Origin of the sequence: Pseudomonas sp. UBA3149, assembly GCF_002364655.1 — a bacterium.
GTDB lineage: Bacteria > Pseudomonadota > Gammaproteobacteria > Pseudomonadales > Pseudomonadaceae > Chryseomonas > Chryseomonas luteola.
The window spans coordinates 1-57,016 of record NZ_DEYV01000032.1 but is presented as its reverse complement, the minus strand read 5'-3'; the positions used below and the strand labels follow the sequence as shown (position 1 = coordinate 57,016).

Sequence of the window (57,016 nt, the reverse complement as noted above, 5' to 3'; positions counted from 1 at the left end):
CGAGGGCCGCTCGTGCGGCTCCCAATTGGGCAGGGGTTCCAGATATTTATCGGGCACAGCAAATAGGCGCCTTATTGAATCCTTGAGAAGTGCCAGTCACTGTTTAATCAATGATGGCAATGGATTCGTCCATAAGGCGCCGCAACAGTTCAGCCTGACGGGCAAGGAAGTCGTGATTACAAAAAAGCCCAACCAGACTTTTAGTCAACGCAGGCCATGCTCAAACGCATGGCCTAGCTGCTCCCTCTGATCATCCGGCCAGTGATGTGGGATATTCACCACGGATGTATTGCTCCAGTTGCAGAATCAGCCCGTCCTGCTCGGCAATCGTTTCCTTCACGATATCGCCAATGGAGAGCAGACCGATCAGCTGATCATTGTCGATCACCGGTAAGTGGCGCAGATGGCGATCCGTCATGAGCGACATGCACTCACGAATGCTCTCCCGAGGCGTCACTGTGATCACAGCACGGGTCATGATTTCCCGAACAGCGGTTCCTATGGAGGAGCGGCCCTGTAATACGCCTTTGCGCGCATAGTCGCGCTCGCTAATGATACCGACCAGCTTACCGTCTTCGGTAACGGGCAGGGCACCCACATTTTTCTCGGCCATGACTTTAAGCGCATCAAGCACCGTAACGTTTGGGGTGATCGTAAACACACCCTGGCTTTGCTTGGCTCTAAGGATATCCGCTACCGTCTTCATATCATTCCTCCCTTGCTGGCAAATCAATAGGACGAAAATAACCCGACCTGTCCGGCCGTCACCAAACAACGTAATCCATGGGTACGATTAAAATTTTCAAGCACGAGCATGGCCTATGCCTTACTCGGAGCCGAACTGCACAATCAGTTCTTCTCCAGTCAGGGTGCGGGTATCGTTGGCAAAGCAGTAGAAAGCTGGTTTTTCTTCTATGAAAACCTGCAGCGCAAATGTCCAGTCATCCGGGTCATCAAACAACCCAACCGGGACGGCATGAAAGTCGCCGTGTTTTAACCGGTAAAACAGGTGAGTACCACATCGGCGACAAAAGCCTCGCTCAGCCCACTCTGATGACTCGTAGACGTGAACATGCTCCTCTCCTGTCAATTGGGGAGGGAGCGTGCTTTCGACAACCATCAGTGGACCGCCGCCCCATCGCCGACATATCGAGCAATGACAAGCGCTGACAGATGTTTTTTCCAGACCGACAGTTACGTGCACCGCGCTGCACAAGCAGCGTCCTTGTCTCTCGACCCGAGCAGCCATAGCCATCCCGCCTTTCGCTGAGTGGAATGAAAAGCGTAGTCGAAAATCGGCGATTAAAAGGAAAAAAGAGGGTAGGGCGACGTTTTGTCTCTATTGGGGGCTTTTCAACGTAGAGTCGTCAGCAGGCTCACTTTAAGCCCTGCCAAGAGCGAAAGGCAGCCTGACTCATTCACCATGAGGCGTGGCGCCTTTCTATTAGTCGGTTCATCACTTTTCATACGCTGCGCCAATGCCCTGACGACGTATATAACGGGCCCGAAGCGTATCGTAAATCCAGTTGAAGCATACCGAATAAGGCAGGAAAAACAGGATCAGTCCGATATCGAGCACTAGCGCCTGGAGCAGGCTGATCGAAAGCCACCACGCTGCCAACGGAACCAGCAAGACCACTAGGCCAGCCTCAAAAAGACAGCCGTGAAGCAGGCGGACGGCAAAGCTGCGTTTGAATCCCAACCGGTTTTGCGCACGGTCAAACAAGAAGTTGAAGATCATGTTCCACAACATGGCTATGGTCGAAAACATGAGCGTCAACACGCCAATCTGTGCCATGGGTTTGCCCATAGCCCAGGCGATCACAGGCGCACAGAGGCCCAGGGCAATCAGCTCGAAGGCCAGCGCATGACCTGCCCGCTCCCAGAAACTGCGATCAGTTGATGAAGTAGAAGACATTGGAAAACTCGCTTAGGGATGACTGCAATGGTCTATTATCATCGGTTTAACCAATAACCAAAAATTAGCTGGTATCGCTTATACCGATATGAACCTTTCAATAGAAGCGCTCGAATCGTTTGTTCATGCTGCATCCAGTGGCTCGTTCAGCGCAGCGGCGAGGGGGCTCGGTAAAAGCCAGTCGACCATTAGTGAAACCATTGCCCGCATTGAAATAGAACTGGATGTTGAGCTCTTTGTTCGTGGCGCTCGCCAGCTGACATTGACCGAGCCTGGGCGTAGCTTGTTGGGATATGCGCTGGAGACGCTATCGGCGATAGACCGATTGAAACGTCACGCGGCTACCTTGGGCCGCGGGCAGGAAGCCAAGCTGACACTGGTACTGTCAGATACCTACCAGCAGAGCCAATATGAAGCGCGTCTTCACGAATTGGACCAGCGCTATCCTGATCTGGAGTTCGAGTGCTTTTTTGCCGAACAGGCCGATGTGCTGGATCTGATCAATCAAGGCCGCTGCCAACCTGGGGCTATTGGCCGCTCAACCGGAATACGGGCCGGATATTGCGCATTCCCGGCTGCCTTACTATTCCTCCTTTGGTCTTTTTGTCAGCCAAGGTCATGCCCTTTCCCAGAAAGCGGTAGTTGAACCTCAGGACCTTGCTCACTACCGCATGCTGCGTCTGAGCAGCGTTGTCAGCAGTGATCTGGACGATTCGACCCTGCCTGTACACAGTACGCGATGCTGGTCGACTCCAGACTACCTGCTGTTGCTGGAAATGGCGGCGTTGGGCTTTGGGTGGGCCGCGTTACCCAAGGGGTTGGTCGAGTCCCATGCACAGGGGCGGGTGCATGAGTTGGTCATGAATGGCTGGCCCAAGCAGGTATCGGTGGATGTGGTGTGGTCGCGTAAACAGCCGCTTGGTCCTGCTGCAGCCTGGCTGCTTGAGCGTCTTACACAAACGAATAGATCTTGAAGGATGCGTACTACTCAGGCAGCCGCAAAGAGGAGGAGCATCCAGTAAATCAATCAAAAGAATACAGTGGATCGTAACCTGCCAGTTATCGGCAGAGGGTTCGCTCATCGGCTAAACGAGAACTGTTTGAGGGATGTAATGGACAGAGTAAGTAAGCCGGCTTACGAACCATCCCATTTATAGCCTTCATGAGGGAAAGCCCATGAGCGATCTTGAACTCACTGCACAAATCATCCGCTCGCTGATGAAAGAGCTGCGGGCAGCACGTGATCATGACAGTCAGCAACTGATTGTCAGGCAGTTGCATCGTTTGACCGATCATCTGACTACTGAGAATCGTTATGAAATCAGTCGAATCCTGGCCAAGTCAGAGGCTTACGCCGCTTAACCGCACTGTACCGTTTTGTCAGTCGCTTTGTTCGCGCTGAACATGAGTGTCGCTAGCACAACACCACGAGGGTGTGCCTGTCCCCAGGCGGGACGGCCACCTCTCAGCTAGGTACATTTCAGGACCAATCTGGCTGCGCGGTATGGCTCCAGTTCATCAACTCATGACGCATCGTCCAGTCCGGCTTTTAATCGTGCTGGCCCAACCTCTGCTCTTCCAATCGTCTGAGCCTTGAAGCGGTTGTGTCAACCTGCAGCTATCGGCAAGGTTGTGTTTAACCACATGTATCAAAAAATTTCGTTGCGCCGCAGCGTCTTTGTAGGGCTGATGATATGATTGCGTCTGGATAGCACAACATATCTTCATGGAGCTTTTATGCCGATCAAGGAACTGATCCTGGCCAGCCTCTTGGCTGTGGCCGTTATTCCCGCCGCTTATTCCGCCAACCCACAGCCCGAACCCGTTAGCGCCACGTCTGCCGCGTCGAACGCTCAAGAGATGACAGTGGACCGGTTCCTCAAGTCATTGAACTTCAAGACGGGCAAGATCGTTCTCAATGACAATCTTGCAACGCTTGATCTGCCTAAAGAATTTGTCTTTCTGAACAGCAAGGACGCCGAACGTGTACTGGAAGCCTGGGGCAATCCTCCCAGCCAGAACCCGCCCATGGGGATGGTGATGCCTGCCGGCATTTCGCCCTTCGAGCGCGAGTCATGGGGCATGACAGTCTATTACGAAAAAAGCGGCTACGTATCTGATGAGGATGCGGCTGACATCGACTATGCCGACCTGCTGAAGGACATGCAGCAGGATGTTCGCGATGGCAACAAGGCGCGTCAAGAACAAGGTTATGAGCCGCTTGAGCTGGTAGGCTGGGCTGCTGCGCCGCGTTACGACAAGGAAGGCAAAAAGCTCTATTGGGCTCAAGAGCTCAAGCTGGGCAATGATTCCGAGCATGGCCTCAACTACGATATCCGTGTACTGGGCCGTAAAGGCGTATTGGTGCTGAGTTTCATTGCTGGGATGGATCAGCTACCTCAAATCCAGAAAAGCGCGCCTGCTGTCCTGGCAATGACCAATTTCAATGACGGTAACCGTTACGCCGATTTCAATCCTGACATCGACAAGGTGGCAGCTTATGGCATAGGCGCACTGATTGCAGGCAAGGCGGCGGCCAAGTTGGGAATTCTGGCTGGAGCGCTATTACTGTTCAAGAAGCTATGGATGCTACCCATGCTTCTGATTGGTTGGGTATTCAACCGGTTTCGGGGTAAGAAAAAGAGCGAGCCCGTAGCGCCGACTCCGGTCATGAATGAACCTGAGACGCCAGCCAGGACTGTCATGGACATGAACAGCTCCGAGATAGACGACAAGAAGTAACGCTTAACCTATCCGCCGGATCGGATTCCTGGTCTGGCTGTAGCGTGGCTGGCCATCAAGCAGTCAACGCAATTTCCCTGAATCTATTGAATGACCTACCAGCCAGCAGAACATCCTGCTGGCTGAGTATCGCCGCGCATGCAGTCCGGTGAGTCAATGAAAACAAGAAACGTTGCGCCCTGTTTAATGGTCACTTTGTTCTGCTTGATAGGTTGCACCCATACCTTTGAAGCAAAAGGTAAGACGCAGGTCTATGAAGAGGTTTTCCGACAGACTTTGATAATGCGCATAAAAATCGGCTAAGGACAGGCCCTGCTACCATCCTGTTCGGGCCAACGCCCTGGTGGTACACCTCCATAAGATTGACGGCTGGGACTTTTCGCTCAGCGCGAAGGTGTACCGTTATGCCTATCTCGGTCAGTCATTCACCGTGTCTGGAGAAGAGAGCACGTTACCTTACAATTTGAAGGTGAGTTAGACGCGCCATAACACCCATCTTTTCGAACAGGAAGACCAGGTAGGCTGTACCACTTCAGGCATCTGCTCCCATGAGGTCACTCTACTAGAATGTAAATCCGGCAAATCCCATTCAAGCGGAAGCAAGGGCTATCACAGGCATGAAGATGATGAGCGTTGCGATAAAAAGAGCCGTTACGAAGCAGGCTTTTATTCCAACTGTCCAGGCATAAGGACCGATTTAAATCGGTATAAGACATCCAACTATACCGTTACGGTCGACTTTATGGATTCGAAGAGACCACAAATAAAGCTAGGCCAGTTCACTGGCGAAACGCAGTATATGGCGGACTCTATCGAAACCCTGTGTGAAGGCCACTGCTTCTTGTAGCAAGACAGCCCTGCATTAGAGCGTGTCCGCTAATAAGCTATCGTGAGAACTACATTGAGCCGATGAATCAGGTCTTTTGGAACGCCTGATGATATTGTGGGTCGATGTTACTAAGCGTATCATTTGTGTTACTTAGTTTCCCATCTAAGCTCTGTAGTTCTTCCTGAATAACATATACGCCATACGCGGCCAGTGATGCTGCGGGTTGGTGTGTTGTCGTTTCGGGTCTAGTGGCATTGGATGGCTAAGCTTCAGGCAGGCAGTTCCTAAACTGCCGGACCAAGACTCATCCTGTAAACCAGAAGACTAGATAGTGCTGATGAATACCTCTGTTGATTCACGCGGCGGTGCCTGGCTTGGCGTAATTGCGCTGGCGCTGGCAGCCTTTATCTTCAATACCACTGAATTCGTACCGGTGGCGCTGCTCAGTGACATCGGCAAAACCTTCGAGATGTCGCCAGCTCAGGTGGGCATCATGCTGACCATCTATGCCTGGGTCGTGGCGCTCATTTCGCTCCCCATGATGCTGTTCACGCGTAATATCGAGCGGCGGCGGCTGCTGATTCTGGTCTTTGCGGTATTCGTCGCCAGTCATATCCTGTCGGGCTTCGCCTGGAGCTTTACCGTATTGATTGTGAGCCGTATCGGCATCGCCATTGCACATGCGATCTTCTGGTCTATCACGGCATCATTGGCTGTACGTATCGCCCCTGAAGGCAAGCAGACGCAGGCCTTGAGCCTATTGGCGACCGGTACGTGTCTTGCCATGGTCCTGGGTATTCCGCTAGGGCGGGTGTTGGGAGAAACGTTGGGATGGCGGGCAACTTTCGTGGCGATTGCGGTCTTTGCTACCGGTATAGTGATCTGGCTGGCCAGGACATTGCCGTTGCTGCCAAGCCATAACTCCGGTTCCCTGAGCAGCTTGCCCGTGCTCTTCAAGCGGCCTGCCCTGGTCTGTATCTATATCCTGACAGTGCTCGTGGTAACGGCCCATTTCACAGGTTATAGCTACATTGAGCCCTTCGCTCAGGAGATCGCCCATCTGAGTGGAAACATGACAACGGTTCTGCTGCTCCTGTTTGGTGGCGCTGGTGTCATAGGCTCCGTCCTGTTCAGCCGGTACAGCATCATGTATCCTAACGGCTTTCTGATCTCGGCTATCGCGGGTATCACCATTTCCCTGCTGGTACTGCTGCCGTTCGCCCAGCATGCCTATCTCCTGGGCGGATTGAGTGTTGTCTGGGGCGTTGCCATCATGTGTTTTGGTCTTGCCTTGCAGGCCAAAGTGCTGGCGTTGGCCAAGGATGCCACCGATGTGGCGATGGCTCTGTTCTCAGGTATCTACAATATTGGGATCGGCGGAGGGGCCTTGATGGGAAGTGTCGTAGGGACACAACTCGGGCTCACCCAAATCGGTGTTGTAGGCGGTCTGCTGGCATTTGCCGGTTTGGCGTTCTGCTACATCATGACACTCAAGTTTTCCAAGCAGCTCAACGCCAATCCGCTATAAACAAGTGATGTGCCGAGGTGCCTGCTGGCTCTCGGCACATCACTGCTAACGGCCACGCGCCGAGCGAGACGCGCGTCTTCCTTCTGCTTCTCCCTGCTTTTCACGTCCGCTCTGATTCCCTCGTCCCAGGCTTGAACGACGAGGGCGTTTGCGCCTGGAAAGCTCACGTGTAATGGCTTCGTTCAGCAAGGTGCGGTGCTCTTCACCACGCTCGATGTCCGGGAAATATTCCGGCAATGTACGTGCAAGGTGCAGGTAGGTCTCCACGATATGCAGCGAGCTTTCCAGCGTTGCAAGATCTGATTCGAGAATCAGGCGTGGCAGCTCAATGACCTTTTCTTGGGCAACCTTTTTCAACCAGTGTTGTGCAAAGCTGCTGGCAGGGCTTTCCAGGCCTCCCCGAATAGGAGTGCAGGCGAAAATCCAGCGTAGCCAGAGGGGAATGCGTGGATCATCGATTGCCTTGATCCAGTCAGCCAGCTCATCGGGCAATACAGATACAAACGCATCGCCATAATTGATGTTTCGGTTGAACGTCAGCCACGCTCTGAGCAGGCTGGGTTCATTCATCAGCTCGGAAATGGCTTTCAGGTGATTGATAGAAGGCCGCACCTGAAACTGAGACAAGTCTACTGGCTTGTCGGGACTGTTGAACAACCGTTTGATGGACTTGAGTACGTGTGGCTCCAAGGCAGTGATAACGCCTTCGTCATGATGGCCAAAGCGTCCGGCGCGCCCGCCAATCTGCTTGACCTCCTGTACGTTGAGCTGCCGCACCTGAATGCCGTCAAACTTTTCATCCGTGTAAAAGCACAGGGTATGGGCCGGTAGGTTAAGGCCCATGCCCACCGCATCGGTTGCTACCATGATGTCTGCTTCACCTTCGCGAAACCGGCGTGCCTGTTCGCGCCGTACCTCTGGAGACAAGGCACCGTAAACCACCGAAACCGTTTTGCCTGTCATCTCCAGCATTGCCTTGAGATCCAGCACCGTACGACGGCTGAAAGCCACCAGCATCGATCCGGGCTCCAGGTTCTTCAGGCTGGTGGAGTGTCTCGAAACCTCGACAGGGGAGAGCCGCTTGGTGCGCTTGATGATCAGGCGGTCTTCGCACAAGTCGCATAGCGTTTTCAGTGACGGCTCGATCAGCGGCGGTCCAGTCATGATCAACTCAGGCGTATAGGCGCTGACGAGCGCGTCTACCCAGGCCCAGCCTCGCTGTGAGTCGGCCATCATCTGCACTTCATCCACCACGACCACATCCCAGCGCTTCTGGCGAAAGCGTGCAAACTCCTCAACCGTGCAGCAAAAATGCGTCGCACCTTCCCGGATAATTTCTTCTTCACCGGTTACAAGCGAGCAAGGAATGCCCATGGACTCGATGCGCTCCTGATTTTCCAGGGCCATCAGGCGCAGCGGTGAAAGGTAGATACCGTGGGTAACCGAAGTCATCGCTTCTATGGACTGGTGCGTTTTGCCACTGTTGGTAGGGCCGAGTAGGGCAATCCACTTACGCGTTAATTGGCGAGCCGGATACAGCTTGTGATAATGCAAAAAGCGAGGATCGTTCTGCAGGAGCGTAGCGAAGGCCATTTTCTCCTTGTAGTTGCGCAACGTGTTGCGAATCGTCTTGCGCAGCCGCCCAGTATCCTGCATGAACAGCTCTGTCAGTCGATGTTGACCCAGTTGCAGCAGGTCGAAGTCGCCAGCTTCTTCAAGGACCATATTGAACTTGGCCAGAACTTCCTGCCGGTCTTCATCCTTCAGGGTCAGGACCTCTTCCTCGCTGAGAATATGGCCTTGGTTTGCCGGTATCCGGCGCTGTATATCCAATGCCAGATCGCCGTGGCGCAACTCAACTACAAAGCGCAGCTCATGGCGAACCTCATTAATGATCTCGACCGCATGTTCCAGAAAGTCATCAATACGTGAAAGCTCCGGCCGTAGCCGCTCAAGCACTTCTAGTCGATCGTCTTCGCTCATTTCCCTGAACGGGCGCTCCAGGATGCGTAGCCGCTCCTGCACATAATGCTCCATAGCTTGCCGAGTCTGATCCTCGAATGCCTCATGAGAATCACTGTCTTCCAGGCGTAACGTCCACTCTGGCTCGATCAAGAGCTGTACTGAGCCCAACGAGACGATCTTTTCAGCGCCAAAAATATCAATAAGGCACCTATAGTCGCTGCTGTCGCGTAACAAGATACGCCCTAGCAACCGCTCTGGATCAGGCTCATCCATAGTCGCCTCGATGGTGCCGGCATCTAGCCCTAACCAGAAACCCTTAGCGGCACGACCCAGGTTGGGAATGGCATACCCGATATAGGGCTTATACCACTCTTCCTGATGATGCTTCTTGGGGGTGAAATCGGGATACCGCCCGGTTGCCCACTCAATAAACCGCTTGAGACGTTCAAGGCGGAGCGCTTTACGCTGTCTATAGTCACCTTTAGGCATTGCAGGGACTTCCCGAAAATCAGTGAGTTATGACGTTAGGACAAGATTGTGCGGTCTTTGGTCGTTTCATGCGACTGATGGAGGGCTGAGGAAGAGAGCAAGCAACTGAGCAGCTCATCACAAATGTGATGTTAGGGTGCCATCTTCAAGAACGGCTCAACTATCGCTGCACTCAAACCTTTGTATGCAGTAAGACCTGATCCAGCCAGTGCTTTTGCTTTCCAAAAACTAAGGGTTGCCTGAATAGATGCACGCCGCGATTGGATAACCAGGCGCAGCATTTACAGGCAGACCAATAATAAAGAAGGGTTCAAGCATGCTTATCGATTCAAAACGTTTGCTGCTGTTCTTCTGTCTGCTAGTGGGTTGCGTGGCCTGCCAGGATAAAAAAGCGGAGGCCGTTCCAATCAAGGAGGCGAAGCAAGCGCCCAAGCCATTCGAACAGAAGGGCAAAGCTTCATACTACTCCCAGAAGTTTCATGGCAGAGAAACGGCCAGCGGTGAGACATTCAATAACAACACGCTGGTCGCTGCCCATAAAACGCTTCCTTTGGGCTCCAAAGTACGTGTCACCAACCTGGAAAACAACAAACAGGTGGTGGTGCGGATTACCGACCGGGGCCCCTTTATTCGTGGCCGCATTATCGACTTGTCTCGCGCTGCGGCTAAGCGGGTCGATCTTGTAGAAGACGGCACAGGGCCAGTCAAGATCGAGCGAATTGATTAAAACTCAGAGGTGTAGGACCTAGGGCATTTGCTCAAAGAAAGCCTTAAGCAAACGCCCTCAAAACTGTATTCAAATGTCAGCGCAGCGCTTTAATTGCAGCGCCCAAGAATGCATAGGTCTCCATTTCCTGCTTATCCATTTCGGGTTTAGGCCAAGCGCTCCACACCACGGCAACGACACCTTCCTTACGGTTGATATACAAGAACTGCCCAAAGATCCCTTGTGCCTCGAACGCTCCGCCCTCATGGCCGGGCAGGGCGTGGGTGCCTACAGGGAATGTCCACCATTGATAACCATAACCCAAGGGATACTCGCCCTCGTATAGCTTTCCGGGAGCCAGATAGGATGCTGGGTCTACACGAGTCGCCTGATCAATCCAGCCCGCCGGCAGGATACGCTCACCGTTGATCACACCATCATTGAGAATGAATTGCCCAAAACGACCATAATCCCTCAAGGTAGCCGAGAAGCCGCTGCTGCCGATTTCCTGGCCTGCTCTCGCGTCGAGCTGCCAAAAGGCGTCGCGCTCCATACCCATACGTGCCCAGATACGCTCGGAGAGATAGTCACTCGTAGTCATGCCCGTTACGGCATGAACCAACTCACTCTGAAGGTGCGACTCACCGGTGCTGTACTTGAAGGCTGTACCGGGCGCCGAGGCACGCTTGAGTCCTGACAATTGCTTTAACAATTCGCCGGGCTTATTAGCGAGCTGAAGCTCAAACATTCGACGCCGATCCGACGTGGGATCACGATAGGTTTCGTTCCAGGCAGCCCCTGAACTCATCTGCAATACCTGCTCTATCGTCACGTTGTCATAGGCGCCACCCGATAGTTGTGGCAGATAACGTGCAATAGGCTCCTTCACACTCTTGATTCGCCCCTGTTGTACCGCCGCTCCAACAAGGGAAGAGGAGATGGATTTCACTACGCTGAATGACGTCCAGCGCGTCTCTTCTGTATTTCCCAGGCCGTACCGCTCAAGAGCGATTCTGCCGTTCTTGATGATCAACAACCCACCCACGTGATTGCGTTGCATGAACTCATCAACACCCAGCGTGCCATCATCCGTTTGGTAGTGCACATTGATCTCGTGCTGGCGTGGCAGCGGATAAACTGCCGGACCGCGGTGTACCTCACGCGTGAAGAAGAGCTGATCCATATGCCGATACGTTCCGGGCTGGTAAGCCGGCGGTAAATCATAAAGATCTTGAGCGCGCCCGATTAGTTCGTGTTTGGACGTTTGGGTATCGGCCTGTGGCGTAGAGCAGCCCGCCATAAAAAGGGCAAGAAGGGAGAGGGCGGCAGTCTTTGGAATAATTGTCATGACTAGTCTCGCAGTGGCTATGGAGTAGGCCCGCGTAAAGCGCAGCGGTAACGGCTGACTGCTAAGAGCTGACTACAAGCGGGACGGTTCCTGAGAAGGTGTGACAAATACCGTAGGATGGGTTGAGCGGAGCGATATCCATCCCTTGTTAAGTAGGACCATCCTCACTTAATTGATTAAGTGAAATTTAGATGCGCTGCAGAATGATTGCCGAGGGACATGCCGCTCGGATCTAATAAGCTAGTCCCGTATAGGGAAACTAAAAGCAACAGAAGAAGGCTTAATGATTAGTTTTTATAAAAAGCCCCGCAATAGGCGGGGCTTTTATTGGCTTGCTTCTAACACCTATACCGGCGTAAGACCAATTTTTGCTGGGGCAAGAGGCTATCAATCCCAGCTCAACGCCCCGCCAGTCTGATACTCAATCACACGCGTCTCGAAGAAGTTCTTCTCTTTCTTCAAGTCCATGATTTCGCTCATCCACGGGAAGGGGTTAGTAGTACCGGGGTACTCTTCCTTTAGACCGATCTGGGTCAAACGGCGGTTGGCGATGAACTTCAGGTAGTCTTCCATCATGGCCGCGTTCATGCCCAGTACGCCGCGGGGCATGGTGTCGCGCGCGTATTCGATCTCGAGCTGCGTGCCCTGGAGAATCATCTGGGTGGCTTCGTCCTTCATCTGGGCATCCCACAGGTGCGGGTTCTCGATCTTGATCTGGTTGATCATGTCGATGCCAAAGTTCAGGTGCATGGACTCGTCACGCAGGATGTATTGGAACTGCTCGGCAGTGCCGGTCATCTTGTTACGACGGCCCATGGAAAGGATCTGGGTGAAACCGCAGTAGAAGAAGATACCTTCTAGTACGCAGTAGTACGCGATCAGGTTCTTGAGGAACTGACGATCCGTCTCGGGTGTGCCGGTCTTGAATTCCGGATCGGAGATGGAGCGGGTGTACTTCAGGCCCCAGGACGCTTTCTTCGCGACCGACGGAATCTCGTGGTACATGTTGAAGATTTCACCTTCGTCCATGCCTAGGGATTCGATGCAGTACTGGTATGCGTGGGTGTGGATCGCCTCTTCGAACGCTTGGCGCAGGATGTACTGGCGGCACTCGGGGTTAGTGATCAAGCGGTATACGGCCAGTACCAGGTTGTTGGCAACCAGCGAGTCGGCGGTGGAGAAGAAGCCCAGGTTACGCTTCACGATACGGCGCTCGTCCTCGGAAAGACCGTCAGCGCTCTTCCACAGGGCGATGTCCCCTGTCATGTTGACTTCCTGCGGCATCCAGTGGTTGGCGCAGCCATCCAGGTACTTCTGCCAGGCCCAGTCGTACTTGAAGGGTACGAGCTGGTTCAGGTCGGCGCGGGCATTGATCATTTGCTTGTCGCCTACCTGTACACGGGCAGCGGAGCCTTCCAGATCATCCAGGCCTTCTTGAATGTCGAGATCGTTCAGTGCGGCCTTGGCGCGGGCTACGGCGTCAGAGTCGGCGGCATCTACGGCGCGTGCTTCGTTGGCAGCAGCACCGCCTACGCTATCCAGTTTTTCCAGCGGCATGTCGCCGTCCTGCTGTGCAGTGGCAGGGGTGGCGGTTGCTTCTTCGTCTTTGTCGAATTCGTCCCAGCTCAGCATGGTGTGTTCTCCTGCTTGAGGACCGGCACTCGGCCAGTCGGTAAAATCTAGATGTCTTTTAGAGTGCACATGGGGCACGGTGTTTGATCGGACGTCACACGTTTAAGCAGCGGATGACCGCACTATGTGGTTACGCCCCAATCATGCCTGCTCTGCCAAGGTGAGCCCCTGTAATCATGCTCAAGGCAGGGACAGGCCAATCGGTCTCGTGAGGCCGACTTTCGGTACTTGTTGTGTTTGGATTTACGTTCGGGGAGGGTGGTAAACCCCCTCCCCGAATCCTCTCCGAAGAGAGGGCTTATGGCTTACTGACAGGCTTCGCAGTCGGGGTCGTCGATGCTGCAGGCCTTGGGCACTGGTGCCGGAGCCGGAGCGGGTGCTGCCTCGGCTTTTTGTGCTGGCGCCGGTGAGGCACTGGCTTGTACGCCGGTGATCGGATCCGCACTAACGGCATTCAGCTTGCCGGTGTTGATGGTGGACTTCTCGGTGCTGGTAGCAGCCAGGGCACGGAGGTAATAGGTGGTCTTCAGACCACGGAACCACGCCATGCGATAGGTTACGTCCAGCTTCTTGCCCGAGGCGCCAGCGATGTAGAGGTTCAGGGACTGCGCCTGATCGATCCACTTCTGACGGCGGCTCGCTGCTTCCACGATCCAACGGGTTTCGACTTCAAACGCGGTAGCGTACAGGTCCTTCAGGTCTTGCGGGATGCGCTCGATCTGCTGGACGGAGCCGTCGTAGTACTTGAGGTCGTTGACCATGACTGGATCCCACAGGCCGCGTGCTTTCAAGTCACGCACCAGGTAGGGGTTGATCACGGTGAACTCGCCCGACAGGTTCGATTTCACGTACAGGTTCTGGTAAGTCGGCTCGATGGACTGCGATACGCCGGTAATGTTGGCGATGGTTGCAGTCGGCGCGATGGCCATGATATTCGAGTTACGAATACCTTTCTTGACGCGCTCGCGAATCGGCGCCCAATCCAATGTCTCGGACAGGTCGACTTCAATGTACTTGGAGCCACGCTCTTCGATCAGCATCTTTTCAGAGTCGATCGGCAGAATGCCCTTGGACCACAGCGAGCCTTCGAACGTCTCGTAGCTACCACGCTCGTCGGCCAGGTCACAGGACGCCTGGATCGCAAAGTAGCTGATCGCTTCCATGGACTTGTCGGCGAACTCGACGGCGGCATCTGAACCATAGGCGATGTGCTGGAGGTACAGCGCGTCCTGGAAGCCCATGATGCCCATGCCCACCGGGCGGTGCTTCAGGTTGGAGTTGCGAGCCTGAGGAACCGAGTAGTAGTTGATGTCGATAACGTTATCGAGCATGCGCACGGCAGTCTTTACGGTACGGCCGATCTTCTCGATGTCCAGCTTGCCTTCAACGATGTGGTTCACCAGGTTGATCGAACCCAGGTTACATACAGCGATCTCGTCCTTGTTGGTGTTCAAGGTGATCTCGGTGCACAGGTTGGAGCTGTGAACCACGCCCACGTGCTGCTGCGGGCTGCGCAGGTTGCATGGGTCCTTGAAGGTCAACCAGGGATGGCCGGTTTCGAACAGCATGGACAGCATCTTGCGCCACAGATCCTTGGCCTTGATGGTCTTGTACAGCTTGATCTTGCCGTATTCGATCAGGGCTTCGTAATATTCATAACGCTCTTCAAATGCCTTGCCGTACAGGTCGTGCAGATCCGGTACATCGGAAGGGGAGAACAGAGTCCAGTTGCCGTCATCGAATACACGCTTCATGAACAGATCCGGAATCCAGTTCGCGGTGTTCATGTCGTGAGTACGGCGGCGGTCGTCACCGGTGTTCTTGCGCAGCTCGAGGAACTCTTCGATATCCAGGTGCCAGGTTTCCAGGTACGCGCAGACGGCGCCCTTGCGCTTGCCTCCCTGGTTTACCGCAACAGCGGTGTCGTTCACTACTTTCAGGAACGGAACAACGCCTTGGGACTTGCCGTTGGTGCCCTTGATGTAGGAGCCCAATGCACGTACCGGAGTCCAGTCATTACCCAGGCCGCCCGCAAACTTGGACAGCATGGCGTTATCGTGAATCGCGCCGTAGATGCCCGACAGATCATCCGGGACGGTAGTCAGGTAGCAGCTGGACAGCTGTGGGCGCAGGGTGCCGGCGTTGAACAGGGTCGGTGTGGACGCCATGTAGTCAAAGCTGGACAGCAGATTGTAAAACTCGATTGCACGCGCTTCCTTGTCAGCTTCCATGTGGGACAAGCCCATGGCGACGCGCATGAAAAACAGCTGCGGCAGCTCGAAGCGGGTACCGTTGCTGTGCAGGAAGTAACGGTCGTACAGCGTCTGCAGGCCGAGGTAGGTGAACTGGCCGTCACGCTCGTGGTTGATTGCCTTGCCCAGCTTTTCCAGGTCGAAGCTTGCCAGTTTAGGGTCCAGCAGCTCCAGCTCTACGCCTTTGGCAACGTAGGCGGGCAGGGCCTTGGCATACAGGTCGGCCATCTCATGGTGAGTGGCGCTTTCTGCAACGCTTAGGAAGGACAGGCCTTCAGCACGCAGGCTGTCGAGCAGTAGGCGGGCTGTAACGAAGGAGTAATTCGGCTCACGCTCAACCAGCGTACGCGCCGTCATGACCAAGGCGGTATTAACGTCTTTTTCGGCTACGCCGTCGTACAGGTTCTTTAGTGTTTCGCGCTGGATCAGCTCGCCGTTGACTTCGGCCAGGCCTTCACATGCTTCGGAGATGATGGTGTTTAGACGACCCATGTCCAGCGGAAGCAGAGTACCGTCAGCCTTGGTTACGCGGATGCTTGGATGCGGCTCTGCCACTTCAGCAACGGCGCGCTTGCGCTCTTGGGCGCGTGCTTCGCGATAGATCACGTAATCACGAGCTACTTTTTGTTCGCCGGCACGCATCAGGGCCAATTCGACCTGATCCTGAATTTCTTCGATGTGAATCGTACCACCGGAAGGCATGCGACGCTTGAAGGTCGCTGTGACCTGCTCGGTCAGACGCTTTACCGTGTTATGGATACGTGAGGAAGCCGCAGCAGTACCACCTTCAACAGCCAGGAATGCCTTGGTGATGGCAACGGTGATCTTGTCGTCAGTGTAGGGAACGACTGTGCCGTTACGCTTGATGACACGCAGTTGGCCGGGAGCAGTGGCCTTGACGTCCAGGTTGTTGTCGTCGGCCGGGAAGCCGTCGGTCGTTGCTTTCTCGCGGGACAGATCAGTCTGCATGCGGGTTCGTCTCCTAACGTTATAAGTACGATGGAGCCTCTACGGCTCCTATCTTTAAGCGTTTTGCAAAACGGCGCCGGGTTGGCTTTGCAAAACGCTCACACCAGACACGGCTTATGGCCAGGCCCGTTAATCACTCAAACATGAGCCATAAAGCGTTAAAGGCTCAAAAAACGATTCAATACCAGCCAGCGGCTAACCACATCATGTAGTGGTAGGGGCTGTATGGGCTTCGGGGAGGAATAGCGGGTTGGCTGGTCTCCGAAGCTGCGTCAATCGTCATTGAAAAAGAGCTTCGACCAACCGGAGGCTGAACGCTTGACGGATTGACAAGTTTTACATTGTCTAGTGTCCGGTTGCTCGGCGAACCCCAATATATAGGGATGTTCGTTAAAGCGAGGTACAAGATAATGCGCTAGCGGCTGCTTTGCAAGTTGATAAAACGCCACAGCCTGTGGATAAAAAGTGGGTAATTTTGGGATATGTCGACGCAGGTCGCATGGCTTCTGAGGTTCGCCGTCAGTCGCGTTTTCCGCATCTTTTCGTCAGAGCAGCCAAATGAAATTTCGTTCAAACGTTAACACTATATGTAGTGGTGCTTTTATGACCGGATGCGATAGAGGTAAGCAAGAGAAGTCAAGTAGAAAAACGCTTCTTTAAGGATGATAAATGAGTCCCGCTAAGGGACGGGACGAGTCTTCTGACGAAGGATGTAGATTGTCACGCAGGCCGAGCTGACCACCATGAACACGCGTGCCCAGAAATAGGGTACTAGCCAGCTGGAGACTCCAATGCTGATCCACATGGTGAAAATGGCGTAGATTTTTCCCTTGAGCGGAATCCCTTCACCTTCCAGATAATCCTTGATCCAGGGGCCTAGCCGAGGATGGTTGACCAGCCAGCCATAGAAGCGCTCCGAGCTGCGCATAAAGCAGCCCGCTGCGAGGAGGAGAAAAGGGGTGGTTGGTAGAAGAGGCAGAAAAATGCCAATCACGCCCAAGGTAACACTGACCCAGCCCAGCGTCAGCAGGCTATAACGGACCCAGGGCCGCCGGCTGACGCGTACATCTCGTTCAGGCATTCGATGTTGAGAGCCTCAGTGACGAGGCTTTAGCAACGCTGGCTTTTCTTCAGGGGCATGGCACAGCAGGAACAGCTGCGTCAGGATTTCCGGAATCTGCGAAACCATGTTGTCGACCAGTTCAGGGTCTTTAGCGATATCGCTGAATTCAGCCTGTTCTTCGAAAAGGCCTGAACCAACCATGATGGGCAACAGTAGCTCGCTGACTTCTTCCTCGGCCTGCTCGAACCAGACGGCTTCACGCAGGAAGACGCCTTCCATGAATCCGATACACCAGCCGCGCAGGTCGGAGTCATCTGGATCGTCGCCTAGCTCCAGGTCGCATGGAAGCTCAAGCTCTTCATCGCTGCCCAGTATGCGCAGGATATGCGCCTTGAGCTGGACAAGCGTGGATTCGATTTCTTCGCGCTGTGCATCGCTGGTGTAATGCGGCGGCTCGGCGAAAAGGGCATCGATCCATTCACGCTCGGGTACGTCTTCCGGGCAAATGGCCAGAGCGGTTAGATAACCGTGCGCTGCGATATAGTCGAGCGCTTCCTCATGCAGGTCGTCCGCATCAAGAAACTCACGGAGACGGGACAGTTGTTCAGCGAAGGACATCGGTTACTTACCTCGGAAAACGGGCTGGATATACGATAAAGGCAGTCGCGTTACGATGATGTTCCCGCAAATCGCCTATTGGGTTCCATATTGTTCACATGCTGAACTCGGGAAAGCCACACGGACGACGTGCATGGTGTCACGTTCTGCAACTGCCTCAACGAAGCCGATTGTAGACGAGCCGGTGCGCCGCGGCAAAAGGCACGTCATTAATCTAGCCAATCTGGCCCTTCTATCAGGGCTTTGTTACAGCCTTGGGCATTGAGTGACGGATAACCGGGCGTTTCTTGTCAGTGCCCGTATAATGCGCGCCATCAAATGGAGGCAGCATGTTCGATCAAGCTTTGCGTATTCTTAAAGACGTCTTTGGTTATGACGCGTTCCGTGGCAATCAGGCCCGGATCATCGAGCGCGTTGCCAACGGCGGAGATGCGCTAGTGCTCATGCCTACAGGTGGCGGCAAATCCCTGTGTTATCAGGTACCCGCCTTGTTGCGTGAGGGGCTGACCGTTGTCGTCTCGCCACTGATCGCCTTGATGGATGATCAGGTTGCGACGTTGGATGAACTAGGCGTGCCAGCGGTCGCGCTCAATTCGACGCTTTCGCCCGAGGCACAGCGCGATATTGCTGCACGGCTTGAGCGCGGCGAGATCAAGCTCTTGTACCTGGCGCCGGAGCGTTTGGTGCAGCCGCGCATGCTGAATTTCCTGCAGCGACTCGGCAACATTGCACTGTTCGCCATCGACGAGGCGCACTGCGTTTCCCAGTGGGGGCACGATTTTAGGCCAGAGTATCTGCAGCTTGGCCAATTGGCAGAGCAGTTTCCCGATGTGCCACGCATTGCCTTGACCGCTACGGCAGACATGCGGACCCGGGATGAAATGATTCAGCGACTGCATCTGCAGAATGCCGAGCAGTTTCTATCCAGTTTTGACCGACCCAACATTTTCTACCGTATTGTTCCCAAGGAGCAGCCTCGCAAGCAGCTGTTATCGTTTCTGACGCAGCATCGGGGTGATGCGGGCATTGTTTACTGCATGTCGCGTAAAAAGGTCGAGGAGGTAGCCGAGTACCTTTCCGCGCAGGGTTTTCCCGCCTTGCCTTACCATGCAGGGCTTTCCAACGAACTGCGTGCGTTTAACCAGAAACGTTTCCTCAACGAGGAAGGGCTCATCATGGTCGCGACTATTGCCTTTGGCATGGGCATCGACAAGCCGAACGTCCGCTTTGTCGCGCACCTGGATCTGCCCAAAAGTCTGGAGGCGTATTACCAGGAGACTGGACGAGCAGGGCGGGATGGTTTGCCCTCTGATGCCTGGATGGCTTATGGATTGCAGGATGTCCTGCTGCTTCGCCAGATGATGCAAAGCTCCGAAGGGGATGAGCGTCATAAGCGCGTAGAGCGAAACAAACTCGAAGCCATGCTGGCATTGTGCGAAGAGACACGCTGCCGCCGGCAGGTACTGCTGGCCTATTTCGATGAAACATTGCCTGAGCCCTGTGGGCATTGTGATAATTGTGTAGACGGTGTCGAAACTTGGGATGCCACTCAGCCGGCTCGGCAGGCATTGTCAGCCATCTATAGAAGCGGTCAACGGTATGGCGTAGGTCATCTGGTCGATATCCTGCTGGGGCGGGAAAATGACAAGATCAAAAGTCTGGGGCATGAGCGTCTGGCTGTTTTCGGCCTTGGTAAATCGCTGGCTGAAGATGAATGGCGAACCCTCTTTCGTCAGCTGGTAGCACGTGGTTTCGCTGACGTGGATGTAGACGGCTTTGGTGGTCTTCGCCTAACGGAGGCATGCCGTCCGCTTCTGCGTGGGGAAACGACGCTCGAGCTACGCCGCGATCCCAAGCCGCAGCGAACACGCGGTAACAATTCCGGCCCCAGCGCAGCCAGCCAATTGGTACGCTCTGAAGAGCGTCAGCAGTGGGAGGCCCTGCGTACGCTGCGTCGGAAACTGGCAGAAGAGCACGGAGTGCCTCCTTATGTCATTTTCCCGGATGCAACCTTGTTGGAAATGTTGCGGGGACAGCCACGAACCTTGCACGATATGGGGCGTATCAGTGGTGTGGGCGCGCGGAAGCTTGAACGGTATGGCCAGGCTTTTCTTGATGTGCTGACAGACGCCCCAGCAGCACTGGAGCCTATTGCCGATGTTCGTCATGAGGTCATTACCCTGGTCCGTGCGGGTATGACGCCTCCGCAAATCTCACGGCAGCTTTCCTGCTCTGAGAAAAATGTGTACAGCATTCTAGCGGAGGCCATTGCACGACAGCAGCTTTCACTGGAGCAGGCGCTTGAGCTGCCCGATGATCTTGTAGGCGAAATCCAGGATGCGTTTTTGGAGGAAGAGGGCGACTTGCCTCCAGCAGCAGCGCTGGCGGATCGATTCGCTGATCAGGTGCCTGTCGGTGTTTTGTACTGCATAAGGGCTGCACTGGCTGCAGAGCTTGCGGAGTAAAGAGAGATAAGCTGCCAAATGTACTGATTGCGGGGATAAATTCACTACCAAAACTAGATTGTAGGCTGTTTAATAGCTAAACAATAATAACCGTCAAAACGATAAGGTCATTGGTCCATGCCGCAAAACGATCCCCATCTCTTTGGTCGCCAGCTTTTCCATGTTTCGCGTGCCTGGCGGGCAGAGCTTGATCGCCGTCTGAGCCATCTGGGTTTATCCCAGGCGCGCTGGCAGGTCTTGCTGACCCTTGCACGCATGAAGGATCAGCATCCTACTCAACGAGAACTGGCCCAAAGTGTCAGTGTAGAGGGGCCAACATTGGCTCGTCTTTTGGACGGACTTGAAGCTCAAAAACTGGTGCGCCGAGTGGCGGTGAGTGAAGATCGTCGAGCCAAGCGCATCATGCTGACAGCTGCCGCTGGCCCGCTTATTGAAAAGATCCAGGCCATTGCGGATGAGCTGCGTGAAGAGTTGCTGGCGGGTATTGATGACTCCGCGATTGATATTTGCCAGCAAGTCCATCAGAAAGTACTGGCCAACCTCGAAAAACGAGGCCAGTAATCGGAATCTTCGCGGCTCCGCTGAGGGCCGCGTCGTATCGGTTTGTTCCTCTATACTTTCAGTGCTACTTTTTTTAATAGCGCTCGCTAGTCGATTTTCTAAACTTTCTACGAGCGCAGCCGTTGCCGTTGTCAGGGCGGTAATTTTTTATTTGCAGTTAGGGCGCTGAATGGCCACGAAAAACGTTAATCGTTTTCGAACTCTCGTAATGGTATCCGGCCTGGTGCTGGGCGTTGGCAGCAACTCTGTCTTTGCGGTCGGGCTGGGCAACATCACGCTTCAGTCTTCCCTCTATCAGCCTCTTAGCGCGCGTATCGAGCTGGTGGATGTCGGTGAGCTTGAGGCCAGCGATTTTCACATCGGCCTTGCGTCTAATGACGAGTTTGCGCGTTCTGGCCTCGATCGTACTCAGTTCATGAGCGACATGCACTTCACGCCAGTGATTGAGCCGGGCGGCAGGAGTTATATTCGCGTCACATCGACCCGTCCGGTTAGCGAGCCTTATTTGAGTTTTCTGGTTGGTCTTGAGCTGCCCGGCGGGCGTCAGTTGCGTGAGTTCACTGTGCTGATAGATCCGCCCGGCTATCAGGTGCCTGCAAGCCCTGCGGTGAGCCGGAGCAACAGCTATGCACAGGTAGAGGTATCACGTCCTGCTGCACCCCGTGCTTCGAGGCCGTCTACGCCTCCTGCGCCTACACTGAGACCAGGCCTTCAGGCAGGTGCTGCTACCTACACGACACGCGCAAACGATACGCTCTGGCAGATTGCACAGAAGCTGGTTCGCCAGGCGGGTAAAGGCTCTGTTCAGCAAATGATGGGGGATTTGTATTCGCTGAATACCAATGCATTTGCCGCGGGCGACATGCACCGGCTCAGGGTAGGGCAAACGTTACGTCTTCCTGCCGACTTTTCTACTCCTGTAGCAGGGGCTGAACAAAACGGCGCATCGATTGCTGCTCCGGCGCAAAATCCTCCTCGTGAACAGTCCTTACCGTCAGAGTCGCCCACGAACATTGCCCCGGTACAGGCTGGAGTGGAGCAGACAGTACCTACGGCGGTTGCTCAGCAGGATCAGCTTCTGCTTCGTATGGCTCAGCTGCAAACTCAATTGGAGCAACTCCAGGCTCGTCTGGATGAAACCGTAAGGGATAAGGATAACCAGATCGCAGCGTTGCAGCAGGAGGTTGCTCAGCTGCGTACCTCTGAAAAAACAAGCGATATACCCTCGCCAGCGGATCCGTCTTTGGCGCCGCCCCCGTCAACTCTTTCCGACGGTGATATAAGGGTAGCTCGGGCGCCGTCTGAAGATCCTTCACAGGCACCCACCATTGCTCCGTCTGCTCCAGCTACGCTGCCTGAACAGAGCGCTTCGCAGACCCTAAGCCCTCTTGTCGCACCGTCACCGGTGCAAGCCGGCGCAGAGCAGGAAAAAGACTGGTCATCCTATTATTTATGGCTGGTTCCTGTAGCCGCCTTGCTGGCAGCAGCCGTCATTGCGTTACGTCGTCGACGTACACGGGAGGAATCGGCAGTTGCTGTAGTGACTGGTGTACCTGAAGGGGACGAGCCCGATCATGACGGTCATGCTCTTGTGCCGCTTGTCGAGCCAGCGGTTATAGCTAGCCGTGTGGAACCGCATGATGCTGAGCCTCAGATACCTGTTTCACCCCAGCAGGCCACGCCCAAGGCTGACGATGAATTTCTGGGACGTGCCGAAATTTACCTGGCTTATGGACGCTATAACCAAGCTCGTGAGGTGCTTGAGGAAGGCATCGCCGAGCAGCCTGGCCGCCTGGATCTGCGCATGATGCTGCTCCAAGTGCTGGCTGCTTTAGGTGAGAGAAAGCTGTTCGCCGTTCAAGAGGCGGCCGTTCGTGAATTGGGTGGCGATACGCAGGCAATCGATCAGCTAAAGGCACTCCTTCCAGGCATGATCGAGGAATCGGCTGAGGAGCAGAGCGTCAAAGCTGAGGAGGAACCTCTGGAGGTTTCTCTTGATCTGCCCGACGATCTGGAAGAGGAGTGGAAACCTCAGCTTGACTTGAAAGCTGACGAAATGAAGCCCACTCAAGCCGATATCGAAAATTTCGATCTGGATTTACAGGACCTCAGTTTTGATGACGCTATTGCCCTTACAGAGCTGCTAGACGCTGAGCAAGGACATGAAAAAGCCAAGCCTGCTGAGGCGCTGGACGATGATTTTCCTTATACGTTAGGAGAGTTGCCATCAGTGGATGAGCTGGACATGACGCTGGACGAGCATTTCGCCAGCCATGTGCCGAGCGCCTCGGTGGCAGACAATGAGCTGAGCGATTATCCAGCCAGCCCTCTGTTGCAACAGGCGAAATCCTGCATGGCCCAAGGCGATATGCGGGCAGCCAGCGCTATTCTTCAGCGGATCCTCAATGAAGGAAACGATGCACAGCGCCATGAGGCAGAGGTACTGCTGGCGCGCATTGCTTGATGCGCGCTGTAGACGTCTAATTTGAGCCTTAGAAGTTATTTCCAAGATTCAGGTAAACCGCTCGTTGGCCGTCATCATTTAATCCATAGCTAAAGTTAAGCGGCCCCAGGGGAGTATCGAATCCTAGGAAAATACTACCTGCGGTGATTGAGCCGCTGTCATAGTTATTTCCATTGTTCCAGATACGCCCTTGCTCAAGACTTCCTCCGAGATAAACAGGGAAGTCGAGCGGTAGGAGTGAGCGCTCTGTCATCCGACGATAATAGATCAGCCGCCCCAACGTGTAATTCTGGCCAGACAGGGCATCCTGTCGATAACCGGAAAGTTGCCTTGCGCCGCCCAAGAGATAGCTGCTGGTTACCGTGTCAATATCGTTGAACGTTCGGCCGTAATAACCACCTAGAACTACAGTGTCTTGGCCAAACGTTAACGCCTTGTCTAATTTGAACTCCATCTGCTGGTAACGCTCATCCGAGCCAAGGCTGGTATCAAATTGGCGAAGGGTTACAGAAATATCTTCTCCCTCATTGGGAAAGTCCACATTATCCATGGTATCGAATGAGTATTTCAGCTCATAAAAGCCTTCACTAAAGGTATCGGTCGGGAGATTCGAATTGCCGATATGGACCTTCGTTTTACCCCAGCGCTGACCAATGCCAAAGCGGATCTCGCCATTGTTGTTGATCTGTCTCCCCACATTAAATCCGTACCCATACCGCTCACGACGATATTCAGCTATAGGATCATTATCCTGGACGGCTTCGATGTTTTGTGCGTCCGCACTCAGATAGGGCGCAAAGAAATATCGTGAGCCTACATCCAGCGGCTGATAGAACTCTGTGTAAAGTTCTTGTTTGTCGCCAACCTGAAGGCGGGTCAGCCATTCGGCGCCTAATTTATTGATGCCGTTTATCCGATAGCTGGCGCCTATATTGAAAGCGCTGTCGCCCTCCATGTCGTCTGAAAGATTCAAGCCTAGCCGCAGAAAATCAGTGCCGCTGCGTTTTCCGAGCGCATGAATTACAAGGGCGTTATCGTCTTCGCCTTTCTTCTTTTGTCGGACGATGCGGTATTCCACCTGATCAAAGTAGTCGAGCCCATAAATGGTGCCCATATCGTCTTTTAACTTTTCTAGATCAAGCGGTTCGCCTAATGACTGACGTACGTAATGCCGGATAACACTGTCGCTTACCTTGGAGTCGTTTTCGATCCGTACCTCTGTAATGATCGGGTTTCGCTGCCCCGGCTGGCGTGCAATGGACAATGCAATGTCCGTATCGTCCACCGGCGGGCGCCTCAGACTGGCCAGGCGAGAAGACAATGCCTGAGTGGCGCGATAGCCAGCGTCAATTAATTCATTGACGCTACCAAAGTCAGCGCTGGTGTAAGCAGCCAGCGGAGGTTCAACCAAAATATCTTTGGATGTCAGTGTTGCCAGCTGAGCTTCAGAGTTGTTGCGTGTCATCAGGGTAGTGGACTGGTTGAGCACGTCTACAACGGTAGTGAGCTCCTTGCGTTTCAGCAGTGGAGTGCCGATATCAACAGCAATAACCCTATCAACGCCCATGCTGCGAGCGACATCAATAGGGATGTTATCAACCATGCCACCATCGACTAGCAAGCGTCCGTCTACATCAACCGGTGCAAATACGGCTGGAATTGACATGCTGGCTCGAATAGCCCGGGGCAAATGTCCCTTGCTGAACACAACTTTTTCGCCTGTCACGATATCAGTGGCAACGGCACGAAAGGGAATAGCCAATTTATCGAAGTTTCGCGTTTCGCTCGTGTGGACCAGCAGGCTTTCCAGTAGCATGGAAAGGTTCTGGCCTTGAATGACACCAATCGGAAGGCCCAGCGTTCCATCGTCTCGAAAGCTGAGTTGCTGCTTGATGAGAAAGTCTCTGTCATCCTGCTTTCGTCGAAAAGGAACGTCTTTTCGGGGTGGTTGATCCGAAAGTACCTGCTGCCAGTCCATTTCTTTGGCAATGCGCTCAATTTCATCAACTTTGTAGCCAGCTGCATACAAACCGCCAATGACTGCACCCATGCTGGTTCCAGCGATGGCATCGACATGAATGCCTTGTTCTTCCAAAGCTTTCAATACGCCGATATGAGCGAGTCCGCGCGCTGCGCCCCCAGATAATACCAGCCCTATTTTAGGGTGAACTTGGTCACTCCATGAAAGGCTTGGCAGTAACAGTAGTAAGCAAAGAAATAGGTATCGCATGAGCAAGCCACAGGCAGGCGAGAGACGGGAAGCTTATTATAAGCAGCTCAAAAGAGGAGAATGGGATGACTGAGCAAAAGCCAGAGGTGGTTATTACCTATTGTACACAATGCCAGTGGCTACTGCGGGCGGCCTGGATGGCGCAGGAACTGTTAAGTACCTTTACCACTGAACTGGGCCGGGTCAGCCTTGAGCCGTCGACAGGTGGTACTTTTCAGATTACTTGTGATGGGGCTCTCATATGGGAAAGAAAACGAGATGGAGGTTTTCCTGAGGCCAAGGTCTTGAAACAACGTGTTCGCGACCTTATTAATCCGAATAAGGATTTAGGTCATAGTGATCGGCAAGGTAAGCAAGATTCTATGCCTGAGCAATAAAGCCGCTCAGGCATAACTGCGAATCCTGGCGTCACACCTCGGAGGTCATCCTTGCATTGGCAGGCTCGCTGATTCGTTCAGTTCTTGCTGGTGCAGCTACTTCCGCAGCGCGGATGTTAACGGCATGCAAGCCCTTGGGGCCTTGAATGATTTCAAAATTCACGGCCTGGCCAGCTTTCAGTGTTCGATAGCCGTCCATCTGGATTGCTGAATAATGAGCGAATAGGTCTTCGTCGCTTCCTTCCGCTACTATGAAGCCGTATCCCTTGGCATTGTTGAACCACTTGACTTTGCCGCTGAGCATGCTGGCATCCCTCTGCAAAGGACTCCACAGGTGGAGTATTATCCCACTACAGTCCCGTTCAGATAGTCTTGAACGCACTAAAACACGGAACCCCTGGTACCCTTATGGGTATCCAAAGGTTTTAACACCCTTTTAGGGTTAGTCAAGGCGATGCGATATTCGCCTGAGAAGTAGATCAAGGTCTTTGCGGACCTTCTAATCCATTCACTAGAAAAAATTTCTTGAGCATGCATCCAATCAGCCATATTCGACTAACATCAGAACAAGGCCCTTCACATCACGAGGATGACGGTGCAGGCCTGGCTGTCCAGGAAGCAAAACCTGCATTGAAGGCTCCGTCGTTGTATAAGGTGCTTATGTTCAACGACGACTACACCCCGATGGAGTTTGTTGTTGAGGTGCTTGAGAAGTTCTTTAGCATGAATCGTGAAAAGGCCACACAGATAATGTTGGTCGTTCACACCCAAGGTAAGGCCGTGTGTGGAGTCTTTACTCGCGACATTGCTGAAACCAAGGCCATGCAAGTGAATCAATATGCTAGGGAGAGCCAGCATCCGCTCCTTTGTGAGATTGAAATAGAAAGTTGATCTGTGCCTGGCTATGAGGTGAAGCTATGTTGAATCGTGAGCTCGAAGTCACCCTCAATCTTGCCTTCAAGGAGGCAAGAACGAAGCGTCATGAATTCATGACTGTCGAACACCTCCTCCTCGCGTTGCTGGATAACGAAGCGGCTGCAACAGTGCTTCGTGCATGTGGTGCGAACATGGATAAGTTGCGGCGGGATCTGCACGAGTTTATCGACTCGACGACTCCGCTCATCCCGCAGCAAGATGAAGAGCGTGAAACCCAGCCTACGCTTGGTTTCCAGCGTGTCCTGCAGCGTGCTGTTTTCCATGTGCAAAGTTCCGGCAAGCGAGAGGTAACCGGAGCGAACGTCCTTGTTGCGATTTTTTCAGAGCAGGAAAGCCAGGCGGTCTTTTTGCTCAAGCAACAGAGCGTAGCGCGTATTGATGTTGTCAATTTTATCGCTCATGGGATCTCCAAGGTGCCTGGCACCAATGAGAGAGACCAAGAGCAGGATCAGCCTGACGAGGAGGGTGGAGAAACAACCGCCAGCAACCATCCTCTGGAGGCTTATGCAAGTAATCTGAACGAGTTGGCTCGTCAGGGTCGTATCGATCCTCTTGTTGGTCGTGAGAACGAAGTAGAGCGTGTCGCCCAGATTCTGGCTCGCCGCCGCAAGAACAATCCTTTGCTGGTGGGTGAGGCCGGGGTAGGCAAAACGGCGATTGCTGAAGGTTTGGCTAAGCGCATCGTTGATGGGCAGGTGCCGGATCTGCTGGCTGATAGTGTCGTTTATTCTCTTGACTTGGGTGCGCTGCTGGCTGGTACCAAGTACCGCGGCGATTTTGAGAAGCGCTTCAAGGGGTTGCTACACGAGTTGCGTAAGCGTCCCCATGCTGTGTTGTTTATTGACGAGATCCACACAATCATCGGTGCGGGTGCCGCATCTGGTGGTGTAATGGATGCTTCCAACCTGCTCAAGCCATTGTTGTCATCGGGTGAAATCCGCTGCATCGGCTCAACAACCTTCCAGGAATTCCGCGGTATTTTCGAGAAAGATCGTGCCTTGGCGCGCCGTTTCCAGAAGGTTGATGTGGTTGAGCCTTCCGTTGAAGATACCTTTGGTATCTTGCGAGGCCTGAAAGCTCGCTTTGAGCAACATCATGGTATTGAGTACAGTGATGAGGCACTGCGTGCCGCCGCCGATTTGGCTGCGCGTTATATTAATGATCGACATATGCCGGACAAGGCTATCGACGTCATTGATGAGGCGGGTGCTTTCCAGCGATTACAGCCTGAATCGAAGCGTGTGCAGCGTATCGAAGTCGCACAGGTTGAGGACATCGTTGCCAAGATTGCTCGAATTCCTCCAAAGACGGTCAATACGTCGGACAAGGAGCTTCTGCGTAATCTGGAGCGCGATCTGAAATTGACGGTATTTGGTCAGGACATGGCAATCGACTCGCTGTCGACTGCTATCAAGCTCTCGCGAGCTGGTCTTAAATCGCCCGACAAGCCGGTCGGCTCCTTCCTGTTTGCCGGTCCTACCGGTGTTGGTAAGACAGAGGTGGCAAGACAGCTAGCTAAAGCGTTAGGGATCGAATTGATCCGCTTCGATATGTCGGAGTATATGGAGCGTCATACCGTTTCGCGTTTGATCGGTGCGCCTCCTGGCTACGTTGGCTTTGACCAGGGTGGTCTGCTGACTGAAGCTATTACCAAGACGCCGCATTGTGTACTTCTGCTTGATGAGATCGAAAAGGCGCATCCTGAGGTCTTTAACCTGCTTCTGCAGGTCATGGATCATGGTACGTTGACGGATAACAACGGCCGTAAGGCTGATTTCCGTAACGTTATTGTAATTCTCACGACCAACGCAGGTGCTGAAACCGCTTCTCGTGCCTCGATCGGCTTCACGTTGCAGGATCACTCAACCGACGCAATGGAAGTTATCAAGAAGAGCTTTACACCTGAGTTCCGTAACCGCCTGGATACCATTATCCAGTTTGGTCGCCTTAGCCACGAAACCATCAAGAGCATCGTGGATAAATTCCTCACTGAGTTGCAAGCTCAGCTGGAAGATAAACGCGTTCAGCTTGAGGTCTCGGATGCTGCCCGCGGCTGGCTGGCTACCAATGGTTATGATCCTCAGATGGGAGCTCGGCCCATGGGGCGTCTCATTCAGGATAAGATCAAGCGGCCGCTGGCTGAAGAGATCTTGTTTGGTGAGTTGGCTGAACATGGGGGGGTGGTTCACATCGATCTCAAGGGTGATGAGTTAGCCTTTGAGTACGAAACTACGGCGGAGCCTGCATAAAGAGGTTGCGCCCACAAAAAAGCCCGGCATATGCCGGGCTTTTTTGTGGAGGTATCAACGAGCGCGATACGTGATTCGACCTTTACTCAGATCGTAGGGCGTCAGTTCCACGCGCACCTTGTCTCCGGTTAGGATACGAATGTAGTTCTTGCGCATCTTTCCAGAAATATGCGCCGTAACGACGTGCCCATTTTCCAACTCCACGCGGAACATGGTGTTAGGCAGGGTGTCGACGACAGTACCTTCCATTTCGAAGCTGTCTTCTTTCGACATAGGTTATGAAGCCCCTCGGTAACATAAAAATGCCTGGACCATCCAGGCGGAAAATCGGCATGCATTGTGCCCGAAAAACTCAATCGATGCCATGTCTGATGTCAGGACACTCGAACCCAGCGTTGATTGACAAAGAGTTCGATTGGCCGATATTGAGTCTTATAGGACATCTTTCGACAGCCTTTGATCCAATAACCGAGATAAACCGCTTCAAGATTCAGGCGTGCCGTTTCCGCGATCTGCCAGAGAATGCCAAACGTACCAAGACTTCTACGTTCCTCGTCTGGATCATAGAAGGTATACACGGCAGACAGGCCGTTGGGTAACACATCGGTTACTGCAACGCCAACCAAGCGTTCGCCCAAGCGCATTTCGTAAAAAAAGGCGTAAGGCAGCTCCCGGATAAGAAAGGTCGTAAACTGTTCTCGGCTTGGAGGGTACATGTCTCCGTCTGCATGCCGTTCCGTAATGTAGCGTGCATACAGTCGATAATGCTCTTCTGTAAAGCGAGGCCTACGCTTTTCAATAGTAATATCTGCATTTCGCTTGAGAATACGCTTCTGACGTCTATCGGGAACAAAATCGGCAGCGCGAATACGTGCCGGAACGCACGCCTTGCATTGCTGGCAGTGAGGTCGATATAGATGATCTCCGCTGCGCCTGAAACCTAATTCAGAGAGTTCGGCATACAGCTGGCCGCTCATGGGTTGGGCGGGGTCGAGAAAGAGCGTGGTTGCCTGCTGGTCAGGCAGGTAACTGCAAGTATGCGGCTGAGTGGCGTAAAACTTCAATCGGGCCAGCTCGCTCATAATCTACCTCTAGGAAAACATGAGGAAGGTAATCAATCTTGTCATGCCGGTTGCGAAGACCAGTCTGCTTTAGATGTTTCGTCCAGGTATCGTGCCAAATAGTTCGAAAATTGCGTACGAGAAATGCTCGTCGCGCCAAAGCTTTCAAGATGTCGCGTGGGCATCTGGCAATCAATCAGCGCGAAGTCCCATTCTGCCAGTTGCTGAGCCAATGTAGCGAAACCAACCTTGGACGCGTTGGCGGTGCGGCTAAACATGGACTCTCCAAAGAATAGTTTACCGATTGCCAAGCCATACAGGCCGCCGACGAGCGAGTCCTCTTCCCAAACTTCGACTGAATGAGCAATGCCTCGTTTGTAAAGCTCTACATAGGCCTGCTGCATTTCCGAGGTGATCCATGTTTCGTGGGTATAATCTCGTGGTTCAGAGCACCCCTTGATGACCTGCGCAAAATCTTTGTCAAAGGTCACCGTAAAGCGTTGCTGACGAATCAGCTTTGCAAGGCTGCGAGAGATATGGATCTCTTCAGGTATCAATACCGTTCTGGGGTCGGGTGACCACCAAAGAATGGGTTGGTCAGCCTGGAACCATGGAAAGCAACCGTGACGATAGGCGGCAATCAAGCGTTCGGGTGAAAGGTCACCGCCTATCGCAAGCAGCCCATTAGGTTCGCTCAGCGCACTACTGAGCGGCGGAAATTGTATAAAGTCGCGTTTCAACCAAGTCAGCATGGAAGGGGAGGGGGTTAACAAAGTAGTCTTCAGGCTAACTCCGATTACTGGCAAGCGCCAGTTTTCCCTTTTGATTTAAACTTTGTTGAGGAATGCTGCATAACTCTTTGTCACAACAGCAAAAGAATGTTCCAATGCATGGTTCACGGCTAAAGTCGTGGTAAAAATAGGTCATTGTTGTTGCGACTCGGTTTTTCGTATGGAACGAGCTGCGTAGGGTCGTAGAATGCTGCCTTGTTTCTTTTCATCTTCACGTTGTCAGTGCAGGAAAAGTCGCGTTTGAAACAATCTACTTCTGCCAGCCATGTGACACAGTGGCGCGAACACCTTCATTATCGTTTGAAGGAGGTGTTGCTTATCGCATTAGCCGCCTTGTGTCTGTATACACTGATGGCTTTATTGACCTATGACCCCTCTGATCCAGGCTGGACGCACACCAGTCGTATAGATCAGATCCACAACGCTGCAGGGCGTGCTGGCGCATGGCTGGCTGATGTCCTCTTTATGGCGTTGGGATACTTCGCTTTCATTTTTCCGTTGCTGTTAGGCATCAAGACCTGGCAGGTGTTCAGGCATCGCTATATGCCATGGGAATGGAGCGGGTGGCTGTTTTCATGGCGTCTGACCGGACTGGTTTTCCTTATTCTGGCAGGCTCTGCACTGGCTTACATTCACTTTCACGCTGACGCCCATTTGCCGGCTTCGGCAGGCGGTGCGCTTGGAGAAAGCCTGGGGCAACTTGCCCTTAATGCTCTCAATGTGCAGGGCAGTACATTGCTATTTTTAGCAGTATTCCTGTTGGGCCTGACCGTTTTTACCGATCTCTCCTGGTTTAAGGTCATGGACCTGACAGGAAAGATTACGCTTGATTTATTCGAGCTTGTTCAGGGAGGCGCCAGCCGCTGGATGGGTAGCCGCAGTGAGCGGAAGCGTCTTGCTTCACAACTGCAGGATGAAGAGTATTACGACGATGAAGAGCTTGAGGTTGAGGAGGAAGAACCTCAGGCGCCTATCAAGCGAGAAGCTAAAAAGACTCGTGAGCTTGTCGTTGAAACCGTTGAGCTTGATGATGAATCTCTGGTGCCTGAGCGCAAGTCCGTTCCCGCTATGCCAGTTAATGAGCGGCCTGTAGTGGAAAAGCCTCAAGCTGCCAAGCCAGCACCTCAGATCAATATGCCAGCGCCTGCTCCGATCCCTAAGCCGATCGAGGCAAAACGATCCGCTCCGCCTGCCGCGCACGTTGTTGATTCAGCCGTTGAAGGTACGATACCACCGATATCCTTGCTGGATCCGGCAGAGAAAAAACAGCAGAGTTTTTCTCCAGAGTCGCTTGAGACGATGTCACGTCTGCTTGAGATAAAACTCAAGGAGTTTGGTGTCGAGGTCACAGTCGAGTCGGTTCACCCGGGACCAGTCATTACTCGTTTCGAGATACAACCTGCTGCTGGAGTGAAAGTCAGCCGTATTTCTAACTTGGCGAAAGATCTGGCGCGCTCACTGGCTGTTTTCAGTGTTCGGGTTGTTGAGGTCATTCCGGGCAAAACTACTGTCGGTATCGAGATTCCAAATGAAGACCGACAGATGGTGCGTTTTTCTGAAGTACTGGAGTCTCCTGAATATGAGGCCTCTAAGTCGCCCGTGACGCTCGCCCTAGGCCATGACATTGGCGGTAGGCCTGTTATCGCGGATCTGGCCAAAATGCCGCACCTGCTTGTAGCGGGTACCACAGGTTCGGGTAAGTCCGTTGGCGTAAACGCTATGCTTCTGTCGATCCTGTTCAAGTCGACGCCCGAAGAAGCGCGGTTGATCATGATCGACCCCAAGATGTTGGAATTGTCTATCTACGAAGGTATTCCACACCTTCTTTGCCCTGTCGTGACGGACATGAAAGAGGCTGCCAATGCGCTGCGCTGGAGCGTAGCCGAAATGGAGCGGCGCTATAAGCTCATGGCTGCTATGGGGGTCAGAAACCTTGCTGGCTTCAACCGCAAGATCAAGGACGCGGAGGAGGCAGGGACACCTCTGACAGATCCTCTTTATCGACGCGAAAGCATGGATGACGAAGCGCCGCTTCTAAAAGCGCTGCCTACGATCGTTGTAGTTGTCGATGAATTCGCCGACATGATGATGATTGTTGGCAAAAAAGTGGAAGAACTGATTGCGCGTATTGCTCAAAAGGCGCGTGCTGCAGGTATTCACCTGATCCTGGCCACGCAGCGCCCTTCGGTAGATGTAATTACCGGCCTGATCAAGGCCAACATCCCGACGCGTATGGCTTTCCAAGTATCGAGCAAGATCGACTCTCGAACCATTCTTGATCAGGGTGGTGCAGAGCAGCTGCTGGGGCATGGTGACATGCTCTATCTCCCACCAGGCACGGGTCTTCCTATTCGTGTCCATGGCGCTTTCGTCTCAGATGACGAGGTGCATCGCCTGGTTGAAGCCTGGAAACAACGCGGCGCGCCTGACTACATTGAAGACATTCTTGCGGGGGCAGATGAGGGCGGTGGCTCGTTTGAGGGTGGTAGCGGTGGTGATGGCAGTGAAGGAAATGAAGACGATCCCCTTTACGATGAGGCTGTCCGCTTTGTAACGGAAAGCCGCAGGGCCTCGATTTCTGCAGTTCAGCGCAAGCTCAAGATCGGTTATAACCGTGCTGCACGAATGATCGAGGCCATGGAGATGGCTGGAGTTGTCACGCCTATGAATACGAACGGTTCAAGAGAGGTGATTGCACCTTCTCCTGTGCGTGATTAACCAATGTTTAAGAGGAATTCCATGCGATTGACTCGCTTGTTTGCCCTGGCAATTACAACTTTTCTAAGCGTCTCGGCTCAGGCTGCATCGGATGCAGCGGACCGTCTTTCCCAGTATCTGGAGAAAGCGCAGACTATGACGGCTCGCTTTTCCCAGCTGACTCTAGATGGCTCCGGCACCCGTCTTCAGGAGGCTGCGGGTAATCTGAGTCTCAAGCGGCCAGGTCTTTTTCGTTGGCATACAGACTCTCCCATGGAGCAGTTGCTGGTGTCTGATGGGCAAAAGGTATGGCTATACGATCCAGACCTTGAGCAGGTGACTATTCAGAAGCTGGATCAGCGCCTAACCCAGACGCCTGCGTTGCTATTGTCCGGTGATGTGTCGAAAATTGAGGACAGTTTTACAATTACCTACAAGCAAAGCGGTAACGTGACTGATTTTGTACTCAAGCCTAAAACCAGCGATACGCTGTTTGACAGCTTGCGCCTCTCATTTCGCGGTAACGTAATCAACGATATGCAGCTGATCGATAGCGTCGGTCAACGCACTAATATCCTGTTCTTCAACGTAAAAATGAATGAGCCGGTAAACGCCTCGGAATTCGTGTTTGAAATTCCTAAAGGTGCCGACGTCATTCAGGAGTGATCCTGCCCCATGGATCTATTCCGCGCAACGCCAGTGGCTCAGCCGCTGGCTGCTCGTATGCGTGCCACCACCCTGGACGAATACGTTGGCCAGCAGCATTTGCTTGCCCGAGGAAAACCTCTGCGAGAAGCACTGGAGCAGGGCGCGCTGCATTCCATGATTTTCTGGGGCCCACCAGGTGTCGGCAAGACGACATTGGCGCGTTTGCTGGCTGAAGTCAGCGATGCTCATTTCGAGACGATCTCGGCGGTTCTTTCCGGTGTAAAGGAGATTCGTCAGGCTGTTGAGATAGCCCGGCAGCAGGCTGCTCAGTATGGGCGTCGAACCATATTGTTCGTTGATGAAGTTCACCGCTTCAATAAATCCCAGCAAGATGCATTTCTTCCCTATGTGGAAGACGGCACCCTTTTGTTTATTGGAGCGACGACTGAAAACCCTTCCTTTGAACTTAATAATGCGCTTCTTTCGAGAGCACGTGTTTATGTTCTCAAAAGCCTGGATGAAGAGGCCTTAACTCAGCTTACTAATCGAGCGCTGTTTGAAGACAAGGGCCTTGGTAAGCGCCGGTTAAGGCTTCCAGAGGAAAGTCGGAAAATTTTGTTGGCCGCTGCCGATGGAGATGGCCGCAGGTTACTCAATCTACTTGAAAATGCGGCCGATCTGGCTGAAGACGGCACAGACATAAGTCCGGATCTTTTACAAAGCTTGCTCGGTGATGGGCGTCGCCGTTTCGATAAAGGCGGTGAAGCGTTTTACGATCAAATTTCTGCGTTGCATAAGTCTGTTCGGGGTTCTAATCCCGACGCAACCTTGTATTGGTACGCCCGTATGATCGATGGAGGCTGCGATCCGCTCTACATTGCTCGTCGTGTTGTGCGGATGGCCAGTGAAGATATCGGTAATGCCGATCCGCGTGCATTATCAATCTGTCTTTCTGCCTGGGATGTCCAAGAGCGGTTGGGCAGCCCGGAGGGTGAGCTTGCTATTGCGCAGGCCTTGGTTTACTTGGCCTGTGCGCCTAAAAGCAATGCGGTATACAAAGCATTCAACATGGCAATGGCAGATGTCAGGCAGAATGGCTCTCATGAAGTTCCTGTACATCTTCGCAATGCGCCAACCAAACTGATGAAGTCGTTGGGGTATGGTGAGGAGTATCGCTATGCACATGATGAACCTGATGCATATGCGGCAGGTGAAGATTATTTTCCCGAGGATAAGGCGCCGGTTCATTACTACGAGCCTGTACCGCGCGGTTTAGAACTCAAAATTCGTGACAAGCTCAGTCATTTGGCTGACTTGGATAGGGCCAGTCTGCGCCAGCGGCGGAAAGCGCCATGACGCCCATGATCCTGGCTATCGCAGCGGGTGGTGTACTAGGCACTCTGTTGCGATTTATCACGACATCCTGGATAACGGCGAGCTGGCCTAAGCATTTCTACATGGGCACATTGATCGTCAACTATGTGGGCTGCTTGCTGATCGGTGTTTTATACGGTCTTTTCCTTATTCGACCTGATGTGCCTGCGGAGCTAAGAGCAGGGCTTATCGTTGGCTTTCTAGGTGGCTTAACAACTTTTTCTTCCTTTTCCCTTGATACATTACGCTTGCTGGAAGGTGGCCAGGCTTTGCTTGCCATTGGATATGCCACGGCCAGCGTCGTAGGTGGTTTGCTTGCTACGTGGGCAGGCCTGTCATTGACAAAACTCTGATACGAGAAAAAACATGCTTGATGCAAAACTGGTACGTACACAGCCTCAGGAAGTGGCAGAACGCCTTGCCGCGCGTGGTTTCACGCTTGATGTACAGCGCATCGAATCCTTGGAATCAACTCGCAAGTCTGTGCAAACACGTACCGAGGAGCTTCAGGCTGAACGTAACAGTCGATCAAAGGCCATTGGTCAAGCCAAGGCGCGCGGTGAAGACATCGCGCCGCTTCTGGCCGATGTGGACCGTATGGGAGGCGAACTGGAGACCGCCAAGCGTGAGCTGGACGTGATTCAGTCTGAATTGGATGCTCTGCTGCTAGGGCTGCCTAACTTGCCACATGAGTCCGTTCCAGTAGGCACCAGCGAGGAGGAGAACGTAGAGGTTCGCCGTTGGGGCACTCCTAAGCGTTTTGACTTTGAGGTTAAGGATCATGTAACCCTGGGTGAAGCTCATGGTTGGTTGGATTTTGATACGGCCTCTCGCTTCTCGGGTGCTCGCTTTGCCTTGATGCGAGGCCCTATAGCCCGTCTACACCGTGCATTGGCGCAGTTTATGATCAATCTGCATACGGGCGAGCATGGTTACGAGGAGGCTTACACACCTTATCTTGTCCAGGCCGAGACCTTACAAGGCACAGGGCAGCTTCCTAAGTTTGAGGAAGATCTGTTCAAGGTTCCGCGTGACGGTGAAAGTCCGCTTTATCTGATCCCGACTGCGGAGGTCACATTGACCAATATCGCAGCAGGCAGGATTTTGGACACCAAGGCACTGCCTATTCAGTTGGTAGCCCATACCCCATGCTTCCGTAGCGAGGCGGGTGCTTCCGGACGCGATACGCGGGGCATGATCCGTCAGCACCAGTTCGATAAGGTTGAAATGGTACATATCGTTGAGCCTGCAAAATCTTTCGAGGCATTAGAGGCTCTGACAGGTCATGCTGAGCGTGTTCTGCAACTTCTAGAGTTGCCCTATCGTGTGCTTGCTCTCTGCACTGGCGATATGGGCTTCAGTGCCACCAAAACGTATGACCTTGAAGTATGGATTCCGAGTCAGGATAAATATCGCGAGATTTCTTCCTGCTCTAATTGCGGTGATTTCCAGGCGCGCCGTATGCAGGCTCGGTGGCGTAACCCGGAAACGGGCAAGCCAGAGCTGGTACATACATTAAACGGCTCGGGCTTAGCAGTGGGTCGTACGTTAGTGGCTGTGCTGGAAAATTATCAACAAGCCGATGGAACCATTCGCGTACCGGAAGTCCTCAAGCCGTACATGGGTGGCGTTGAGGTTATTGGCTGATGGAGTTCTTGCCACTGTTTCACAATCTGAGCGGCCGCCCTGTACTGATTGTTGGTGGAGGTGAGGTCGCTTTACGCAAGGCGCGTTTACTTAAGGATGCTGGGGCAATGCTCAAGGTTGTTGCGCCACGCATTCATCCGGCCATGCGAGAATTGATTGAAAATGGTGGCGATTCGTTGATCGAGCGGCCCTACCAGGCAGATGATATGGGTGGGGCCGTCCTGGTTATTGCTGCAACCGATAATGAAGACCTTAACATCCAGGTTTCGGCCCAAGCCAAGGCGATAGGTGTGCCAGTTAATGTGGTGGACTCTCCTTCACTGTGCACTGTTATCTTTCCTGCAATTATTGACCGCTCACCTTTGATTGTCGCGGTTTCGAGCGGGGGAGATGCGCCTGTCTTGGCTCGGCTTGTACGAGCCAAACTAGAGAGTTGGATACCTGCTGCATATGGTGAGCTAGCCGGCCTGGCTAAGAAATTTCGTTCTAAGGTTAAGCGCCGTTTTGGTGATGTCCAGGCGAGGCGCGTTTTCTGGGAAGAGGTATTCCAAAGCGAAATTGGCGAAAAGGTACTCGCTGGCCAGCCTCAAGTAGCTGAGCGTTTGCTTGAAGAGAAACTTTGTAACGCATCCTCAAGCGTTAAGGGCGAAGTCTATCTGGTGGGCGCGGGACCGGGTGATCCTGACTTGCTGACATTCAGGGCTTTACGCCTCATGCAGCAGGCCGATGTAGTCTTATACGATCGCTTGGTTGCTCCCGCTATCCTGGATATGTGTCGTAGAGACGCTGATAGAATCTATGTAGGCAAAAAAAGGGCTGAGCACGCGGTTCCGCAAGAAGAAATCAATCAGCTTTTAATTGATCTGGCCGGTCAAGGTAAGCGTGTCCTAAGACTTAAAGGCGGCGATCCGTTTATCTTTGGGCGCGGGGGCGAAGAAATTGAGCGTCTGGCTGCCCATGGGATCGGATTCCAGGTAGTGCCGGGTATTACAGCTGCCAGTGGCTGTGCGGCCTATGCCGGCATACCGCTGACGCACAGAGACTATGCCCAATCTGTACGCTTTATCACAGGCCATTTAAAAAATGACACCTGTGATTTGCCATGGAGTGATTTGACCTCTCCGGGGCAAACGTTGGTTTTTTATATGGGGTTGGTTGGGCTACCAATCATTTGCGAGCAGCTTATCAAGCACGGGCGTGACGCTTGTACGCCGGCCGCCTTGGTTCAGCAAGGCACCACCTCAAGTCAGCGTGTATTTACGGGAACGCTGGCAGATTTACCTGTTCTCGTAGCGCGCCATGAGGTTCATGCGCCTACGCTAATAATCGTAGGTGAGGTCGTAACCTTGCGTGAAAAGCTGGCCTGGTTCGAAGGCCAATCGCATCCTTAACGGTCACGCTGCCATAAACCTACAGCGGGCAACTGCTCTCGATCGTGAGGCGACGTTAAGTCGAGTGCTGGCCCTTTGGGAATGATCCCGTTAGGGTTAATCGTTTCGTGACTGCCATAATAGTGATGCTTGATATGCTCAAAGTTGACAGTCCCTGCAATGCCTGGCCACTGATAGAGCTCCTTCAGCCATCCCTGAAGGTTAGGGTAGTCTGTAATGCGGCGTAGATTGCATTTGAAGTGTCCGTAATAGACTGAGTCGAACCGTATTAATGTTGTAAAAAGTCGCCAATCTGCTTCTGTCAGGTATTTTCCTGTCAGATAGCGATGCCTGCTCAGGCGATTTTCTAGTTGATCAAGAGTAGTAAACAGCTCTTCAAAGGCGAGTTCGTAAGCGTACTGCTCTGTTGCAAATCCAGCCTTATAAACACCGTTATTCACCTTGGCATAGATAAGCTCGTTAAGTGAGTCGATGTCTTGCTGTAATGGTTCTGGATAAAAATCGATGCTGTTGCCTGTCAGTCCGTCAAATGCATGATTCATCATGCGGATGATATCGGCAGACTCATTGTTAACGATGCACTTATGCTTGTTATCCCAAAGCATTGGTACTGTAACGCGACCTGTGTAATGAGGTATAGCCTCTAGGTAGCGCTCATAAAGGAACCGCTTGGCTTCATCAAGTGTGTCACCCGTTGAGCCGAGCGTTTGATCAAAAGTCCATCCTTTGTCCTTCATAAGCCAACTAACAACGGATACGTCGATAATACTCTCAAGGCCTTTAAGCTTTCGGAAAATAAGGGTGCGATGAGCCCAGGGGCAGGCTAGAGAAATATACAAGCGGTAGCGGTTAGGCTCTGCCTCGAAGCCTGCCTCGCCTGTAGGGCCAGGCTCACCAGTGGACGTTACCCAGTGTCTGAACTGGGCGCTTTCCCGCTTGAAGCTTCCATCTTCGCCGGTGTCGTACCAGCGGTCCTGCCATTTGCCTTCTATCAATAGGCCCATCGGCTCCTCTCCATATTGTGGAGCCGTCTATTAGTGACGTTGGCTCCAGTACTCTTTTGCCTTGGCTAGAGCGGCTTCCCGGCTGTGGCCAAGCGCTCTCAAACCCAAGGCTATCGTAGAAAGAACGGCCAGTTCGCCGTAGGCATCGTTTGCTTTGCCGGTCCATACATCTAATAGATGATTGGCATCCAGCCGCTCAGGTTTGACGTGTCTTCTTTCTGAAAGTGCAGGCCAGGCTTCATTCCATTCAGTGCCATACTCTGTGCCATAGAGATGAAAATCATTGTCTGGGTTGACTTCAATTTCACCGCCTTCGCCTTTAATCACGATAGCCTTGTCGCCTAATAGGCGGCTGGCTTCACGGTGAATGGGTTGATAGCCTGGGTGAAAGATACTTTGCAGGATGCAAGTTGCGTTGAGCGGATTTAACAGTCTGACCAGCGAATGAATAGGCGAACGCAATCCCAACGTGTTGCGTAAGTTGATCATATGCTGCAAGGCAGGCATCCAGTTTTCCAGTGGCATAAACGCCAGGTGGTCTTTATTTAAAGCTTCCTGTGTCTGGCGCCAATCGTTACAAAGATGAATACCCAGCGTTTCTAGAACCTGCTCAGTATATAGTCGTCCTGCTGTATGAGCGCCGCCGCCGTGAATCAGAATCCGCACACCATGGGATGACAGGCATTTGGTGGCAAGCAGAAACCATGGTAAGTGGCGTTTTTTACCTGCATAGCTAGGCCAGTCCAGATCTACTGGAATGGTCGGGGCGTTGAGATGTGCTCGAATAGCATCGGTAAAGCCGGCAAGCTCTTCTGCGCTTTCTTCCTTGTGTCGAAGCAGCATAAGAAAAGCGCCGAGTTGAACATCCTCGACATTTCCCTCAAGGATCATCCCCATGGCGCACTGGGCTTCTTCGCGAGTTAGGCTGCGTGAACCGCGTTTACCTTTGCCGAGTATGCGTATGAATTGAGCAAAGGGATGTTCTTCAGGCGTCGTTATCATAAGCAATTAGTCGGTTTTGGAAGTCCTGCCAGCTTGGCTGCTAGCTTGGCGGGGCTTCCTTTGAAAAGGAGATTCAAATGAAGGCTGTTACCCTTCTCGGGACCTAAGGTTTGCGCAATATATTTAATCAGCGGACGATTAGCTGGGGAAAGCTGGAACTCAGTATAGAAATCTCTGAGTGCATGAAGGATTTCCCAATGTTCAGGCGTCAGAGAGAGATCCTCCCGCAGAGCCAGTTCCTCAGCTATTTCAACGGACCAGTCTTCCAGATCCAGTAAATAGCCTTCCTTGTCAACATTGAGTGCAGTCATGGCCAGCTATGTACCTTGTCATAAGCTACACAAAGAGCCACAAAACGATCATAGTCAATCATTTCAAAACGAGATGTTTCTCTGAGTCCACGGGCCTCGACATCTTCTTGAAGAGCAAAGCCTTTGACGCCGGTTTGAAGTGTTTCAAGCAGAGCCGCTGTTCGCGAGCTTTCTTGTAGCAGGTATGTAGCGTCGCCCATTAATAAAAGTGCATCCTGCTCCGCAAGTAGCGGTAGGGCGCTGTCTAGCATCCTGCTCTGGAAAGGCGAAGCCAAGATAAGGTGAAGCGTCTTCACAGTGTAATCACCATGTCGTGCTGATTTAAAAGCAGCCGAGCCTCTTCGGTAGATAGGATCTCAACTTCCAGTTCAAGCGTTGATTGCATTACGTTGCGCTCCAGTAAGCTGCTTTCCAATGCATACAGTTTGTCTACGCCGAACAAGGGAAGAGCTTGTAGATTAGCGGTCAGATCTTTTTGCTCAAGATGTGAAGCGGCCTGAGAGGGTTGTAATTGGAAAACACCGTCATCCATAAAGAGCATGGCAATGGGTAAATCGAAAGCGCCGCCTGCTAGGGCAATGTCTAGGGCTTCTCGGGCTGCCATGCCCGACCATGGCGCTTGCCGACTAATAATGAGCAGCGACTTTGCCATTAAATGTCTCCAAAGCAAATGAGGCGATCGGCTTCCTGTGCAGCCTCATGAAGCTGCCCTAGACCAGAAAGCTGCCAGGGCTCGTAAAGGTTGGCACTCTGGCGCCCATGGCGATGAGCCTCTTCCGAGCTCAGAATGCCGCGCCGTAAAGCGGCAGAAATGCAGACGACTGAATCCAGCTTATTTTGCTGAATGAATAAGCCCCATTGGCCCGCCCAGTCTTGCTCATCTTGAGGCGTTACGATGGATGAAGAGGCATTGTGTACTCCATCCTGATAGAAAAAAAGACGAGTGATTTCATGGTGCGCGGACAACACGGCCTCAGCAAACCGAAGGGCTCTTCGGGAGGAGGGCGAGTGAGGTGCGGAAAATACAACGATAGCAAATTTCATAAATAAAAAAGGCCCGCCGAAGCGGGCCTCTCCAGTGCGCGTCTCGTTAATCATTGCTGCTGGCAAAGCCTAGCAACTGAAGCAGGCTGACAAACAGATTGTATATCGAGACGTATAGGCTGATGGTAGCCATGATGTAATTATCTTCCCCGCCATGGATGATGGCGCTGGTTTGGAACAGAATTGCTGCCGAGGCAAACAGTACAAAGCCCGCACTGATCGCAAGCTGCAAGCCGCTGATATTCACAAAGAACGACAGCGCTATTGCGCCTAGCAATATCCAGAATCCGGCCATTAGAAAGCCCGACAAAAAGCTCATGTCTTTGCGGGTAATCAGTGCATATGCCGACAGGCCAAAGAAGACTAGGGCAGTCATGCCTAAGGCAGAAGAAATGATGCTTCCGCCATTAGGCAGGCCCAGATACATATTCAGTATCGGGCCTAGGGTGTAGCCCATGAAGCCGGTAAGCGCAAACGTGCTGACCAGCCCCCAGCCACTGTTACGCAATTTCACAGTGAGAAAGAACAGACCATAAAAGCCGATCAGAACTACAAAAATGTTGGGATATGCAACACGCATCTGCTGCGAGACGTAAGCTACCAAGCCACTGAAGGCCAGCGTCATTCCCAACAGAGCATAGGTATTGCGCAGCGTGCGACTAATGTCGCGCCGTTCGGCAACCGCAGGGTTGAAGGCATATTGACGCTCGTTCATAACGACACTCCTAATGTGGTCGAAACCTATTCATACCATAAGATAATAACAACTCTTTGAAAAAAAATAGATTTAAGTGTTTGACAGCGTGTTTCGTTCGGGTAATATTGCGGCCCGCACCTGCGGAGGTGTGGCCGAGTGGTTTAAGGCAACGGTCTTGAAAACCGTCGAAGGGGAGACTCTTCCGTGAGTTCGAATCTCACCGCCTCCGCCATCTTCTTGCTCCAAGTCATCGTGCGTTTATCTCTGACTTGTGTATAGTCGTTACACATTCTTTCGCATTTATTAGCTTGAGACGAGTCTTAGGCTTGTAATTGGCTTATGCATCAGCGTTATGAGGTGCACGGTGATTAAAGTGCTGGTGGTCGACGACCATGATCTGGTAAGGGCCGGTATTATCCGTATGTTGGCGGATGTCGATGGCATTCAGGTCATTGGTCAGGCAGATTCTGGCGAGAATGGATTAAAGCTTGTCAGAGAGTTAAAGCCTGATGTGGTCCTCATGGACGTCAAGATGCCAGGCATCGGCGGCTTGGAAGCTACTCGAAAGCTTCTTCGTAGTCATCCCGAGGTAAAGGTCATTGCAGTAACGGCATGTGAGGAAGATCCCTTTCCGACTCGTCTGTTGCAGGCTGGGGCTTCTGGTTATCTTACAAAAGGTGCGGATATCCAGGAGATGATTACTGCTATACGTCATGCATTTGGCGGTCAGCGGTACATAAGTGCTCAGATTGCTCAGCAGTTAGCGCTAAAGTCTTTTCAACCTCAAAGCAATGGCTCGCCGTTTGATCTTCTTTCAGAGCGCGAAATCCAGATCGCATTGATGATTGCTAATTGCCATAAGGTTCAGGTGATCTCCGATAAGCTTTGCCTGTCGCCCAAGACCGTTAACACCTATCGTTATCGTATTTACGAGAAACTCCCCATTACCAGTGATGTGGAGCTGGCTTTATTGGCAGTTCGTCACGGGATGGTAGACGCTACGAGTTGAAATGACCGAAACGTTTGATCCTTCTGCTTTTCTTTCTGGCTGCAGTTCTCGGCCAGGTGTTTATCGAATGTTCGACGAAAGCTCCAAGGTGCTTTATGTCGGAAAAGCAAAGAATCTCAAAAAGCGCCTTTCGAGTTACTTCCGCAAAACTGGCTTGGCTCCCAAGACAGCGGCGTTAGTAGCAAAAATTTCCCAGATTGAGATAACTATTACTGGGAATGAGACAGAGGCGCTTCTGCTTGAGCAGAACCTTATCAAGCAGTTACGCCCCCCTTACAATATTCTCCTTCGGGATGACAAATCCTATCCTTATGTCTTTCTGTCAACTGAAGATGAATTTCCTCGGCTTGCTATCCACAGAGGCGCTAAAAAGGAACGGGGCCGCTATTTCGGTCCGTATCCGAGTGCGGGTGCTATCCGAGAAAGTCTGAATCTCTTGCAAAAGGCATTTATGGTGCGCCAGTGTGAGGACGGTTTTTTCAAGAACCGTACTCGTCCCTGTCTTCAATATCAAATCAAGCGCTGCAAGGGTCCGTGCACCAATATGGTTTCCCGAGAGGAATATGCTGAAGATGTTCGTCATTCGGCTATGTTCCTGGAAGGGCGGAGCAATGCCTTGGCTGAAGAGCTAAGTGCAGTTATGGAAAAGGCTGCCATGGCTTTGGATTTTGAACGGGCCGCCGAGCTGCGTGATCAAATTGCCTTAGTGCGACGAGTGCAGGATCAGCAGCATATAGAGGGTGGAAGCGGGGATGTAGATGTTATCGCTGCGATGGTGAACCCAGGTGGTGCATGCGTTCATCTAATCAGTGTGCGTGGCGGCCGTGTTCTTGGTAGCAAAAATTTTTTCCCGCAGGTTGCGATTGAGGAGGAGTCCCATGACGTTCTTCTTGCATTTTTGGAACAGTATTATCTTGCTCGTATGGAGCGGGATTTGCCCGATGAAGTCATCGTAAACACCGTTCATGAGGACTTCTCAACCCTCATAAGTGCCTTTAACGAATTACATTCTCGAGGTCTTGAGATCTCGCATCGTGTTCGAGGCACTCGTGCCCGCTGGCAGCAGTTGGCTGTGACAAATGCTGAGCAGGCGCTTAATACTCGGCTTGCTAATCGCCAGCATATGGCTGCTCGTTTTGAGGCGCTTACGGATGTGTTGGGGTTGGCTGAGACGCCGCAAAGGCTGGAGTGCTTTGATATTAGCCACTCAAGTGGGGAAGCTACAGTTGCTTCCTGTGTGGTGTTTGGTCCTGAGGGGCCTATTAAATCCGATTATCGCCGATACAATATTGAGGGTGTCACGGCAGGTGATGATTATGCTGCCATGCATCAGGCGTTGACCCGTCGTTTCAGTAAGCTCAAGGATGGGGAGGGTAAAATGCCTGATATCTTACTGGTGGATGGCGGTAAGGGGCAGTTGGCAATGGCTCGTGATGTGCTTCAAGAGCTGGCGGTTCCGGATCTCGTCTTGTTGGGTGTGGCCAAGGGTGTAACTCGCAAGCCAGGTTTGGAGACACTCTATCTGAACGATCCCTCTAATGAGTTCAGCTTGCCGGGTCACTCTCCTGCATTGCACCTGATACAGCAGATTCGTGACGAGGCGCATCGCTTTGCTATTACGGGGCATCGAGCAAGAAGAGGGAAGGCGCGTAGGACATCTACGCTTGAAGATGTTGCAGGAGTAGGGCCGAAGCGGCGTAGAGAGCTGCTTAAGTACTTCGGAGGCCTGCAAGAGCTTAATCGTGCAAGTGTCGATGAGATAGCCAAGGCGCCAGGAATTAGCAAAAAACTAGCTGAGCAGATTTATGCTGCACTGCACAGTGAGTAGAATGTCCAGACATTCATATATTTCCTGTGCCAATGAACATTCCTAACCTGCTTACTGTTCTGCGCGTTCTGCTCATTCCTTTCTTTATTGCTCTGTTTTACATGCCGGTTTCTTGGAGCTATTGGGCGGCGAGTTCAGTGTTTGCCTTGGCTAGTTTTACTGATTGGCTGGATGGCTACTTGGCTCGTCGATGGAAACAGAGTACTCCATTCGGAGCTTTCCTGGACCCGGTTGCTGACAAGCTCATGGTTGCGGTGGCCTTGGTGCTTCTGGTGCAGGAACATGCCACTATTTGGTTAACGTTGCCTGCTACCATTATTATTGGTCGAGAAATTGTAGTGTCAGCCCTTCGTGAGTGGATGGCAGAATTAGGGGCGCGAGCTCAAGTAGCTGTATCTAGTCTTGGCAAATGGAAAACAGCGGCGCAGATGGTGTCTTTGATTGTGCTGTTGGCTAATCCTCCTCAACTGACGTTCTGGGTTTTGACAGGGTATGTTCTTCTGATCATTGCGGCTGCGCTTACGCTTTGGTCTATGTGCAGTTATCTGCTTGCGGCTTGGCCGCATCTGAGCATAACGAAGAAAAAATAACTTTTTTGAATCAATGAGTTGACAGCGTCGTTGGATTGTATAGAATGGCGCCCGTCACCAAGACGCGGGAATAGCTCAGTTGGTAGAGCACGACCTTGCCAAGGTCGGGGTCGCGAGTTCGAGTCTCGTTTCCCGCTCCAGTTTGTCAGTCAGCTCCGCTTTAATTGGGGTTGGCTTATGAGGCCGGGTGGCAGAGTGGTCATGCAGCGGATTGCAAATCCGTGTACGCCGGTTCGATTCCGACCTCGGCCTCCACTATGTAGCCCTGCAGATCTAGCGGTCTGTAGGGTTTTTTATTTTTACTTTGGTTCGCTGTGCTGGCTAAGTTGGATTGTTTGCTATCTATCCCTAGCTAAATGCTCAGTGTAGAGCGCTACCGCCCGGATGGCGAAATCGGTAGACGCAAGGGACTTAAAATCCCTCGGAGGAAACTCCGTGCCGGTTCGATTCCGGCTCCGGGCACCAGTTGTAATAAGGGCTTGACTTGATTGGTCAGGCCCTTATTTTTTGAGGCAAGGTCTGGCTGCTTTATAGTGGCAATCGGCCTACTATCTGCTCAAACATTCTTTTATTCGTGAAGTAACCCTTTGAAAAGCGCCAGGCAATGGGCTTTCCTTCGTCTGTTTTCAATGTAATTGAAAACACCGTTGAATCTAGCGCTCTTGCTAACAACGCGTAGTCTTTCAGGCTTATTCTTACAATCGGTATGTCTGGAATGATCACGGCAAGTCGATCCCGCTTTGGTTATGCGAGTTATCGGCCTGTGTTGGCTATTCTTCAGTTTCAATCAATAGTTTTACAGCTACGGCATGCCAAAAGTGATCTTTGATCAAGTGCCCAGGTGATGGCTTGCTTTCAAGTTGTGCTGCGTGAAAACCACTAGGTAGCTAGACTGATTGGCTTGGTGTGGAGGGCTAATATTTTTAGGTGTGGCCTAATGCTTGGTTGTATAGCTAATCATTTTCTGAAAGCATATATATTCTTTGTTGCTCCAGTGATCCTTCATCGATTAATTGAAAAGTGCATAGGCCTGCCATCGTTCGGTAGGATATATAATTCGATGCTGTAGCTTACTGGCTCATCCGAACCATGTGGCCCTTGGTATGGGTCACCACTGTTAAAGGAGGCGCCATGCCCACTATTACTCTTCCCGACGGTAGCCAACGTTTATTCGATCATCCTGTTACAGTCACAGAGGTCGCTCAGTCTATAGGCGCTGGATTAGCGAAAGCTACTCTGGCAGGCAAAGTAGATGGACGTCTGGTGGATGCTTGCGACGTTATTGATCATGACGCGTCCCTGCAAATTATTACGCCTAAAGATGAAGAGGGTTTGGAGATCATCCGTCACTCTTGTGCTCATCTGGTTGGTCATGCTGTAAAGCAGCTGTTCCCGACAGCGAAGATGGTAATTGGTCCTGTTATTAATGAGGGATTCTATTACGACATCTCGTATGAGCGTCCTTTTACGCTGGATGATCTGGCTGCTATCGAGACGCGGATGCGTGAGTTGATCGATAAGGACTACGACGTCATCAAGCGTATGACTCCGCGAGAGCAGGTTATCGAGACGTTTAAAGCGAGAGGGGAAGATTACAAGCTCCGCTTGATTGAAGATATGCCTGATGAAAAGGCAATGGGGTTGTATCATCATGAAGAGTATGTGGACATGTGTCGTGGTCCGCATGTGCCCAATACCCGATTTTTGAAGGCATTTAAGCTAACGAAGCTGTCTGGTGCCTACTGGCGTGGCGACTCCAAAAACGAACAGCTGCAGCGTGTCTATGGTACGGCTTGGGCCGATAAAAAGCAGCTGGCAGCTTATATTCAGCGCATTGAAGAAGCTGAAAAACGTGACCACCGCAAGCTGGGCAAGCGGCTGGATCTCTTCCATACTCAGGAAGAGGCGCCAGGAATGGTGTTCTGGCATCCTAACGGCTGGACTGTTTATCAGGCGCTTGAGCAGTACATGCGCCGTATTCAGCATGAAAACGGCTACTCCGAAATCCGTACGCCACAAGTTGTGGATCGTTCCCTTTGGGAAAAGTCCGGCCACTGGGCTAACTATGCCGACAATATGTTTACGACTGAATCGGAAAGTCGTGACTATGCTATCAAGCCAATGAACTGTCCTTGCCATGTGCAGGTATTTAATCAGGGGCTCAAGAGTTACAAGGAGCTTCCTCTTCGTCTGGCAGAGTTCGGCGCTTGTCACCGTAATGAGCCATCAGGCTCTTTACATGGCATTATGCGTGTCAGGGGGTTTACTCAAGATGACGCTCACATTTTCTGCACAGAAGACCAAATGCAGGAAGAGGCGGCTGCTTTCATTAAGCTTACTTTGGCGGTTTACGCTGATTTCGGATTCACTGATATACAACTGAAGCTTTCTACCCGTCCTGAAAAGCGTGTTGGTTCAGATGACTTGTGGGATCAGGCAGAATCAGCATTAGCTGCGGCGCTTGATCATGCAGGGCTGGCCTATGACTTGCAGCCGGGAGAAGGTGCATTCTACGGTCCAAAAATTGAATTTTCTTTGAAGGACTGTCTAGGTCGAGTATGGCAATGCGGTACGCTACAGCTTGATTTTAATTTGCCGTCTCGTCTCGGTGCTGAATACGTCAGTGAAGATAATAGCCGTAAGCACCCAGTAATGCTGCATCGTGCTATCCTTGGTTCCTTTGAGCGATTCATCGGTATTTTGATTGAGCATTACGAGGGATCTTTCCCGGCGTGGCTTGCTCCAACTCAGGCAGTGGTCATGAATATCACTGACAAACAGGCCGATTTCGCTAACGAAGTGGTGCAAATTCTTGATCAAAGCGGTTTCCGAGCTAAAGCTGACTTGAGAAACGAGAAAATCGGCTTTAAAATTCGGGAGCATACTTTGCTCAAGGTTCCCTATCTTCTTGTTATAGGTGATCGGGAAGTTGAATCAAGAGCCGTGGCTGTACGCACGCGTGAAGGTGCTGATCTGGGCTCAATGCCTATTGCGGACTTCAAGGAGCTTCTAGCTCAAGCAGTTGCTCGTCGCGGTCGACAAGAATTGGAGTAATGACTATTAAGCGTGAAATGAGACAGGATAAGCGAACTCAACCCAAGGCTCCGATCAACGAGAATATCTCGGCTCGTGAAGTCCGGTTGATTGGTGCTGACGGCCAACAGATTGGCGTCGTCTCGATTGATGAAGCGCTACGCGCTGCTGATGAAGCCAAGCTGGACTTGGTGGAAATTTCCGCCGATGCAGTACCTCCTGTGTGCCGCATCATGGATTATGGCAAGCATCTTTTCGAGAAGAAGAAGCAGACCGCAGCAGCGAAAAAGAACCAAAAACAGGTTCAGGTAAAAGAAATCAAGTTTCGTCCAGGGACGGAAGAAGGGGATTACCAGGTAAAACTACGCAACCTGGTACGTTTCCTTAATGAGGGGGACAAGGCCAAGGTATCCTTGCGATTCCGTGGTCGTGAGATGGCCCACCAGGAGCTGGGTATGGAGCTGTTAAAGCGGGTCGAGGCTGACCTTGCTGAATACGGTGCCGTAGAACAGCATCCTAAGATGGAAGGACGCCAGCTAATTATGGTCATCGCCCCTAAAAAGAAAAAGTAACCACCAGGGCACTGGCAGGCCTTGCGGTTATGCGTAATCACCCAATGCGGAGTATATGAACATGCCAAAGATGAAAACCAAAAGTGGTGCAGCGAAGCGTTTTAAAAAGACCGCTTCCGGTTATAAGCACAAGCACGCGTTCAAGAGTCACATCTTGACCAAAATGACCACCAAGCGTAAGCGCCAGCTGCGTGGTACATCTCTGATGCACCCGTCTGACGTTCAAAAAGTTGAGCGCATGCTGCGCGTTCGTTAATCGGTCACAAGGTAAAGGTATAACTCATGGCTCGTGTTAAGCGTGGCGTAATTGCCCGTCGTCGTCATAAAAAAATTCTGAAGCTGGCTAAAGGTTACTACGGTGCTCGCTCTCGTGTGTTCCGTGTTGCTAAGCAGGCTGTGATCAAGGCAGGCCAATACGCCTATCGTGACCGCCGTCAGCGCAAGCGTCAGTTCCGCGCCCTATGGATCGCTCGTATTAATGCTGGTGCTCGTATGAACGGTCTGTCTTACAGCCGTTTCATTGCTGGCTTGAAGAAAGCGGCCATTGAGATCGACCGTAAGGTTCTGGCCGATCTGGCGGTAAATGAAAAAGTAGCGTTCGCTGCGATTGTCGAGAAAGCTAAAGCTTCTTTAGCTTAAGCCCTGTGTCAATCAGGGCCTTGGCCCGACAGTAACGTCACCAGTAGGGGAAGGGCCTAAAGCTCTTCCCCTATTTTGTATCTGGAGTCAGTGAATGGAAAACCTGGAGGCACTGGTCAGCCAAGCGTTGGAGGCCGTGCAGCAAACTGAAGACACGACTGTTCTTGAACAGCTACGGGTTGGCTACCTAGGGAAAAAAGGTGAGCTTACCCAGGTCATGAAGACGCTGAGCAATCTGCCTGCAGAAGAGCGGCCGAAAGTCGGTGCGCTGATCAATGCGGCTAAAGAGCGTGTGCAAGATGCGCTTAACGCCCGCAAACAGTTTTTAGAAGAATCCGCTTTGGCTGAAAAATTAGCGGCGGAGCGGGTTGACGTAACATTGCCTGGCAGAGGGCAGACAACGGGTGGTCTGCACCCTATTACCCGTACTTTGGAACGTATCGAGCGACTTTTTACAGGTATTGGTTACAGCGTGGCTGAAGGCCCTGAAATCGAAGACGACTACCATAACTTCGAGGCGCTGAATATTCCAGGTCACCACCCGGCTCGTGCTATGCACGATACATTTTATTTTAATGCTACACGTCTACTGCGTACGCATACCTCACCCGTGCAGATTCGTGTCATGGAGCAGCAGCAGCCTCCGATTCGTATCATCTGCCCAGGCCGAGTTTATCGCTGCGATTCCGATCAGACGCACTCGCCGATGTTTCATCAGGTAGAAGGGCTTGTGATTGATGAGAAGGTCAGCTTTGCCGACCTCAAGAGCACGATAGTGGGTTTTCTGCGCGAGTTTTTTGAAGAAGACCTAGAGGTCCGCTTCAGACCCTCTTATTTCCCATTCACTGAGCCTTCTGCAGAAGTCGACATCCGTCGACATGTCAATAAAGACGGCCAGCTGACCCCTAGCTGGCTTGAAGTCTTAGGTTGCGGAATGGTGCACCCTAACGTGTTGCAAATGGCGGGTATCGATCCTGAGAAATATCAGGGCTTCGCGTTTGGTATGGGCGTTGAGCGCCTAGCCATGCTGCGTTACGGCGTAAATGACTTACGGCTGTTCTTCGATAACGACCTGCGCTTCCTGGCGCAATTCCGCTAGCTTTAATAGGGGGCACAATGAAATTCAGTGAACAATGGTTGAGATCTTGGGTAAGTCCACCGGCTTCTCGGGACGATTTAGTCGCTCAGTTATCCATGGCAGGTCTTGAAGTGGACGACGTCGAGCCGGTGGCCGGGCAGTTCAGCGGTGTGGTAGTAGGGGAGGTGCTCGCTACTGAGCGGCATCCTGACGCTGATAAGCTGAATGTATGCCGTGTTAGTAATGGCCAGGAAGAGTTTCAGGTCGTATGCGGTGCGCCAAATGTGCGTGCTGGTCTAAAGATTCCCTTCGCTATGATTGGCGCCAAGCTGCCAGGTGATTTCACTATAAAGAAAGCCAAGCTGCGCGGCGTTGAGTCTCAAGGCATGCTGTGTTCTGCTAGTGAGTTGAGCGTATCAGAAGATAATGCAGGTCTGATGGAACTGCCTTCAGATGCACCGGTAGGCAAGGATTTCCGTGATTACTTGGGGTTGGACGACGTTTCTATAGACGTTGATCTAACGCCTAATCGCGGCGATTGTTTATCAATTGCCGGCCTCGCTCGTGAAGTTGGTGCGCTCTATGGCGTCCCGGTGCATGCGCTTGATGTTTCTCCTACACAAGTAAATATAGAAGATGTGCGCCCAATTGAGGTTGTTGAGCCTTCTGCTTGCCCTCGTTATGTAGGGCGTGTGCTAAAAAATGTTGACCTCTCCCGCCCTACGCCACAATGGATGGTAGAGCGCCTGCGGCGATCCGGGATTCGTAGCATTGATGCTGCAGTCGATGTAACTAATTACGTTATGCTTGAGCTTGGGCAGCCTATGCATGCTTTTGATCTCAACGAGATCAAGGGCGGCATTCGTGTTCGCTTAGCGCAGCCCGACGAGAAGCTGGTTCTGTTAGACGGCCAAGAGATTACTCTTCGCCCGGATACGTTAGTTATTGCCGACCATGAGCGCGCGCTAGCTATAGCTGGGATCATGGGGGGGGAATACAGTGGTGTAAGCGCCACTACCGCGGATCTGTTCCTGGAAAGCGCCTTCTTCGATCCTATTGCTGTTGCTGGTAAGGCACGCTCCTATGGTCTTCACACTGACTCTTCGCACCGCTTTGAGCGCGGAGTAGACTTTGATCTGCCTCGTCGTGCAATGGAGCGCGCTACAGCCCTACTGGTAGATATTGTCGGCGGCGAACCAGGTCCGGTGATAGAGATAGCAAGTGCTGAACATTTGCCTGTTAAGACCCCTATTACTTTGCGTAGTGAGCGCATCGAGCAAGTGCTAGGTCTGCGTCTTGAGAGTGATGAAGTTGAGCGCCTGCTGAAAGGTCTTGCATTGACCGTTGAGTCTACAGATGAAAACCACTGGAAAATTGGCGTTCCTAGCCATCGTTTCGACATAGCAATCGAAGTCGATTTGATAGAAGAATTGGCGCGCCTTTACGGATATAACCGCCTTCCGACTCGTTTTCCACAAGCACGCTTGGCTCCAAAAGGATATGCCGAGGCGCGTACTGGCCTTTCGCAATTTCGACACCAGTTGGTTGCTCGGGGTTATCAGGAAGCTATTACTTATAGTTTCATAGACGAAAAGACATTCAAGCTATTCTCGCCAACGCTTGATCCAGTATTGTTGGCTAATCCGATTTCTCAAGATATGGCTGCTATGCGCGCTTCGCTTTGGCCGGGCTTGGTCAAGGTGTTGCAGCACAATCTTAATCGCCAGCAGAGTCGGGTGCGCTTGTTTGAGTCAGGGCTTCGTTTTGTCGGTTCACTAGATGATTTGGCGCAAGAGCGTGTCTTGGCTGGTCTGATTTCGGGGCCACGCTCTCCAGAAAGCTGGAACGCTGGTTCTGAGCGTGTAGATTTTTTCGATATCAAAGGCGATGTTGAATCGCTGTTAGGTTGCGGTGAAAATGTAGGTGATTTTACCTTTGTCGCCGCAGAGCATCCTGCGTTGCATCCTGGGCAGACTGCACGCATTGAGCGTGACGGCCGGCTGGTGGGTTATGTGGGAGCGTTACATCCCGAGTTATTAAAAGCTTTGGATTTAGATCAACCTGTTTATGTATTTGAAGTGTTGCTAGGTGAGGCGGAGCAGAGATACCTACCACGTTTCCAAGAGCTGTCACGTTATCCAGAAGTACGTAGAGACTTGGCAGTCCTAGTGAATATAGAGATATCTTCGGCGGATGTTTTGTCGGTTGTACGGGACAAGGCTGGTGAGTATCTGGTTGATTTAAGACTGTTTGACGTATATCAAGGCAAGGGCATTGATCCGCTTAGAAAAAGTCTTGCAGTTGGCTTGACCTGGCAGCATCCATCACGCACTCTTACTGATGAAGAAATCAACGAAACGACACAGAAAATCCTCGTTTCCCTAGAAAAAAGGTTTAACGCCACATTAAGGAAATAGCGTATGGGGGCTCTGACGAAAGCTGAGTTGGCTGAACGTCTCTATGAGGAGCTTGGTCTGAATAAGCGTGAGGCCAAGGAGCTAGTGGAGTTGTTTTTCGAAGAAATTCGAAATGCTTTAGAGCAGAACGAGCAGGTTAAGCTATCAGGTTTTGGTAACTTTGATTTGCGAGACAAGCGTCAGCGCCCCGGACGCAATCCTAAAACAGGTGAAGAGATACCAATCACGGCACGCCGTGTGGTGACTTTCCGTCCTGGGCAAAAACTTAAGGCCAGGGTAGAAGCGTATGCTGGAACCAAGCCATAACAATGAGTTACCTGCTATACCGGGTAAGCGATACTTCACTATTGGTGAGGTAAGTGACCTCTGTTTGGTAAAACCCCATGTCCTTAGATACTGGGAGCAGGAGTTTCCTCAGCTTAACCCGGTAAAAAGGCGAGGTAATCGTCGTTATTACCAGCGACAAGATGTCATTATGATCCGTCAGATCAGGGCTCTGCTTTATGACCAAGGTTTTACCATAGGCGGGGCTCGTCTAAGGTTGTCGAGTGATGATGCTAAGGATGATACTACCCAGTATCGCCAGCTAATAAAGCAAATGATTAGCGAATTAGAGGATGTTTTGGGAGTTCTTCAAAAATAATTTAAAAAAACCTTCCATTTATCAAAACCTTAGCTTAATATGTTCGCCATCTCGCAAGGGATAGAGTCGGGGCGTAGCGCAGCCTGGTAGCGCACTTGCATGGGGTGCAAGGGGTCGAGTGTTCGAATCACTCCGTCCCGACCAAATATCTAAAAACGGGTCAACAATCTATGATTGTTGACCCGTTTTGCTTTTGAGCGTCATGAAGACGCTGCATGGACTTGCCCCTACCAAATCAGACACCAACTCCCCGTTAAACTGATGCTGCTGCCAAACGCCTGAATTCTCTCGGTGACCGATGTTTCAAAGCGCTGTGCGGATGCTGCTCGTTGTAGTGCTCGAAGGCAATCGTCAGATTGCGCAGCGCCGTTTCTCGGTCAGGTTTGGGCATGTGCGCCACGTAATCACGCTTGATCGTCTTCACGAAGCTCTCCGCCATGCCATTGCTCTGCGGGCTGCGCACCGGCGTGCTCACCGGCTGCAAGCCGATCTGGCGGGCAAACTGCCGTGTCTGCTCGGCGATATAGGCCGAGCCGTTATCGCTCAACCATTGCACCAGCGTGCTTGGTAGTTGATCGCCAAATCGCTTCTTCACGCTTTCTAGCATCAAGTCTCGGATGTCATCGCCGCTGTAGCCTGTCGGGCTGGCGACCCAACCAATGGCTTCGCGATCACAGCGGTCCGGGGCAAAGGTCACGCTCAACTTTGCACCATCGTTGCAGCGGAACTCGAAGCCGTCCGAACACCACCGTGTATCGCTGGTAGCGACGGCAATGCGGCCTTTATGCCGGCGCAGTACGCCCTGTTGTTTGATTCGTCTCCCCAACAGCAGGTTGTGGTCGCGCATCACTCGATAAACCCGCTTCACATTGATCGGGGCTAGCGAGCGAGTTTCACGCTCGCGGCGCAACAAACCCCAGACGCGACGGTAGCCATAGCTGGGCAGCTCGCTAACTTGCCGCTTAATCTCAGCGACCAGTTCCTTGTCATTCACGAGCCGGCGTCGCCGCACTTTGGGCGATATTGATTGCTTGATGCGAACCGTTAATTGCGAGCGCGACACACCGAGACATTCGCTTACCAGTTTCACTGGTCGTCTCCCGGCAACAAGGGTGAGTGCGCAATCCATTTTCGCGACCGAGCGATCTCCACGACCTCTTTGAGAACTTCGGCTTCCATCGTCTTCTTGCCCAGCATTCGCTGCAATTCGCAGATTTGCTTGAGCGCATCACTCAGCTCGGATGCCGGTACCACAGCTTCGCCGGCACTGACTGCCGACAGGCTTCTGTCCTGGTACAGCTTGCGCCACAGGAACAGCTGGTTGGCATTGATGCCGTTGCGCCGGGTAACCACGGAAACACTTTGTCCGGGCTTAAGGCTCTCGCGAACAATGGCCAGCTTCTGGTCGGTGCTCCAGCGGCGACGGCGTTCCTGGCCGAGCAGCTCACCACTCTTACGCGCTTGTAATATGTCGCCAGCAGTGTTGCCTTTACCAATGAAAACCAAGCATTTCCTTTCAATGCCATTTCATTAGTAGCCTGCTGCGTCTCTTGGGTTTTTCTGAAAGGTCGCGTTTGTTAGCTTAATGCCGTTATGGCAAGCGGAGGCAGACATGACAGGTCGCTACGAGCTTTCGAGTCAGCGCTGGGCATTGATTGAAGACATCGCTTCTCCTCCCAGGCCATGGGCCGTCCTCGCCGGGATGATCGACAGATGCTCAATGGTATGTTCTGAATCTTTTGCTCCGGCGCCAAATGGCGTGATCTACCCGAACGCTACGGCCCTTGGAAAACGGTCTATCAGCATTTTCGCCAATGGCGGGACGACGGCACGTTTGAGCGCGTATTGACTCGTCTGCATCTGCGGCTTCGCCAGGGTGGCTTTATCGATCTGGATACCTGGATGGTAGACTCCACGACCATTCGAGCTACCCGTGCTGCGGCAGGAGGCGGAAAAAAGGGGCCGGACGAACCTGTAGATCACTGCCTGGGACGCAGCCGGGGTGGGTTAGGTACCAAGATTCACCTGATCTGCGATACCAATGGTTATCCGCTGAGCTTTACCCTCTCGCCTGGTCAGCAGGCCGATTCGCGCAACTTTATTCCGTTACTGGATCAGGTGCGTCTTCCTGGCTCTCAGGGCAGACCACGCAAGCGTTGCCGGACAGTGATCGCGGACAAGGGCTACGATAGTGAAGGG

49 protein-coding genes, 5 tRNA genes and 2 pseudogenes are annotated in these 57,016 nt (G+C 52.4%); 34 read left to right on the top strand and 22 right to left on the bottom strand.

Annotation, left to right across the window (positions count from 1 at the left end; genetic code table 11):
• Positions 1-250: 250 nt before the first annotated feature.
• From B3729_RS19865 to B3729_RS19855, 3 genes are all read right to left on the bottom strand, one after another.
• Positions 251-706 (bottom strand): CBS domain-containing protein, encoded by a 456-nt coding sequence (locus B3729_RS19865; protein ID WP_010794683.1) that lies wholly within the window; start codon positions 704-706, stop codon positions 251-253.
• A 120-nt stretch (positions 707-826) separates the two neighbouring features.
• A complete protein-coding gene (locus B3729_RS19860; RefSeq protein ID WP_312124701.1) occupies positions 827-1,249 on the bottom strand; it encodes a GFA family protein in 423 nt (140 codons plus the stop codon).
• Between the two features lie 207 nt (positions 1,250-1,456).
• A complete protein-coding gene (locus B3729_RS19855) occupies positions 1,457-1,918 on the bottom strand; it encodes a multidrug/biocide efflux PACE transporter (protein ID WP_286788778.1) in 462 nt (153 codons plus the stop codon).
• Between the two features lie 88 nt (positions 1,919-2,006).
• Between B3729_RS19855 and B3729_RS19850 the strand changes: the two are divergent.
• The 4 genes and pseudogenes from B3729_RS19850 to B3729_RS19835 all read left to right on the top strand — a co-directional run bounded on the left by B3729_RS19850 (position 2,007) and on the right by B3729_RS19835 (position 7,017).
• Positions 2,007-2,892, top strand: a pseudogene (locus B3729_RS19850) (LysR family transcriptional regulator).
• Positions 2,893-3,094: 202 nt separating this feature from the next.
• Positions 3,095-3,280 carry a hypothetical protein gene (locus B3729_RS19845; RefSeq protein WP_019367020.1) on the top strand — a complete coding sequence of 62 codons (186 nt, stop codon included), beginning with the start codon at positions 3,095-3,097 and terminating at the stop codon, positions 3,278-3,280.
• 375 nt (positions 3,281-3,655) lie between these two features.
• A complete protein-coding gene (locus B3729_RS19840; protein ID WP_286788777.1) occupies positions 3,656-4,660 on the top strand; it encodes a DUF2167 domain-containing protein in 1,005 nt (334 codons plus the stop codon).
• A gap of 1,166 nt (positions 4,661-5,826) precedes the next feature.
• A complete protein-coding gene (locus B3729_RS19835; protein ID WP_286788776.1) occupies positions 5,827-7,017 on the top strand; it encodes a sugar transporter in 1,191 nt (396 codons plus the stop codon).
• Between the two features lie 45 nt (positions 7,018-7,062).
• Here B3729_RS19835 and B3729_RS19830 read toward each other — a convergent pair whose 3' ends face one another.
• On the bottom strand, positions 7,063-9,471 hold the full coding sequence (locus B3729_RS19830; protein WP_286788775.1) for a helicase-related protein: 2,409 nt from the start codon (positions 9,469-9,471) through the stop codon (positions 7,063-7,065).
• 316 nt (positions 9,472-9,787) lie between these two features.
• Here B3729_RS19830 and B3729_RS19825 point away from each other — a divergent pair, with 316 nt between their 5' ends.
• Positions 9,788-10,198, top strand: coding sequence for a septal ring lytic transglycosylase RlpA family protein (locus B3729_RS19825; protein WP_122042347.1), 411 nt, complete (start codon positions 9,788-9,790; stop codon positions 10,196-10,198).
• 76 nt (positions 10,199-10,274) lie between these two features.
• On the opposite strand, the gene B3729_RS19820 is transcribed toward B3729_RS19825, so the two are convergent.
• The 5 genes from B3729_RS19820 to B3729_RS19800 all read right to left on the bottom strand — a co-directional run bounded on the left by B3729_RS19820 (position 10,275) and on the right by B3729_RS19800 (position 18,059).
• The gene (locus B3729_RS19820; RefSeq protein ID WP_286788774.1) at positions 10,275-11,525 is read right to left on the bottom strand and encodes a serine hydrolase domain-containing protein; all 1,251 of its coding nucleotides are present in this window, start codon (positions 11,523-11,525) and stop codon (positions 10,275-10,277) included.
• Between the two features lie 387 nt (positions 11,526-11,912).
• Complete coding sequence (locus tag B3729_RS19815) at positions 11,913-13,157, bottom strand: ribonucleotide-diphosphate reductase subunit beta (protein WP_019367027.1); 1,245 nt, start codon at positions 13,155-13,157, stop codon at positions 11,913-11,915.
• Between the two features lie 305 nt (positions 13,158-13,462).
• Complete coding sequence (locus B3729_RS19810) at positions 13,463-16,378, bottom strand: ribonucleoside-diphosphate reductase subunit alpha (RefSeq protein WP_019367028.1); 2,916 nt, start codon at positions 16,376-16,378, stop codon at positions 13,463-13,465.
• A 679-nt stretch (positions 16,379-17,057) separates the two neighbouring features.
• Positions 17,058-17,459, bottom strand: a complete 402-nt coding sequence (locus B3729_RS19805) for a YbaN family protein (protein ID WP_286788773.1) — start codon at positions 17,457-17,459, stop codon at positions 17,058-17,060.
• Between the two features lie 15 nt (positions 17,460-17,474).
• Positions 17,475-18,059 (bottom strand): YecA family protein, encoded by a 585-nt coding sequence (locus B3729_RS19800; RefSeq protein WP_150347187.1) that lies wholly within the window; start codon positions 18,057-18,059, stop codon positions 17,475-17,477.
• Between the two features lie 329 nt (positions 18,060-18,388).
• On the opposite strand from B3729_RS19800, the gene recQ reads away from it, so the two are divergent.
• The 3 genes from recQ (at position 18,389) to B3729_RS19785 (ending at position 23,549) form a co-directional block, all read left to right on the top strand.
• Positions 18,389-20,524, top strand: a complete 2,136-nt coding sequence (gene recQ / locus B3729_RS19795; RefSeq protein WP_286788772.1) for a DNA helicase RecQ — start codon at positions 18,389-18,391, stop codon at positions 20,522-20,524.
• 117 nt (positions 20,525-20,641) lie between these two features.
• Entirely contained in the window at positions 20,642-21,085 is a 444-nt protein-coding gene (locus tag B3729_RS19790) for a MarR family transcriptional regulator (RefSeq protein WP_010794666.1), read from the top strand.
• 169 nt (positions 21,086-21,254) lie between these two features.
• Positions 21,255-23,549: a type IV pilus assembly protein FimV gene (locus B3729_RS19785; RefSeq protein ID WP_286788771.1), complete on the top strand. Its 2,295-nt coding sequence runs from the start codon at positions 21,255-21,257 to the stop codon at positions 23,547-23,549.
• A 28-nt stretch (positions 23,550-23,577) separates the two neighbouring features.
• Here B3729_RS19785 and B3729_RS19780 read toward each other — a convergent pair whose 3' ends face one another.
• Positions 23,578-25,779: a patatin-like phospholipase family protein gene (locus B3729_RS19780; RefSeq protein WP_286788770.1), complete on the bottom strand. Its 2,202-nt coding sequence runs from the start codon at positions 25,777-25,779 to the stop codon at positions 23,578-23,580.
• A 65-nt stretch (positions 25,780-25,844) separates the two neighbouring features.
• Here B3729_RS19780 and B3729_RS19775 point away from each other — a divergent pair, with 65 nt between their 5' ends.
• A complete protein-coding gene (locus B3729_RS19775; RefSeq protein WP_010794663.1) occupies positions 25,845-26,156 on the top strand; it encodes a SelT/SelW/SelH family protein in 312 nt (103 codons plus the stop codon).
• A gap of 31 nt (positions 26,157-26,187) precedes the next feature.
• Here B3729_RS19775 and cspD read toward each other — a convergent pair whose 3' ends face one another.
• Positions 26,188-26,460: a cold shock domain-containing protein CspD gene (cspD, locus tag B3729_RS19770; RefSeq protein WP_010794662.1), complete on the bottom strand. Its 273-nt coding sequence runs from the start codon at positions 26,458-26,460 to the stop codon at positions 26,188-26,190.
• 227 nt (positions 26,461-26,687) lie between these two features.
• Between cspD and clpS the strand changes: the two genes are divergently transcribed.
• Both clpS and clpA read left to right on the top strand, forming a co-directional pair.
• Complete coding sequence (gene clpS / locus B3729_RS19765; RefSeq protein WP_026004116.1) at positions 26,688-27,047, top strand: ATP-dependent Clp protease adapter ClpS; 360 nt, start codon at positions 26,688-26,690, stop codon at positions 27,045-27,047.
• A 26-nt stretch (positions 27,048-27,073) separates the two neighbouring features.
• Entirely contained in the window at positions 27,074-29,341 is a 2,268-nt protein-coding gene (gene clpA, locus B3729_RS19760; protein ID WP_074824332.1) for an ATP-dependent Clp protease ATP-binding subunit ClpA, read from the top strand.
• 54 nt (positions 29,342-29,395) lie between these two features.
• Here clpA and infA read toward each other — a convergent pair whose 3' ends face one another.
• The 3 genes from infA to aat all read right to left on the bottom strand — a co-directional run bounded on the left by infA (position 29,396) and on the right by aat (position 31,154).
• Positions 29,396-29,614, bottom strand: coding sequence for a translation initiation factor IF-1 (infA, locus tag B3729_RS19755; RefSeq protein ID WP_002553999.1), 219 nt, complete (start codon positions 29,612-29,614; stop codon positions 29,396-29,398).
• Positions 29,615-29,715: 101 nt separating this feature from the next.
• Positions 29,716-30,423 carry an arginyltransferase gene (locus tag B3729_RS19750; RefSeq protein WP_010794658.1) on the bottom strand — a complete coding sequence of 236 codons (708 nt, stop codon included), beginning with the start codon at positions 30,421-30,423 and terminating at the stop codon, positions 29,716-29,718.
• A 41-nt stretch (positions 30,424-30,464) separates the two neighbouring features.
• Entirely contained in the window at positions 30,465-31,154 is a 690-nt protein-coding gene (aat, locus tag B3729_RS19745) for a leucyl/phenylalanyl-tRNA--protein transferase (protein WP_010794657.1), read from the bottom strand.
• Between the two features lie 261 nt (positions 31,155-31,415).
• Between aat and B3729_RS19740 the strand changes: the two genes are divergently transcribed.
• The 6 genes from B3729_RS19740 to cysG are packed head-to-tail and all read left to right on the top strand — an operon-like array spanning position 31,416 to position 38,950.
• Entirely contained in the window at positions 31,416-33,911 is a 2,496-nt protein-coding gene (locus B3729_RS19740; RefSeq protein ID WP_286788821.1) for a DNA translocase FtsK, read from the top strand.
• A 21-nt stretch (positions 33,912-33,932) separates the two neighbouring features.
• Positions 33,933-34,556 (top strand): outer membrane lipoprotein chaperone LolA, encoded by a 624-nt coding sequence (gene lolA / locus B3729_RS19735; RefSeq protein WP_181123683.1) that lies wholly within the window; start codon positions 33,933-33,935, stop codon positions 34,554-34,556.
• 9 nt (positions 34,557-34,565) lie between these two features.
• Complete coding sequence (locus tag B3729_RS19730) at positions 34,566-35,894, top strand: replication-associated recombination protein A (protein ID WP_122042355.1); 1,329 nt, start codon at positions 34,566-34,568, stop codon at positions 35,892-35,894.
• On the top strand, positions 35,891-36,265 hold the full coding sequence (crcB, locus tag B3729_RS19725) for a fluoride efflux transporter CrcB (RefSeq protein WP_010794653.1): 375 nt from the start codon (positions 35,891-35,893) through the stop codon (positions 36,263-36,265). The genes B3729_RS19730 and crcB overlap by 4 nt, the downstream gene beginning before the upstream one ends.
• A gap of 13 nt (positions 36,266-36,278) precedes the next feature.
• Positions 36,279-37,559 carry a serine--tRNA ligase gene (serS, locus tag B3729_RS19720; protein WP_010794652.1) on the top strand — a complete coding sequence of 427 codons (1,281 nt, stop codon included), beginning with the start codon at positions 36,279-36,281 and terminating at the stop codon, positions 37,557-37,559.
• Positions 37,559-38,950: a siroheme synthase CysG gene (gene cysG / locus B3729_RS19715; RefSeq protein ID WP_074824346.1), complete on the top strand. Its 1,392-nt coding sequence runs from the start codon at positions 37,559-37,561 to the stop codon at positions 38,948-38,950. Before serS ends, cysG begins: the two co-directional genes overlap by 1 nt.
• Here cysG and B3729_RS19710 read toward each other — a convergent pair.
• Genes B3729_RS19710 through B3729_RS19680 form a run of 7 tightly spaced genes read right to left on the bottom strand, consistent with a single transcriptional unit; the run spans position 38,947 to position 43,026 of the window.
• The gene (locus tag B3729_RS19710) at positions 38,947-39,954 is read right to left on the bottom strand and encodes a glutathione S-transferase family protein (RefSeq protein WP_286788769.1); all 1,008 of its coding nucleotides are present in this window, start codon (positions 39,952-39,954) and stop codon (positions 38,947-38,949) included. The genes cysG and B3729_RS19710 overlap by 4 nt on opposite strands.
• 30 nt (positions 39,955-39,984) lie before the next feature.
• Positions 39,985-40,956, bottom strand: coding sequence for a glycosyl transferase family protein (locus tag B3729_RS19705; protein WP_286788768.1), 972 nt, complete (start codon positions 40,954-40,956; stop codon positions 39,985-39,987).
• Positions 40,953-41,267 carry a TusE/DsrC/DsvC family sulfur relay protein gene (locus B3729_RS19700; protein ID WP_219653035.1) on the bottom strand — a complete coding sequence of 105 codons (315 nt, stop codon included), beginning with the start codon at positions 41,265-41,267 and terminating at the stop codon, positions 40,953-40,955. Before B3729_RS19700 ends, B3729_RS19705 begins: the two co-directional genes overlap by 4 nt.
• Positions 41,264-41,563, bottom strand: a complete 300-nt coding sequence (gene tusB, locus B3729_RS19695; RefSeq protein WP_037029547.1) for a sulfurtransferase complex subunit TusB — start codon at positions 41,561-41,563, stop codon at positions 41,264-41,266. The genes B3729_RS19700 and tusB overlap by 4 nt, the downstream gene beginning before the upstream one ends.
• A complete protein-coding gene (gene tusC, locus B3729_RS19690) occupies positions 41,560-41,919 on the bottom strand; it encodes a sulfurtransferase complex subunit TusC (protein WP_010794646.1) in 360 nt (119 codons plus the stop codon). The genes tusB and tusC overlap by 4 nt, the downstream gene beginning before the upstream one ends.
• Entirely contained in the window at positions 41,919-42,311 is a 393-nt protein-coding gene (gene tusD, locus B3729_RS19685; RefSeq protein WP_037029544.1) for a sulfurtransferase complex subunit TusD, read from the bottom strand. The genes tusC and tusD overlap by 1 nt, the downstream gene beginning before the upstream one ends.
• Before the next feature lie 46 nt (positions 42,312-42,357).
• Positions 42,358-43,026, bottom strand: a complete 669-nt coding sequence (locus B3729_RS19680; RefSeq protein WP_010794644.1) for a Bax inhibitor-1/YccA family protein — start codon at positions 43,024-43,026, stop codon at positions 42,358-42,360.
• Between the two features lie 124 nt (positions 43,027-43,150).
• On the opposite strand from B3729_RS19680, the gene B3729_RS19675 reads away from it, so the two are divergent.
• The 16 genes from B3729_RS19675 to B3729_RS19600 all read left to right on the top strand — a co-directional run bounded on the left by B3729_RS19675 (position 43,151) and on the right by B3729_RS19600 (position 54,961).
• Positions 43,151-43,240: transfer RNA gene (locus B3729_RS19675), tRNA-Ser, on the top strand.
• Positions 43,241-43,372: 132 nt separating this feature from the next.
• Positions 43,373-44,017, top strand: coding sequence for a response regulator transcription factor GacA (uvrY, locus tag B3729_RS19670; protein ID WP_286788767.1), 645 nt, complete (start codon positions 43,373-43,375; stop codon positions 44,015-44,017).
• 1 nt (position 44,018) lies between these two features.
• Positions 44,019-45,845, top strand: a complete 1,827-nt coding sequence (gene uvrC, locus B3729_RS19665) for an excinuclease ABC subunit UvrC (protein WP_286788766.1) — start codon at positions 44,019-44,021, stop codon at positions 45,843-45,845.
• Between the two features lie 32 nt (positions 45,846-45,877).
• Entirely contained in the window at positions 45,878-46,435 is a 558-nt protein-coding gene (gene pgsA / locus B3729_RS19660) for a CDP-diacylglycerol--glycerol-3-phosphate 3-phosphatidyltransferase (RefSeq protein WP_010794641.1), read from the top strand.
• 64 nt (positions 46,436-46,499) lie between these two features.
• Positions 46,500-46,575, top strand: a tRNA-Gly gene (locus tag B3729_RS19655).
• A 41-nt stretch (positions 46,576-46,616) separates the two neighbouring features.
• A tRNA-Cys gene (locus tag B3729_RS19650) sits at positions 46,617-46,690 on the top strand.
• Between the two features lie 123 nt (positions 46,691-46,813).
• Positions 46,814-46,900 (top strand) — tRNA-Leu (locus tag B3729_RS19645).
• A 666-nt stretch (positions 46,901-47,566) separates the two neighbouring features.
• Positions 47,567-49,489: a threonine--tRNA ligase gene (gene thrS, locus B3729_RS19640; protein WP_286788765.1), complete on the top strand. Its 1,923-nt coding sequence runs from the start codon at positions 47,567-47,569 to the stop codon at positions 49,487-49,489.
• A complete protein-coding gene (gene infC / locus B3729_RS19635; RefSeq protein WP_010794563.1) occupies positions 49,489-50,040 on the top strand; it encodes a translation initiation factor IF-3 in 552 nt (183 codons plus the stop codon). Before thrS ends, infC begins: the two co-directional genes overlap by 1 nt.
• 61 nt (positions 50,041-50,101) lie before the next feature.
• Positions 50,102-50,296 carry a 50S ribosomal protein L35 gene (gene rpmI, locus B3729_RS19630; RefSeq protein ID WP_010794562.1) on the top strand — a complete coding sequence of 65 codons (195 nt, stop codon included), beginning with the start codon at positions 50,102-50,104 and terminating at the stop codon, positions 50,294-50,296.
• 26 nt (positions 50,297-50,322) lie between these two features.
• Positions 50,323-50,679: a 50S ribosomal protein L20 gene (gene rplT, locus B3729_RS19625; RefSeq protein WP_010794561.1), complete on the top strand. Its 357-nt coding sequence runs from the start codon at positions 50,323-50,325 to the stop codon at positions 50,677-50,679.
• A 94-nt stretch (positions 50,680-50,773) separates the two neighbouring features.
• Positions 50,774-51,778: a phenylalanine--tRNA ligase subunit alpha gene (gene pheS, locus B3729_RS19620; RefSeq protein ID WP_286788764.1), complete on the top strand. Its 1,005-nt coding sequence runs from the start codon at positions 50,774-50,776 to the stop codon at positions 51,776-51,778.
• 17 nt (positions 51,779-51,795) lie between these two features.
• Positions 51,796-54,174, top strand: a complete 2,379-nt coding sequence (gene pheT / locus B3729_RS19615) for a phenylalanine--tRNA ligase subunit beta (protein ID WP_286788763.1) — start codon at positions 51,796-51,798, stop codon at positions 54,172-54,174.
• Positions 54,175-54,177: 3 nt separating this feature from the next.
• A complete protein-coding gene (ihfA, locus tag B3729_RS19610) occupies positions 54,178-54,480 on the top strand; it encodes an integration host factor subunit alpha (protein ID WP_010794558.1) in 303 nt (100 codons plus the stop codon).
• Complete coding sequence (locus tag B3729_RS19605; RefSeq protein ID WP_010794557.1) at positions 54,461-54,817, top strand: MerR family transcriptional regulator; 357 nt, start codon at positions 54,461-54,463, stop codon at positions 54,815-54,817. The genes ihfA and B3729_RS19605 overlap by 20 nt, the downstream gene beginning before the upstream one ends.
• A gap of 67 nt (positions 54,818-54,884) precedes the next feature.
• A tRNA-Pro gene (locus B3729_RS19600) sits at positions 54,885-54,961 on the top strand.
• 109 nt (positions 54,962-55,070) lie between these two features.
• Here the strand turns inward: B3729_RS19600 and B3729_RS19595 are convergent.
• A protein-coding gene (locus B3729_RS19595; protein WP_286788820.1) for an IS3 family transposase occupies positions 55,071-56,287 on the bottom strand; the annotation gives its coding sequence in 2 pieces (ribosomal slippage) (positions 55,071-55,951 and positions 55,951-56,287; 1,218 coding nt in all).
• 142 nt (positions 56,288-56,429) lie between these two features.
• Between B3729_RS19595 and B3729_RS19590 the strand changes: the two are divergent.
• Positions 56,430-57,016, top strand: a pseudogene (locus B3729_RS19590) (IS5 family transposase); the annotation flags it as partial.

What these genes read in the sequence shown, in the direction of transcription:
- B3729_RS19835 (WP_286788776.1), top strand. Translation starts at nt 5,827, where the DNA reads ATGAATACCTCTGTTGATTCACGCGGCGGTGCCTGGCTTGGCGTAATT.
- recQ (WP_286788772.1), top strand. Translation starts at nt 18,389, where the DNA reads ATGTTCGATCAAGCTTTGCGTATTCTTAAAGACGTCTTTGGTTATGAC.
- B3729_RS19785 (WP_286788771.1), top strand. Translation starts at nt 21,255, where the DNA reads ATGGCCACGAAAAACGTTAATCGTTTTCGAACTCTCGTAATGGTATCC.
- B3729_RS19820 (WP_286788774.1), bottom strand. Translation starts at nt 11,525, where the DNA reads ATGACAATTATTCCAAAGACTGCCGCCCTCTCCCTTCTTGCCCTTTTT.
- B3729_RS19780 (WP_286788770.1), bottom strand. Translation starts at nt 25,779, where the DNA reads ATGCGATACCTATTTCTTTGCTTACTACTGTTACTGCCAAGCCTTTCA.
- rpmI (WP_010794562.1), top strand. Translation starts at nt 50,102, where the DNA reads ATGCCAAAGATGAAAACCAAAAGTGGTGCAGCGAAGCGTTTTAAAAAG.
- aat (WP_010794657.1), bottom strand. Translation starts at nt 31,154, where the DNA reads ATGCTGACTTGGTTGAAACGCGACTTTATACAATTTCCGCCGCTCAGT.
- B3729_RS19815 (WP_019367027.1), bottom strand. Translation starts at nt 13,157, where the DNA reads ATGCTGAGCTGGGACGAATTCGACAAAGACGAAGAAGCAACCGCCACC.
- clpA (WP_074824332.1), top strand. Translation starts at nt 27,074, where the DNA reads ATGTTGAATCGTGAGCTCGAAGTCACCCTCAATCTTGCCTTCAAGGAG.
- infC (WP_010794563.1), top strand. Translation starts at nt 49,489, where the DNA reads ATGACTATTAAGCGTGAAATGAGACAGGATAAGCGAACTCAACCCAAG.
- pheS (WP_286788764.1), top strand. Translation starts at nt 50,774, where the DNA reads ATGGAAAACCTGGAGGCACTGGTCAGCCAAGCGTTGGAGGCCGTGCAG.
- B3729_RS19825 (WP_122042347.1), top strand. Translation starts at nt 9,788, where the DNA reads ATGCTTATCGATTCAAAACGTTTGCTGCTGTTCTTCTGTCTGCTAGTG.
- rplT (WP_010794561.1), top strand. Translation starts at nt 50,323, where the DNA reads ATGGCTCGTGTTAAGCGTGGCGTAATTGCCCGTCGTCGTCATAAAAAA.
- B3729_RS19855 (WP_286788778.1), bottom strand. Translation starts at nt 1,918, where the DNA reads ATGTCTTCTACTTCATCAACTGATCGCAGTTTCTGGGAGCGGGCAGGT.
- B3729_RS19705 (WP_286788768.1), bottom strand. Translation starts at nt 40,956, where the DNA reads ATGATAACGACGCCTGAAGAACATCCCTTTGCTCAATTCATACGCATA.
- B3729_RS19840 (WP_286788777.1), top strand. Translation starts at nt 3,656, where the DNA reads ATGCCGATCAAGGAACTGATCCTGGCCAGCCTCTTGGCTGTGGCCGTT.
- serS (WP_010794652.1), top strand. Translation starts at nt 36,279, where the DNA reads ATGCTTGATGCAAAACTGGTACGTACACAGCCTCAGGAAGTGGCAGAA.
- crcB (WP_010794653.1), top strand. Translation starts at nt 35,891, where the DNA reads ATGACGCCCATGATCCTGGCTATCGCAGCGGGTGGTGTACTAGGCACT.
- B3729_RS19700 (WP_219653035.1), bottom strand. Translation starts at nt 41,267, where the DNA reads ATGACTGCACTCAATGTTGACAAGGAAGGCTATTTACTGGATCTGGAA.
- B3729_RS19800 (WP_150347187.1), bottom strand. Translation starts at nt 18,059, where the DNA reads ATGTCCTTCGCTGAACAACTGTCCCGTCTCCGTGAGTTTCTTGATGCG.
- B3729_RS19865 (WP_010794683.1), bottom strand. Translation starts at nt 706, where the DNA reads ATGAAGACGGTAGCGGATATCCTTAGAGCCAAGCAAAGCCAGGGTGTG.
- B3729_RS19845 (WP_019367020.1), top strand. Translation starts at nt 3,095, where the DNA reads ATGAGCGATCTTGAACTCACTGCACAAATCATCCGCTCGCTGATGAAA.
- lolA (WP_181123683.1), top strand. Translation starts at nt 33,933, where the DNA reads ATGCGATTGACTCGCTTGTTTGCCCTGGCAATTACAACTTTTCTAAGC.
- thrS (WP_286788765.1), top strand. Translation starts at nt 47,567, where the DNA reads ATGCCCACTATTACTCTTCCCGACGGTAGCCAACGTTTATTCGATCAT.
- B3729_RS19810 (WP_019367028.1), bottom strand. Translation starts at nt 16,378, where the DNA reads ATGCAGACTGATCTGTCCCGCGAGAAAGCAACGACCGACGGCTTCCCG.
- cspD (WP_010794662.1), bottom strand. Translation starts at nt 26,460, where the DNA reads ATGCTCAGCGGCAAAGTCAAGTGGTTCAACAATGCCAAGGGATACGGC.
- B3729_RS19805 (WP_286788773.1), bottom strand. Translation starts at nt 17,459, where the DNA reads ATGCCTGAACGAGATGTACGCGTCAGCCGGCGGCCCTGGGTCCGTTAT.
- B3729_RS19830 (WP_286788775.1), bottom strand. Translation starts at nt 9,471, where the DNA reads ATGCCTAAAGGTGACTATAGACAGCGTAAAGCGCTCCGCCTTGAACGT.
- tusC (WP_010794646.1), bottom strand. Translation starts at nt 41,919, where the DNA reads ATGGCAAAGTCGCTGCTCATTATTAGTCGGCAAGCGCCATGGTCGGGC.
- cysG (WP_074824346.1), top strand. Translation starts at nt 37,559, where the DNA reads ATGGAGTTCTTGCCACTGTTTCACAATCTGAGCGGCCGCCCTGTACTG.
- B3729_RS19710 (WP_286788769.1), bottom strand. Translation starts at nt 39,954, where the DNA reads ATGGGCCTATTGATAGAAGGCAAATGGCAGGACCGCTGGTACGACACC.
- B3729_RS19750 (WP_010794658.1), bottom strand. Translation starts at nt 30,423, where the DNA reads ATGAGCGAGCTGGCCCGATTGAAGTTTTACGCCACTCAGCCGCATACT.
- B3729_RS19860 (WP_312124701.1), bottom strand. Translation starts at nt 1,249, where the DNA reads ATGGCTGCTCGGGTCGAGAGACAAGGACGCTGCTTGTGCAGCGCGGTG.
- B3729_RS19605 (WP_010794557.1), top strand. Translation starts at nt 54,461, where the DNA reads ATGCTGGAACCAAGCCATAACAATGAGTTACCTGCTATACCGGGTAAG.
- clpS (WP_026004116.1), top strand. Translation starts at nt 26,688, where the DNA reads ATGCATCCAATCAGCCATATTCGACTAACATCAGAACAAGGCCCTTCA.
- infA (WP_002553999.1), bottom strand. Translation starts at nt 29,614, where the DNA reads ATGTCGAAAGAAGACAGCTTCGAAATGGAAGGTACTGTCGTCGACACC.
- B3729_RS19680 (WP_010794644.1), bottom strand. Translation starts at nt 43,026, where the DNA reads ATGAACGAGCGTCAATATGCCTTCAACCCTGCGGTTGCCGAACGGCGC.
- uvrC (WP_286788766.1), top strand. Translation starts at nt 44,019, where the DNA reads ATGACCGAAACGTTTGATCCTTCTGCTTTTCTTTCTGGCTGCAGTTCT.
- pheT (WP_286788763.1), top strand. Translation starts at nt 51,796, where the DNA reads ATGAAATTCAGTGAACAATGGTTGAGATCTTGGGTAAGTCCACCGGCT.
- B3729_RS19790 (WP_010794666.1), top strand. Translation starts at nt 20,642, where the DNA reads ATGCCGCAAAACGATCCCCATCTCTTTGGTCGCCAGCTTTTCCATGTT.
- B3729_RS19730 (WP_122042355.1), top strand. Translation starts at nt 34,566, where the DNA reads ATGGATCTATTCCGCGCAACGCCAGTGGCTCAGCCGCTGGCTGCTCGT.
- ihfA (WP_010794558.1), top strand. Translation starts at nt 54,178, where the DNA reads ATGGGGGCTCTGACGAAAGCTGAGTTGGCTGAACGTCTCTATGAGGAG.
- tusD (WP_037029544.1), bottom strand. Translation starts at nt 42,311, where the DNA reads ATGAAATTTGCTATCGTTGTATTTTCCGCACCTCACTCGCCCTCCTCC.
- pgsA (WP_010794641.1), top strand. Translation starts at nt 45,878, where the DNA reads ATGAACATTCCTAACCTGCTTACTGTTCTGCGCGTTCTGCTCATTCCT.
- B3729_RS19775 (WP_010794663.1), top strand. Translation starts at nt 25,845, where the DNA reads ATGACTGAGCAAAAGCCAGAGGTGGTTATTACCTATTGTACACAATGC.